The sequence below is a fragment of the Otoolea muris genome (assembly GCF_943193115.1).
In the GTDB taxonomy this organism is placed as follows: Bacteria; Bacillota; Clostridia; order Lachnospirales; family Lachnospiraceae; genus Otoolea; species Otoolea muris.
This window is the reverse complement of the sequence record NZ_CALPCY010000034.1, coordinates 1-54,134: the sequence shown is the minus strand read 5'-3', so window position 1 is coordinate 54,134 and position 54,134 is coordinate 1. Positions and strand designations below refer to the sequence as shown.

Sequence of the window (54,134 nt, the reverse complement as noted above, 5' to 3'; positions counted from 1 at the left end):
TTTTTTACATCAGTTGCTTGAAAAAAACTTTTTAAACATTTTTCATTTTACCTATTGACATTTCTTAGCTGGACTTTTGTTCTGTCTTTACAGCTTGCGTTTGTTTCCTGCATGTAGTATCATAAACCGTACAGTAACAGTATGGTCAATAGCAAAATGTATACAATTTAAAAAAATATTTCAGGAGCATGAAAATGGATAAAAAAAATAAACGCCTCACAATCGGCCAGTTCGCCGCCCTGCACGGCGTCAACAAAAAAACGCTGATGTGGTATGATGAGATAGGGCTCTTTAAGCCCGCCGCCGTGAACCCCGAAAATGGCTACCGCTACTATACGTATCACCAGAGCCCCATCCTGGAGATCATCCTGCTCCTGCGGGAGCTGGACGTACCCCTGCCGGAAATACAGGATTTCATGAAAAACCGCTCCGCTGAAACCATGAAGCGCCTCCTTACGGAGCGGATCGCCGACCTGGATCGCCAGCTCATGCGCCTGACGGCGATCCGGAAAACCTTACACAGCCACTGCCAGGATATGGACGCCCTGCTGACCCTTAATCTGTCGGAAATCAGCATCGTGGAAAAGGAAGAACGCTGCCTGGTGACCGTGGATATCGGCCGGGACACCACATTTGAAAAAGCAGTGGAGCTGGTCACAGTCGAGACAGCCCGGTACATTCCAGGCCGCCTGCATGACGCCTTCTACGGCTCCATGATCCCCGTTGCCAGCCTGCAAAGCGGCCATTTTGACGACTATACCAGGCTCTTCATCGAGATCCCCTTCCTCAGGCGCAAAAACGGCCTGCATATACAGCCAAAGGGGCGCTATTTGAGGGCTTTCTATAAGGGAAATTGGGAAGGAATCCCGCAGCGCTACCGGGAAATCTTAGAGTATGCCGGCAGGCAGGGGCTGAAACTGTGCGGATATTCCTATGAAAAAGGGATCAATGAGACCGTCGCACAGCGGATCGAAGATTATATCGTGCAGATTGAAATACCTCTCATGGAGTCAATTAGCAACCGTTCAGAAATCAGAACCAATGGCATTAGTTAAGATGTATGTGAGCTATGGTTCATTGTGAGGGGGCCGCCGTCGCCAGCTCCTGTATCCGGCAAAACCCTGCTTCCGCTGCGCTTTTCTCCGAGCGGGAGCGGGGTTCCTTACGGATTTAGAATCTGACGATAGCGGCCCTCTCACGACAACAACACATCGCAATCGCTCACTTCGCTTAACTAAGCTGTCAGGCTTTCACGCAGATCTGCGGCTCTGCGGCCTGCATATCCACCGCGCCTCCGCTCTCCGTATACGTCTTCGCGATATCCGCCGCGGCCGGCCCGCCTGCGCCGGTTCCTGCGGGCGCTGCCGCTCCTTGTGAAGCCTTCTTTCCCTCCTCGCTGATCTCAGCCGTATCCACCGGCTCCGGAAGTCTCCCGGATGTCTCGCCGCGCCGCGCCGCCGCTTCCTCCCTGCGCCGTTCGATCAGGGCCTCCTGCTCCTTTTTCTCCTCCTTTACCTCGCTTTTCATCGCTTCCTTCGCCTCGTCGCTGCACTCCTTTGCCTTCTGCGAAAATTCCTCCGCATACCCCATGGCGCGTTCCATGGCCCCTGTATCGCCCTTTGCCTCTGCCTCGCTGTACACGCGCATCGGCGTCTCTGCCAGCTTCACATTCATATTCGCGCCGATCAGGCCGTTCATAGTTCCTGCTTTCATAAAAAACCTCCTTTTTCCAGACTCCCGGAACATCAGCCGCAAAGGCAGGCGCTGTGAGAATCCGGGAATGCACAGATATCATAACGGTTTCTTCGGCCAAAAAAGTTTTTGTTTAACCATGCGGGAACAAACGGCCTGATTTCTGTCATATACGGTCAGGCGCCGCGCGCTGTACTAATGGACTGGCGCGCTAATCTTTTATCCGATCGAGCTCTGTTAAATTTACGCCTAAACTTACTAATGTAACCTTCAGTTCAATATACCTTTCATGCATGGACTGATAGGTCGCCGGATCTTTATCTTTGACAGACTGCATCCAATTTTGTAACCTTGAAAACTCTATAATCGAGTCCCTGATAATGCCTGCTGCACTTGGCATATCATACACCTCTTTCTGAAAAATACGTTTTTATTATGACACATTCATTGTACCAGATAAGCAGATGACGTGTAAAGCATGATTGAAAAACAATGCGCAGGGCTGTATGGATCCGCGGTTACGATTCACGGGCAGTATTCCGCTAAGTGTTTTTTGTGCGTGCAGCGCAGCAAAAGTCACAACGCCCCATGCCCCGCCTCCATCATCACCGACACAAAAAACTCCCCGTCCCTTGCCGCAATATCCAAAATCCCCCCATTCCGCTCCACAATCTGCTGCACATTCATCAGCCCAATCCCATACCGTTCTTCCCCAAACCCCGTTTTATCTTCCCCCTCCCCCAGCGCATTGCGGATCTCAAACACCGCATACCGCTTCACGATCTCCGCCCGCACGGCGATGCGCCGTCTCCCCTCCTCCACCCGGCTCTGGGCGTGGATCGCATTATCCAGGAGATTTCCCAGCAGAATACAGAGATCAAAGTCCTCAATCCCCGCCAGTCCCGCCAGATTCATATCGCACGCAAAGGCAATCCCCATCTCCCGCGCCTCGCGCCGCTTCAAATTCACAATCGCGTCCACCGCCGGGTTCCCGGTCCGTATCTCCCCGTCCGTCAGTCCGCCGCTCTCGCACAGCCGTTCCACATATTGCTCCAGCCTTTCGTAGTCCCGCTTCTTTAACAGCCCTGACACAGCAATAAAATGATTCCTCATGTCATGCCGCAGCCCCGCCTGCTCCCTGCGCTCCTTCAAAAGCGCCTGATAATGCGCCGCCTTCGCCCGGTGCACCTGCTCTGACACCTCATACTGCATCGTCCGGTTCATCGCGTCTGCCAGACATAATACAACTGTAATACTTAAAATTGCCAGCACCATACATCCTAAATGAGTAAACAACTCATTCAAATACGGATCCCAGTACGCCTCCCCATTGACATCCGACACCATGGAAACGCCCCGGCTGGCGCCGAAATTCACCACATCCGTCAAAAACAGCAGTACGCATACAGGGATCAGCATCGCCTTCGCGCAGCGCGGCGAAAACATCTCCATCTTTAATTTCAGCCGCCTGAAACTCGCCCGCAGGGCTCCCGCCGCGCCGAGGTACGACAGGCAGGAGGCGAGCATCAGCGCCATCTCGCTCCGGCTGTGAAACAAAACCAGGCGCGCCGCCGATAAGGCCGCCTCCAGCCCGTTCCAGGAAAAATCCATCACAGCCAGCAGCATAGCGGCCGTAAACAGCTTCATCCATGTCTTTCCCGCAAAAAAAGCCGTACACACAAACAAAAAAGCCGCCTGCCTTAAAACCGCAAACAACAGATAATTGCCGGCCAGCTTCCCCAGCGCATCCGCCAGCAAAAAAAACGCGAACAAAAGCGTCAGGCACCGCGCCCGGTTTGCCTCTGCAGATACCCGCGCAGGGCGGAAAAATCCCTCCTGGATGCGCAGCGCCGTAAATATCTCCAAGCCATAAAAGAATGCCCAGGCCGCATATTTCCCCGCCAAAAACCACACAGCCGGATCATTTACCCGCAGATCCACACTCACAGAATACCGCCCTCCCGCTTCATAAATTTCAGGATTTCCCTGGCAAAATCATCATACCGCCTCCTGGCCAGCAGGACAACATCCCCATTCTCCATCATAATCTGCGTTTTCTGAAAACCATCCACAAACCGCAGATTAATCAGATACCCCTTATGGCAGCGGAAAAAATCCCGCCCCGCAAGCTTCTCCTCCAGCCGTCCCAGCGCCTCCGAAACCGTCACCGTCTCCTGCATACAGTGGATATCCACCAGCCTCCCCCTGGCCTCCATATACACAATATCCTTAAGCCTCACCTTCCCGGTCCCTTTCTTCGACGAAACCAGCAGATACCCCGCCTCCTCCCTTCCGCAAATCTTCCCCGCCGCGTGCAAAAGAACCTCCCGCAGCTTCTCCTCGGAAACAGGCTTCACAAGATAATGAAACGCCTCCACATCATACGCCTCAAACACATACTCGCTCGCAGACGTGACAAAGATCAGCATCATATCAGGCTGTTTCCCGCGCAGCCGCTTCGCCAGCTCCATCCCGTCCATGCCCGGCATACGGATATCCAGAAAAACCAGATCAAACGCCTCCCCGGCCTCCAGCAGATCCCGGCCCGCAAAAAACCGCTTCACAGCCGCGCCGATCCCCTCCCGCCCCAATACCTCCCGGATCCGCCTCGCCAGATCCGCGCATTCCAAAACCGCATCGTCGCACACGGCAACTGACAGCATACATCTCCCCTCCCTGTTCCAGAGTATAACCATTCAGACAGCCTGCTACAGCATTGCATTAATTCGCGAGTAAAAAACGCCCGCTATCCGCGCCCTCTGCACGCCTGCTGACACACTCCTCTATAATGAAAAAACAGACGGCAACCCACGCCCATGACACACTCAGGCGTCACCACGCATTTTGCCGTCTGCTTTTTCATAACTCAAAAGCGAATTTTAAACCTACTCATTTCATGCAGCCTGAGATTTGCGATCCACAGCCCGCCGCCGGCGGCCCCCTTCACAACAAATCCCCCGCGCACGCTTACAGAATAATCTTCGCCGGGCACTTCGCCGCGCACTTACCGCAGTTCGTACACTTCTCGTAATCAATCACAGCCACATTGTTATCCATATGGATCGCGTCAAACTCACACTGCTTCGTGCAGAGCGTACACCCAATACATCCATTGTCGCACTTCGCCTTCACAGCCGGTCCCTTATCGTGGGAGTTACACTGCACCAGATGCTCCGCCTTATACGGTACAAGGTCAATCAGGTGCTGCGGGCAGGCCGCCACACATTTGCCGCAGGCCACGCACTTCTCCTTATCCACCACCGCAATGCCGTCCACCACATGGATCGCATCAAACTGACAGGCCGCCACGCAGGAGCCAAATCCCATACATCCATAGGAGCAGGCTTTGTCGCCCGCGCCCGGAACCACGCCGGCCATCTTACAGTCCTTGATTCCATAGTAGTTGTACTGCGTCCTCGTCTTATCGCAGGTGCCCTTACACTTTACAAAAGCCACCTTCTTCTCGCTGCCGCCGGCCTCAACGCCCATGATGGCCGCGATCTTCGCCCCCACAGGCGCGCCGCCTACCGGACAGGCGTCTACAGCCGCCGTCCCCTGCGCGATCGCCTTTGCAAGGCCGTCACAGCCCGGGAAGCCGCAGCCGCCGCAGTTGTTTCCCGGCAGCTCCGCTCTGACAAGAACCTCTTTTTCATCTACCTCAACTTTAAACTTCTCGCTGGCCACGCCTAAGAGCATGCCGACGATGATGCCGGTCACGCCCACGATAACGGCCGCAATGATAATACCAGTAATATTCATCCTCCGTTTCCCCCTTTAAATTAATCCGGAAAATCCGAAAAATGCAATTGACATAAGGCCTGCCGTGATCAGCACGATCGGGGATCCCTGGAAGTTATAAGGAACGTCGTTGTGCTCAATGCGCTCGCGCACGCCTGCAAGCAGGATGATGGCAATCGTAAATCCAACGGAAATACCGATGCCGTTCACAACGCTCTGAATAAAATTATAAGCCTTGGTTACATTGGTCAGAGCCACGCCCAGAACGGCGCAGTTCGTCGTAATCAGCGGAAGGTACACGCCCAGAGACTCATAAAGGGAAACCATGTTCTTCTTTAAGAACATCTCCACAAACTGTACCAGGCCCGCGATAACGAGGATAAACACGATCGTCTGCAAATAGGCCATACCGCTCGGCTCCAGGATAAAATCATAGATCAGGCTCGCCACAGCGGAGGCGATCGTGATAACAAAGATAACAGCCGCGCCCATGCCGGCAGACGTCTCTACCTTCTTGGAAACGCCAAGGAACGGGCACAGGCCAAGGAACTGGCTGAGTACAACATTATTTACCAGGGCGGAACCGATGGCAATTAAAAGCAATTCTTTCATTTTCCCATTCCTCCTTATTCCGTTTTGCCGGCTTCAGCCGCTTTCGCCGCCTCAGCCGCCTTCTTGGCCGCCAGGGCCTTCTCTGCCGCCGCTTTCTTGGCCGCAGCCGCCTTCGCCGCCTCCTCGGCCGCCTTTTCAGCAAGCTTTAAGTGGTTCTCCGCACAGGCAGCGCCCATGCAGGAAGCACAGTTTCCGCCGCACACCAGCGCGCTGGACTTCGGAGCGGAACCGTTTGTCGCAGACGGCGCTTTGAACTTGTTCTGCAGCGCGGTCAGGATGGACAGCACGAAGAATGCGCCCGGCGCCAGGATGAAAATGGAGATATGGTAATCCTCCGGGATAATCTGCTGGCCGAACACCGCGCCGGCGCCCAGAAGCTCACGGAAAAGGCCGATGCAGGTTAAGGCAATTGTAAAGCCGAGGCCCATGCCGATACCGTCAAACGCGGAAGAGATCGGATCATTCTTCGCCGCATACGACTCCGCGCGGCCAAGGATGATACAGTTTACCACGATCAGGGGGATATAAATGCCCAGCGCAGAGTAAAGCGAGGGCAGAAATCCCTGAATCAGAAGCTGCACAACCGTAACAAGGCTGGCAATCACTACAATATACGCCGGAATACGCACGCGGTCCGGGATGATATTTCGCAGAAGCGAAATAATAAAGTTAGAAAATACCAAAACGGCTGTTGTGGAAAGCCCCATGCCGATACCGTTGATGGCGGAGGTCGTAACCGCCAGGGTCGGGCACATACCTAACATTAACACGAAGGTTGGGTTTTCTTTGATAATGCCGTTATATAAACGTTCCATATTTTTGTTCATGCTTCCCACCTCCTGTTAATTTGCATAATTCTGCTGATAATACAGGGCCGCGTTGACCGCGTTCGTCACCGCGTCGGACGTGATGGTCGCGCCGCTGATGGCGTTGATCTCCGCGTCGCCCGCATTGCCGGACTTCGTCACGGAAAGCTTTTCCGCCGTCTTTCCGATATACTGATCCTTAAACGGCGCGTCCTTGGCCTTAAGTCCCAGGCCCGGCGTGTCGCTCGTCTCACGGATGCCGATGGCTGTGATGCTGCCGTCCTCCTTAAGGCCCACGGAGATTCCCACCTTGCCGCCGTAGCTGTCATTGGAATAAGAGTTCACCACCAGGCCGATGTCTGCGCCGGACGCATCCTTTGCCGCCATAACGGACTCAATGCCCACATTGCCGAACTCGCTGGCCGCCAGCCCTGCGTTGCAGCCCCCCAGATCCGCGTCCGCGATCTCCTCAAAAGACTGCGCTTCGGCAAATACCTCCTTGTAGGTCGCATTGTTCGCCGCGATCGTGGCCTGCTCGATGGGGCCCTTTGTCACTTCATACACGCCGCCCAGCGCAACGCCCGCGATCAGGGTGATTGCAAACAGGGTCATGGCGTCCTTTACAAATCCGGATTTACCTGCCATTATTTTTTACCTCCCTTCTTACCAAAAGCAATCGGAAGGGTGTACTTCTCGATCAGCGGAACCAGGATGTTACAGAAAATAATCGCATAGGACACGCCCTCTGCCGATCCGCCAAAGATACGGAACAGCGCGGTCAGAAGACCTAAGGCCACGCCGAACACGTACTGCCCCTTCGGCGTGATCGGGCTTGTAACATAGTCTGTGGCCATGAAGAATGCGCCGAACATCAGGCCGCCGCCGCATAAATGAGCCGCCACGTAGGTCATGTCAAAGCCGCTGCACAGAGCCGCAAACACGGCCACGGTCGCAATGTATGTAAGCGGAATCCGCAGGGAAATCACCTTTCTGTACACCAGGTAAGCCGCGCCGATCAGAAGCGCAATCACGGAAACCTCGCCGATCGTTCCGGAAATATTACCGATGAACATGGCGCCCACATCCACCTGCTCCCCTGCCTTTAACATCGCCATCGGCGTCGCGCTGGCCACCGCGTCAGAGTGCGGCTCGGAGAAGGTCGTCATCTTTCCCGCAAAGGAAATCAAAAGGAAACATCTGGCCGCCAGAGCCGGATTCATAAAGTTCTGGCCCAGCCCGCCGTACATCTGCTTTACAATAATGATCGCGAACACGCCGCCAAGCATGGGAATCCAGATCGGAATCTGCGGAGGCATATTCAGCGCCAGAATCATACCCGTCACCAGGGCGCTCCCGTCCATAATGGTGATCGGTTTCTTCATCACTTTTTCAAATACATACTCGGAAACCACACAGGCTGCCACGGTCGCAATCAGAACCAGCAGCGCATGGATCCCAAACTGCCATACACCGTAAATACTTGCAGGAAGCATCGCAATGGCCACATCCAGCATGATCGCCTGGGTCGTGTGGGCGCTCCTTACGTGAGGTGATGACGATACGTTAAATAATTTTCCCATTTCTTCACACCCCCTACTTTCTGCGGCTTGCCGCCACGGCCTTTCTAAGCTCCTTAAACGCCTGCGTCAGCGGCCTCTTGGCCGGGCAGGTAAAGGCGCAGCAGCCGCACTCCACGCACTCCATGCCGCTCAATGCCTGGAAGCGCTCCATATCATGGCGCTCCGCCGCGTCCATCATAAGCTGGGGAACCAGGTGCTCCGGACATACCTCCACGCACTTTCCGCAGCGGATGCACGGCGTCGGCTCCATGGCCGCAACCTGATCCTTTGAGAAGGTCGTCAGCGCCGAGGAAGTCTTGGCAACCGGGAAATCAAGGCTGAATAACGCCTGGCCCATCATCGGCCCGCCGGAAATCATCTTCTCCGGCTCTTTGCCGTCCTTAAAGCCGCCGGCCGCCTCCAGAAGCCTCTTGTAATCCGTGCCCAGGCGCACCTCAAAGTTCTGCGGGTTCGTAACCGCGTCCCCCGTCACGGTGATGATCTTTCTCTGCAGCGGAATGGACCTGCACACCGCATTGTAGATCGCAGCCACGGTGTCGATATTGTCAACCACGCAGCCCGCGTCCGCCGGCAGCATCGTGGAATTGATCTCCCGCTTTGTCACCGCGTAGATCAGCGTGCGCTCGCCGCCCTGCGGGTACTTCGTGAGAAGCGGGCAAACCTCAATCCTCGGCTCATCCTTCACCATCTCCGTCAGCTTCTTAATCGCCTCCGGCTTGTTGTTTTCAATGCCGATAATCCCCTTTGCATTGTCAAACAGCGAAAGGATCACCTTCAGTCCCCCGATAATCTCCTCCGGCCGCTCCATCATCATCCGGTAGTCGCTGGTCAGAAACGGCTCGCACTCCGCTCCGTTGACGATCACATGGTCAATCGCCGCCTCGTCCTTGGGAGTGAGCTTCACATGCGTCGGGAATCCCGCGCCGCCAAGGCCCACAATACCGGCCGCCTTGATGATATCGCGGATCTCCTGCTTGGAGAGCTTCGTGTAATCCCTCTCCTCGCCAAAACCCTCAATCGCTTCCTCCTCGCCGTCGTTCTCCACGATGATTGACTGAACCATCGCTCCATTGGCAACCAGTCTCGGCTCGATCCCTTTCACAGTACCGGAAACAGAACTCAGAACATTCGCAGAAATAAAGCCCCCGGCCTCTGCGATGATCTGGCCTCTCAGCACGCGATCGCCCTTGCCCACCAGCGGTTTCGCGGGCGCGCCGATATGCTGGGACAGCGGATAAACCATCTCCTCGCCCTTTAAGGGGGCAAGAACCTTGATTGGTTTATCCTCAGACAGTTCTTTTCCCTCGTATGGATGAATGCCGCCTATAAATGTAGCCAAACCCATCAATTAAACCCTCTTTCTCTAGTTTGATTTTCTTCCCCGATTTATGAAACATTTTGTGAAATTTTTGTCACATAAAGAGGGCAGAAGCTATCGCGTATAGTATATCATAGTGGAATCTTTTTAACAATTGGGAAATTTAAGATCTTAGACGGAATTTTGTATAAAAATTAATACAAAATTTATTTTTGAAATGCTGCGGATGGTTTGGATGCGGGCGGGGGAGATGCGTGAGGGGGCCGCCCGCGGCAGAACATCTATCCCACAAAACCCCGCTTCCGCTCAGTGAAAAACGCAGCGGACACTAAGCTCGAAAAGACCTCGCTAAGCGCCGGCGGTTTTCTACGGGTTCCTTTGGATATAGAACCTGACGCCGGCGGCCCCTTCGCGATCCCGGTCCCCCCGCGGTACATTTAAAAGAATTTCGTCCAGTATCCCTGCGCAAATATGATCAGCACCACCACCGGAATCACATACGACACATACGCCCTGGCCCAGCGCGGGAATTTCATTCCGGCCCCTGTGTTGGCCTCGGTCATGAACGCCTCATACCCCCATCCATACCGGCTGGTGCAGAACAGCAGATACGCCAGGCTCCCCAGCGGCAGAAGATTGTTGCTCACCAGGAAGTCCTCCAGGTCGAGAACCGTAGAGCCCTCTCCGAAGGGAGCGATGAACCCCCACACATTAAAGCCCAGCACACAGGGCATGGAGAGAAGGATGATCAATACCATGTTGGCCAAAACCGCCTTTTTGACGGAACAGCCCGTGAGATCCGTGGCGAAGGACACAATATTCTGGAAGACTGCAATGACCGTGGACGCGGCGGCAAAGGACATAAAGAGGAAGAATAAGGTTCCCCAGAACCGGCCGCCTGCCATGTGGTTAAATACATTCGGCAGGGTAATGAAAATCAGGCTCGGGCCCTGTCCCGGTTCGATCCCGTAGGCAAAGCACGCCGGGAAGATGATAAGGCCGGCCATAAAAGCCACGAAGGTGTCTAACACCATCACATTGACCGCCTCCCCGGTCAGACTGCGCTCCTTGCCGATATAGCTTCCGAAAATAGCCAGCGCGCCGATGCCGATGCTCAGTGTGAAAAAGGACTGCCCCAGGGCGGCGAAAACCACCTCTCCGATACCGGCCTCCCTGATTTTGGAAAAATCCGGTTTTAAATAGAATTCCAGGCCCGGTTTTCCGCCCTCCATCCGCACGGAGTTAAAAGCCAGCACAAGCATCAGGGCCAGAAGGCTTACCATCATCACCTTTGTGATCTTTTCCACGCCGCTCTGAAGGCCCATGGCGCACACGGAGAAGCAGGCAATCACGCAGAAAACCATAAAGCACGTCATCAGGGCCGGGTTATCAAGCATCCGGCCAAACTCGCCGGCTACGCCGTCAGCGTCAAGCCCGGTAAAATCGCCGGCCGCCATTTTGACAAAATATAAGAATAACCAGCCTGCGACCGTGGTGTAAAACATCATCAAAAGGTAATTTCCCGCCATCGCAAACCATTTTTCAATATGCCACTTACTCCCCTTCGGCTCCAGCACGTCAAAGGAAAGCGCCGCGCTCTTCTGGCTGGCGCGCCCCACGGCAAACTCCATGACGATGATCGGAAGACCGAGAAGCACAAGAAAGGCCGCATAGATAAGCACAAAGGCGGCGCCCCCGTACTGGCCCACAATATACGGAAACCTCCACACATTTCCCAGGCCGATGGCACAGCCCGCGGAAATCAGAATAAATCCCAGACGCGACGAAAATTTTTCTCTTCCCATTATCTCCTCTCCTTATTTTTAATAAAAAAATGCGGTAACGATCCCTTCCGAAACCGCCGCCGCATCTGATTTTACTACATATTTTTACAAAACACAAGCCATTCTTCCATCTGCTTTGCATCCGCCATGGCCGCCAGAGCGCCCTCGCGGGTCGTCGTATAGGCCGCATAGGCATTGGCAAACTCCAGATACCCTGTCAGCGTGTCCGCGCTCAGGGCGCCCGGATCCGCCGTCCTGTCCCTCAGAATACAGAACAAAAACGCCCCGATAAAGGAATCCCCGGCCCCAGTTGTATCCCGCGCCTCCACCCGGAAGCCCGGAGCCTCTGCCCGGGTCCACTGATCCGCGCTGCTCCCCTTTGGCCTTACATAGACCTCCGCTCCGTCGGCTCCTTTTGTGTACACCACACAGCAGGCCCGCCCGGACGAAAGCGTCCCAAGCGCTTTTTCAATCTCTGTCTCCCCTGTGATAAACTCCAGCTCCTCATCGGAAATCTTCACGATATCCGCAAGCGGCAGAAACTCCAGAACCGCCTTCTTCATCGCCTCATCGTCGCCCCACAGGGACGGCCGCAGGTTCGGGTCAAAAGAGACAAGAACCCCTTTCTCAAGCGCCATGGAAACCAGCTTCCGGTGCGCCTCCTTCATCGGCGATTCCATCAGATCCACGCTGCAGAAATGGATCATCCCGCAGTCGTCCAGAACATCCTCCGGAATCTCCTCCGGCGCATACAACAGATCCGCGCTGTTCCTCCTGTAAAACTTAAAATCCCGGTTCCCGTCCTCTGCCAGGGACACAAACGCCAGGGCCGTCTCCCCGCGGCTGTCGCGCCGGATATGGGCCGTATCGATCCCCGCCTCCTGTAAAACCTCTTCGATGTAATCCCCAAAGGGATCCGCTCCCAGCTTCGTCAGCATCTTGGAAGAAATCCCCAGTTTCGTCACGGCTCCCGCCACATTTGCCGGAGCCCCGCCGGCCACGCGCTTAAAGCCTGACACATCCTTTAAGCGCTGGCCCTTCCTGTCCGGAATAAAGTCAATCAGCGCTTCCCCGATTACGCAAAGTCTGTTATTCATCTCCTGATCCTCCGTCCTGCCATCCCATGCGCCGTTCCAGGCGCTCCAGCCGCCGCCCGGCTTCCCGCGCGTCTGAAACGGCGCGGGGATGGGATGGGCGCTTTTTTTAATATTATATCGGTTCATGGATAAGATTGCAAGTGGTTCGGGATTATCAAAAATTAAAGTCAATGCCGCTTTGCTTAAGGATTGCATTTGCAGTATGCCGCGATTTGATTTTAGTATCAACTGTAACATGCCGGTTTGTAATCGGGCTGAACCAGATATCATGATCGCCCTTGCCGCGTCGTTTGAAAGAACAATTATTTTTTAAGAGAATTTCACGCACCTTTTTTTCATATTCAGCCATTACACAGTTATCCTTTCGTGACGTTCTGATACAAAAGAAACAGAAAGCGGCTTTGAAGAGGAATTAAGTGCAAGCAGTTCCGGTATGGCAATGCGTGTGCGCTCCAAAAGCGCATCAAACGAACCGGATTCAAGAACAAGTCCGGGAATGTCGGAACTCGTAGCGACCCAGACGCAGGCTTCGTTGTCCCAATTCAGATTGACGATATATTCCATATTATAGATACCTCTCAAATATATTATATGCTGTGGCTGATATTATTAGCGGAGCGGGAACCCCCTTCCCTAAAAGGATAGCTTTTTCAAAGCCTATTGTCAATATAAATCATCAAAACAGGGCGGATGAGCGCGGAAGCGATGATTCCCGTCGCCATAGTGCCAATCAGGGCGGCCCGCCCGGCAAATACCCAGAGCGTAAAGTGGCTGTTTTTAAATTCGCCAACCCCGATCCGGAGCTTTTGCCTGCCATCCGCCCTTTCCCCGTACGCCCTGAAAACACCGCCCTCTTTTAGCAAGGCGGCTGTCACAGCCGCCGGAAAAATAATATGATACATGCAAGCATAATGTTCTCCTCTCCTGTGAGCGCTTTCCTGCTCCAATATTCTGTTCCCCCTGACGCTGTACGAATCACCTTCCCGGCATATACCTCCACAGGAAATAGGCAGCCTTCATTTTAAAAGACGGTATCTCTTTAAACGGCGTCCGTTCCCCTGTCAGCCGGTCCATATAGGCTTCTGTCTTCCACGATATATCCCTGAATCTCCTGTCCCCGTCAAGAAATGCTTCCAGGCAGGCCCTTAAGCCGCTCCCGGCATCCCTGTAAGCAATCGCTTCCCCGCATATCTGATCCGCCTTCGCGCTGTCAAAGCTCCGGTGAAACAGCCTGTCGTATTTTAACTGGTATATATTTCCGAGATCCCCCGCCATCCGGGCGGATTCATCTATCCAGTGAACGTTCGGCCTTCTGCGGGTCTTTTCTTCAAGGATCTCCACATAAATATCCAGCGCCTCCTTCCACGATATACCACACGGAGCCGCGAGCTGGATCACCTCCCCAAGAGCCTTTCGGTTTCCCGCAATTTTAGCCAGCGCCCCTGCCACATCCATACCGCAGGTTAAGGTAGTCTGTTTCTCTGCAATATCCTTTGCAAACACAACCGTCCGCCCTTTAAGCGCCCGGTACAGCCACTGCTCCTTTTCAAAAACCCCGAGCTGCAGGCGCTGTTCACTGTACGTAATATATGGCCGGATGATCGTCCAGTTCGCATATCCCGAAGATCTCAGGCGATCCTCCTGCCTCGCCTTGGACAGGGCATACTCATCGGTTTTCAGATACTCCGTATCGCCGCAGCTCTCCAAAAGCCTCGGGGAGTTTTCTGTAAGCCGTGACTCCGAGCCGGCATATACCCTTCCCGAGCTGAGAAATACATACTGGCTGCAGGAAGTCAGTAAGAACTCCAGCCGCTGCGAAAATTCCTCTTCGCCGTAAACCATAAAATCAATAATCACATCATAAAAATCCTTTAACAGGCGCTTCAGGAAGCCGATGTCATGGGCATCCCCCTGCCTGTATTCCATCCCCTTTTTATCTGAACCGGAACGGCTCCGGGAGGTTATCACGACCTCCGCCCCCCGCGAAGCCAGAATTTTGGCCAGCGGCCTTCCCATAGCGCCCGTCCCGCCCAGCATCAGAACCCGCATCTGCCTGCCTCCTTCCTAATGGAATGTACTCCCGGAATCCCACTGCGCCTGATTTTGTGAAATTCCGGGAGTCCATTTTACTTTTTCTTTATCAAACCTTTTACCATCCGGACTCCGCTCTCTCCAAGCGCTTTCCTGGCAAGCTTTTTCGCCCTGCCAGCCGCCGATGCCTCCAGATTGCACATCATTTCAAGCGCCCTGCTCTCCTTACTGCTGTCTGTAAAAGCCTCCAAAAGCATTGGCCGTTCGGTCTGCATTGGCGTAAGGAAGCGCTCTATCGTCTTCAGATACTCCTTTTTACCCGACACGGCCATATATTCAAAGCCCAGATCCTGCGCGTAATGCTTCACCAGCTCCCGCGACTGATTCCCAAAATGGCCGGCCGCCGCCATAAACGCATCGGCCTTCTCCCCAAAACGCGCCGCCGGATGGCTGTAATTCCTGAACTCCGTGCCGCGCCCGTTATTGATCAAAAGAAGCCGTATGTTTGATGCAAAATGACGGTTTCCGAATATATTCATATCATAGAAAAAAGCCAAATCCCCCGTGATCCCGAAAAACAGCTTTTCAGGGGACGCCAGGGCCGCTCCTGCGAGGGAGGAGATTCCGCCGTCAATCCCAAATCCGCCCGTGTTCGCATATGCCTCCACGCCGTCCGGCTTATCAAAAAAATTCCAGGAGCGAAGGGAATTTAAAATTCCCAGATAAAGCGCGCTGTTCTCCGGGATCAGAGGAAGCGTCTGCTGCGCCATCCATACATTGGAAAAGGGAAGCTCCGGAATCTCTGCGCGCAGACGGGCAAGCTCCCGGCTCCATTCCTCAAAGCAGTTATTCCCCTTACGTTCCCTGAAGCTCTGTTCCGCATATCTCTTAAAAAATATCTCTTCCTCCAGCTCAAACGTATAGCGAAGCGCCCGGAAGGTATCGCGCACTTCACCGTCCGGGTTGACACGCCAGACCTGTGACGGGGACAGGTTCATATAAGCGCCGGAAATATCCCCGATATGGATCAGCAGCTCCATCCTGCATAAAGGAGAGCGGTACTGCTCCTGGCTCGCCGCCAGGCAGGCAGAAGCCTTATATTGTCCCGGATAATTACTGGTATGATCGCATATTACAGCGGCTCCATACCGTTTACAGAAGGCGTCCACACTCTGTGTCAGCGCTTCCCCCCATCTCCTGTGGGCCCCGGCAAAAATGCCGATTCTTCCTTCCGGCAGCGCGGGAAATTCTTCTATATCACCAATCCGGCGGATCACTCGTGTCCCGGGAAGCTCCCTTACCGAGAAATCCTGGCTGTAGCCCGTCGCCAGATTGATATGAACCGGCCCCCCGCCTGCCCGCCGCAGTTCCAGCAGGGCCTTATTAAGCGCTGTCCCACACGCCCATTCATCTTCATCATCATGAATTTCCGGGATCTGAACACTTATTTTAACCGTATCCTTCGGCAGCGCCGTCCGATCAATCACCTGCGGCATATTGTGCCCGATACGGCCCGGATGCTGTGTGGAAGTAATGGCAAGAACCGGCAGCTTGCGGTAATATGCCTCCGTCAATCCCGGCAGATAGTTCCTTGACGCCGTCGCCCCGGTACAGCTTAAGGCTGCCGGTTCCCCGCTCTCAGCGGCCATCCCGCAGGCCATGTAAGCGGCGGAACGCTCATCGACACAGGAATACAGTTCAAAATACGGATCCGCCTGCAGGCTGCCGACCAGGCACATATTCGTGGTGCCTGGGCTGGCTATCACTTTTCTGATTCCGTGAGCTTTCATTAAATATATTAACATTTGAGCATTTCGCTCGTTTGTATAAAAGTGTTCCACGACTCAGCTACTCCTCTCCTGTGGTATTTCCTCATCCGGGCTGCGCCTGTCCTCTTCTGGCTTCCAGCCCCTTAAAAAATATGAAAAAGCCGATTTCCTGACTGTATTTTCCCGAACCTTTCGCTGCGTCCCTATGCTTCCGGCGGCCTCAACAGGCTTTTTAGATAAATCTGCAGCTTCTTTCTCCCCGCCGCCAGGACTCCCGCCCCGGATATGAGCAGCGCATAGCGCAGGACAAAATTGGGATACGTAAACATAACTGCAAATCCGGACAACATAAAACACGCTGTGATCCCAAGCAGGATCCGCGTGCTGTAAACCCGCCGGCCCTCCAGCCGTGTCCGGCACAGCTTTCTCATAAAATAATAATGAAATACAGCGTACAGCATATAGCACAGCAATGTGGTGTAGCCTGCCGCGCCGTAGCCAAAGCGCCGGATGCACAGCAGGTTCAAAACTACATTGAGAACCGCCCCGGCCGCTGTGGCGGCCGCGATATATTGGGTTTTCTCAAAATAAAATTCAAACACTGCAAAAAAGGTATAGGCAAATGTAAAATATACGCTCATCGCGACCGGAGGGATAATCCAAATCGCCTCCCTGTACTCTGCCGGCGCAAACAGGGTGATGATCTCCGGCGCCAGCGCAATCAGAAGGAGGTTTACGCCTGCCACAGCTCCAAACGCGGGGTAGGCGACATCTGACAGAGCGTCTGTATTTCCCTCCTTAATCTTACGGTACAGCCACGGTTCGATTGTCTGCATCAGCGCTGTGTGGAACATCGCCATAATCGTGGAAACCGAGCAGGCGAGGTTATAAATCCCGGCTTTATCCGCGCCGGCTATCCGTTCGATCATGATCCGATCCGCACCGCTTAAAACGGACTGGGACAGATAATGCGGCAGCAGGGGAAAATTAAACCTAAGCGCATGCTTCCAGAATTCCCCGATAAAAAAACGCTTCCCGCGCCGCATCTGGGACACGAACAGTCCCGAATAAACGGCTGTATTCACCAGGGCAAGCCCCAAAATCCTGGCTGTCGCCTTGTCCCGCGCGCGGGAAACCAGCGCTATCCCCACCGCCGGCTGGAGAAGGGACACGAAAATCGTAACTGCGACCAGCCTCCGGTAACGCAGCTTTACCCTCTGCTCCACAGACCAGAAGCCAAACGACGATGAGGTCCATATGAGCAGGAACATGGTAAGCATCTGGACCGTCGTCAGGGAAAACACACGGTTCCAGGCGCCGCGAAACAGCAGGTAAATCCCCAGCCAGGCTAAGACCGATGTCAGGCACAGCCCCTGCATGGAAGAAGAAAACTCATCCCGTCTCTCTTCAAACTGTACCATCCCGCGGGTATACACACCGCAATTCAGATTTAAGGACACAAAAATCGTGATCATGCCCATCCATGACTGGAATACACTATACTCCCCATATTCCGCTGTGGACAAAAGCCTTGTAAAGATCGGGGTTGTAATAAAAGAAATTCCCTTCTGGATGAAAGCGCATACGAAAAACCAGCCTGACGCCCGGACAGGGGCCGGGAGCGTTTTATAGTTCTGGATAATGTGGCGAAGCATAGGGATCCTCTCCTTCTGTGCATGCGTAAAGCGTATTTTCACGGCCGTCTGAGAGGATACAGCGCTTCTTCCAGAAATTTCTCCGAATCCTCCTTTGAGCGTTTGAGCACCTGCCTGGCCCTGCTGAAATCGGGATTTTCCAGAAAATATTCCTCTGTCTGCCTGTGGCGCGCCATACACATCCTCAAGTCCGTATCATCCAGCAGATCGGTTATCCTGGAATGTATGGAATCCCCGTCCGCCCTTTCAATCACAAAAAATGGAGTCTCAAACAGGATGGAAAACGAAACCGCATGGAATGAATCCGTAATCACAATGCTGCTGTCCTTTATCATCCGTAAAAAATCAGCCGGGCCATATGCGGCCACCTGCCTGTCCCCAAAATTTTGATCCCAACGGCAGAATACATTCTGTGCGTGTATAAATGCTGTGATTTCCAGGCCCCGCAGGGCTGCGATCCGTCTGGCCAGATCCCGGCTCTTTTTTTCGTCTCCCAGCAGATATACAAAAGCAAAGGGCCCGCCTTTTGTTTCTTCCGGCATCTGTGACGCAGAAGACAGCTTTTCCCAATGCTGCCTGTCAACAAGAAAAACCGGATCCAGCACAGACCGGCTCCTCTCTCTGTTGCCCGGATCCAACATACGCAGCGCGCTGCGCTCCCTGACCGAAATACTCCGAAACGACGCAAGCGCCGCATTCAGCCGCATTTTACCGCTCCCGCTTAATGCATCATCTATCCCGCTGGCCGCATATGCAATTTTAAGGATGTGTTCCGGCACAAATTCCAGCAGATTTATCCCCAGATACGGATCTTTCACGTACGTCTCGTTCCATACCTGATCGCTTCCTGTAATAAAGGCATCATATTTTTTCAGACATTCATGAATATTGTCCGGACCATATTCCCGTTCGCTGTGCGGAATACAGTGCATAAACTCCTCCATCCTCTGCCGGCGCTCCGTCAAATCCGCTATAACAGACCTGTTCCCCCAGCGATTCTCCAGGGCTTTGGCTGTCCTCCCTATTTCACGTAATGGAGCTGCGCGAAACCTGCGCGCTTTATTTCGTATTCTCATCATGTATGTTTCAGGTCTGTAATGCCAGATACAGAGCTGCTCACATTCCACAGACATGCTCTGAACCGACCTTTGCAGCGCATAAGCCTGAAGCAGGCCCCCCAGATTATAGTTTTTATAGTAAAGCGTAATGATTCCTGTCATCCCGCGCCATTCCTCCCGCCTCTACCCAGAACTTCTTCAATAATTCCATTTACCTTATCTCCCCATATCCCCCAGTTTAATTCCGTTTCTGAAAGCGTCATGGCATTATTACACATTCTTTCATACTCCTCCTTATCCGTAAACAGCGTTGCAATTGTCTTTGCAAAGTCCTCCGGAGCAGATCCGATTGGCAGCGCATAGCCATTGGTTCCGGAACGGACATACGTTCCTGTCCCTCCCGTATCAAACGTAATGCATGGTATGCCGTATGCGCATGCCTCTGCAAATGCAATGCCGGCGCACTCTGCCTGTGTCGGTAAAAAAAGCGCCCACGCTTTATCCATGATTTCCACAAATTTTTTCATCCCTTCTTTTGTATTTTTATCAATAAATCCATGCAGATGTATCGCGGATCCGTCCTCTCCACATGGATACCCCCCCCCCGATTACATCTAATACAAATTTTTTTCCAAGCTTCATCCTGTTTAGCATATGTACCGTATTAACCGCTATGTCTCCGCCCTTGCGTTTCCAGTCGATACCTATAAATACTAAATGAACCGTATCCCCTGTTTCCTTTTTTGAAATATGCTGGACGCCGTCCAGATTTGCGCCAAACGGAATCATATATGCTTTATTTCTTTTTATCTGATACGCTTCTATCGCCCCGTTTCTTGCCCAGTCACTGGCAAAGATCGCCGCTGAGGCCATCGCAAGGCTCTTCTGTTCATACCAGTTTCCATTTTTCAAATTTCTGTGGTTCAGGTTTATAAAATAATAATCTACCATTTTAGAAAAAACAGCATCCGACATGTATATAATCGGGCATTCTGTTTCAATAAAAGGCAGGAGTGTTGAAGCAGACACGGCAAAAACTACATCGTATTTTTTTTCACGCAGCCTCTTATTAACGTGTTGTGCAGATCGTTTTGACATATAACTTGATGAATACTCCGGGACATATGTCTTTTTATTGAATATATAATTCATCCGTTCCCTGAAACGAATGATCTCCATCAGGAGTGGATCAAATTTTGCCTGTATGGATTCTACCTCGTGGTTTTTCTTTAACTCTCTATATTCGCTGAACAAGGTGCCCGACCACGATCTGCGATCCATTGGATCTCCTAATGAAAGAAACGCTATTTTGGCCATCATAACCTCCGAATTCTTTTTTTATCACTGCTTTTCCGGTATCTGAATAGGATATAATATCGTTTTATATAAAGCGCCAGCAGGTTAGAGACATGTACAAGCCAAAGCTTCCCTATATTTTTATGGGCATAATAAGCTTCGCATAAATACTTTCGTGACAAATATCTGTATTCATAATCCCGTAAGATTTTATCAAACTCATGCTTATAGCGATAAATCACTTTTTCTCTGGAAGTCTCAGCGTGATTATGCAGATAATAATGGCTTGTATCTATGACACAGTTATAACCCATTTTCTTTAATTTCAGCCCAAGGATATTTTCTTCATTATACAGAAATACATTTTCATCAAAAAAACCGGCTGCTTTAAAAACGTCATATTTGATTACAAAAAAACTCCCCGGAACCGTCTCCGTCCGAATAAGGCCTCCCTCTAATACGTCATATCCGCATGTTTGATGGCAGGCCCGGTTAAATAATGAATGAGATTTGTACAATGACCGATCATCCGGCACAGGCCATGAAATCTTATCAGTTTCAAAACGGCGTCCCTGGAACATCAGGGCAGAAATCGCTGCATACTCGCTGTGCAGGGATAATGACCTGCACAAATCTTCCAGGAAATTTTGCTCCAAGGTCACATCCGGATTCATAATACAGATATATTTTAACTGATTTGTCTGTTCTGCAGTATGAATACCATAATTATTTCCGTATGAATATCCCCCGTTCCTTTCGCTTCTCACTACAGTAACCTGCCCGTTTCCGGAAAAGCGGTCTTTCAGCTTTTCATAAGAAGCGTTCAAAGAGGCATTATCCACAATCACAATCGGATTCTTAACCCCAATTGAAAGAAGTCCTGACACACATTTCTGCGATATCTCATACTCCTGATAATTCAGCACGATAATGGCAAGCTGATTGGCTGCATCCGTCATGTCTGTCCCTCTCCTTTTTAAATCTCTGATAGCTGGCGTCAGAAACTGCCATAAACACAGCTAATACCATCATCCGCTCGGCATCAAACAGACTTAAGCTCAGCATTGCAAGGATCATCCCCCAGCACAAAACAAAATTCATCCTGTCTTTCCTGCCTGATACAATATAGCGTTTCCAGGCAGTCCATATCGGGATGATATAAAAAATAACACCGGTCAGTCCCAGCTTCCCGGCGACCCCGGCAATCCCCACATCGCTGAATGTGTACTGGCGCCCGCCTGACACCAGGATATTATTTTCCTGCAGGAGAGGGTAAGCGGGAAGCAGCCCGATTCCAAAAAACGGTTTTTGAGCCATTATCTTCAAATAATATACATATGAATCAATACGGTGATACATAGAGTAATCTGTCCGTGAGGTTACAGACGATAAAAGCTTTGACAGTATATAAAACATATCATCCGCTAGAAGAATGACGCCGAATATCATAATAAATACGGTAATTATTTTTCCCGCTGTGTTTTTCCTTTTCATAAATAACAGGCTCATGCCCCCTGCGCCGGCGATAATCAGCAGCACAGCCCGGGTCTGGCCGACAAATAATTCATAGAAAAGAACCAGCAGCAGATGGATCCAATACCTTTTTTTTCTGCATGGCAAAATCGTCCCGGAGCATATACAGCCGATAGACACAACCGCCGAAAAATCCACCAGATCGCTCGCAATAAGCCGTATATGCCCGTTTCTGAAATCTAAAAAAACCGTTCCATAATTAAAGCCATAGATGCTCAAAAACTGTATTTCTTTTAAATTATAAGCAACTGCCTGAAGCAAAAATAACGCGGCAAGAAGCGACGACAGAGCTATAATCATATGCAGAAATCTATCAAGATCCTCCTCTGCCGCTTTCAAAAACACGAAATACGTAAATAAAACTGTAAAAGTAGAAAATGTTTTTACTGCATTGATCACCGGTTCGCCCGGATAGGCCAGCCATGTGTAAAATATATTCAGGATCAGAAAAAATGTAAACCCTATCAGCCACTTCCAAAAAGGCGAGCGTTTCACCCAGCAAAATCTGCTAAGGCATACGGTGATAAATAAACTGTTTCCAAGAAGCATTGGAAGAATCACATTCGCACGCACGCCAAATGTTCCTGGCATAGGAATCAGGTTAAGCATATTCATATACAGCACAAGAAGCACAAAAGACCAGCGCATCCCCCAGCCCATGCGGATGAGTGTCCGCGCGCCATAGCGCAATACAAATTCCTTTCCGCAACTCCCTTTTCTATACAATTCCTTTTGTCCTGCGTTCATGCCGTTTTCCCTCTGTTTTCCATTTTACTCCTCAGCCTTTGTATAAAAGAGAGAAGCTTTCCAATACAATACTGAACCTGTGTAATGGACAGTAAACGGCGCACCTCATCCCGTTTCAGGCCTTTTTCCTCTGCAATCAGGCAATATCTTCCCAGAATCCTGTATTTATAAAAACCTTTCTGTCCCATTTCCTGTTTTACCTCTAATGTATAACCCCTGAAATTTTTAAAACGTACTCTGTCTATATTTTTCGTCAATCCATCTTCGAGATAATCCGTTATATAAATGATTTTATTAAACCATCGTATTTTATATCCGTCCTCTGCAATCTGATTCCACACCAGTCCCTCTGTAATAAATGTCTCTCCCTCAATCTCGGGAAACGGATATTCTCTCAATATACTTGTCCGGTAAATTTCCGCCTTATCTCCTGTTAAATGAAGCCTTCTTCTCTGTAAATTTGTCGCATCGATATAACCTCCTGTACATATCTCCGATGGAAATTCCCCGATCTGTTTATTGGCCGTATATCCTCTGAGTCCCGAAACTCCGGCAAATGAAGGATCCGGCTCAACCGTTTTAATCCACTTTTCCACACATTCTATTGCATCATCCAAAAGCCAGTCATCTGAATCTACAATAAATACCCATGGCGTATATACCTGCAAAATTGCTCTGTTTATCGCCCGGTGTTTTCCCCCATTTTCTGTTTTTATATAGCGCATTTGAAAGAAGCGCTTTTCTTTCATCCAACCGGAAACAAGGCAGTCCGTATTGTCGTCTGATCCGTCATTTACGATCAGCCATTCAAAATCCTGGTTCGTCTGATGTCGCAAAGATTCATATAACTGTGGTAAAATATAGTCTCTGTTGTATGCGGGCGTCAAAATTGTAATCATATTGTATGTATCTCTTTCTGTTTCCCTGCATGTTTGCCACTTTGCAGCAAATCTTTTGCCATCTGTCTTTTTGTGCCAGACTATTGTACTGCGCCTCTCATTATCCTCAGACTCCTGCGAAAAAAAGCAACAGCGCTCTCTGGCAGCCTTTTTTTAATCCATACCATCCTCCTTATCTTTTTTCGCTCCCTCTCCGACAGCCAGCTCCCATTATAGTGATGGACTGATATTGTATGCTCCGTATAATTTGACTTCCCGGTATACATATTTTCCGGGCAAAGATACTCCGTGGGAAGAATGTCGATGCCGTTGATTCGCTGTTTGCAATCCCCGGCCGTCATGCCATGGTTCATCAAAATTCTGGTATTGATAACAGGGCAGGCAAAATCAGACAGTTCATCCGCTTCAAATTTCAGGGAACGGTACAGCGCCATCATCTCTTCCAGCAGCGGCTCTCCTGCCTCACAGGCAAAGCCCAGACCTGTATTTACAGAATGATCCTGCTCCCTCCCTAAAAAACCTCTGCTGTCCTTCAATATCTCTTCCGGGCATTTCAGCAGTTCAACATCCGTATCCAGGTATATACCTCCGTAGCGGTATACAACATCGAGCCTCACATAATCGCTCACAAACGCCCATTTCGCGTTACTATATGCATCTAAAACAAACTGGCACGCATCCTCAATCGAATAATTCGTCTCATTCCACTCCACAATCTCATAATCCGGACAATATCTCCTCCAGCTCTCCATGCACCGGACCGCGAGCTCCGGAAGCGGCTTCCCGCCAAACCAGCAATAATGTATCGTTTTCGGTATCATCCCGTCCTTCCCCTCCCTGCGCCTCTTTCGGATCCATCCCCGGCTCTGCCCATGTAACCGCCTGCTGCCCGGACACCCGGGACGTTTACTGCGACAGCACATACATCATCATGTGATCCAATATCATGTGGATATCCTCTGCAATCTGCATATCGTTAATTTCCACATGAATGCTGTAATCCGCGATCCGTTTCAGCCTTCCCCCTGAATAACCCACAACAGCAATAGTTTCTGCGTTTTGTTCCTTTGCATATTCCATTGCGTTTACGACATTCTCAGAATTTCCCGAACCCGAGACGCCGATCAGCACATCCCCCCGCTCGATCCGGCCCCTTAAAGGGAAACGGAACACCTCCCCATAGCCGATATCGTTCGCTATCGCCGTCATCGTCGGGATGTTATCGCTCAGGCATACAAAATGGTATTTCCGGGTCCGCTTTTCACTGACCCCTTTGTTAAAATCGCAGCAAAAATGGCTTGCCGTGGCGGCGCTCCCCCCATTGCCGCAGATAAAAATCTGTTTTCCGGATAAGCGCGCCCGCTCCAGGACATTCATGACCTCATTAACGGCTTCAATGTCAAGGCTCTCCAGCGCCTGAATTTCCCTGTTTAAATACGCCCGCAGCTTCTGTCTGTAATCCAAAGGTATCCTCCTTGTCCGCGCGTTCTCTGTATTCGTTTTGTAAAATAATGTCTGCCGCCCCGGAAAGGTTTTCCGCCTCATAATCCGGCCATGCGTCATATTTCCTGTCTTTTCCCGCTTCCCCTGTATGCAGCAATATCGTTCTCATCCCCGCATTTTTTCCGGTCTGGATATCAACGGTCGTATCCCCGATATACCATGAGCGGCTTAAATCAATGTTGTATAGTTCAGCCGCCCTGGAGAGCATCCCGGTTTTGGGTTTCCTGCACGTACAGTCTGTTTTCAGTTCCGGAATCTCTCCCTCAAATCCCCTGTCAGGATGATGCGGGCAGAAAAACAGATCATCAATATATGCGCCCTCCTGCCCGAGTAGGGCTTCCAGCCTTATATGAATCTGTGCAAGCTCTTTAAGCGTGCATTCCCCCCGCGCGGCCACAGGCTGGTTGGTCGCCACAATCGTAAGGTAAGGGGAAGCGTTTATCTTGCGGATCCCCTTTGCCGCGCCCGGCAATAATTCAAGCTGGCTTCTGGAACGGATGAATCCCTTCCACACATTCACGGTTCCGTCCCGGTCAAGAAAGACTGCCCGCTGTTTGTTTTTCATATTTCTCGCAGCGACAATCCCGTTTTTCACATCGGCTGACACGGCCTTTAGGCGCTCCGGAGTGCCCATATCCTTTATATACTCTGTACAACGGTATGAAAAAACGTTTTTACCAGGCAGAAGTTTTGCAATTACCCCTTTTTCCAGATCCATCTTCTCAGGCCGCCGGATTGCATCCAGCAATCCGGGAGACGCGCAGTATATCCCGGCATTCACAAAATTGCGGCATTCTAAGCCCCTGTCCGTGTTCTTTGCCTCTATCCTTATAACCCTGCCATCCCCGTCCACCACCAGCGCGTCGCTGTCATACGGGTGCCCGTTCGGGTGTCCATACAGCGTGATCAAAGCGTTATGCCGTCTGTGAAACTCCATAAAACGGTTCCAGTCCACATCCAGCATCAGATCCCCGTACAGCAAAAGAAAATCTTCCCTGACTTTCCCCTTAAGATAATACAGGGCGCCCGCTGTCCCCAGAGGCTGATCCTCTGAAATGTATTCGATTCTGACGCCCCATTTGCTTCCGTCCGAACAATATTCCCGGATCAGATGGCCCAAATGGCCGATCACCAGCGTTATTACATCCACGCCGCTGTTTTTCAGGCTTTCTATCTGATATTCCAGGATCGGTTTTCCCATGATGGGAAGCATGGGTTTTGGTATATCTGCGGCTGCCGGCCCAAGCCTAGTCCCCAGGCCTCCGGCCATGATCACTGCCCTCATTCCACACACTCCATTCTGTTTCTGCCGCCTTCCCGCCCGCCAGTACAGCGTTTCGTAGATACCCGTATGCTAAGCGGCTGTTTTCATCATGTGTTTCCATTCTGGTAGACATCCAGACCGCCTGAATGACCGCCTATCATATCCCTCGCCGTCTGCCTGACCGCCGCGTCGGAGGACAGGCGCGGCGCCCATCCTGTGGCAAGAACCTTTGAGATATCATACCCAAACCTCGGGACGTCCCCCTTCCAACCACGTTCGCCGCCTGTATAAACAAATTGGGGGCCCGTGATTCCCATCTCCTCTGCCACGATCTCCGCAATCCGCGTCACCGCGGTTCCCTCTCCTTTTACGCTGATGTTATAGAGAGCTTCCCCCGGCTTCCACTCTTTCGTCAGTTTCATGACCGCCTCAACGAGATCGTGTACGTAAATATAGGGCTTGCACTGCCTTCCGTCTCCCAATATTTCAAGCCGCTGGGGATTTGCCCTCAATTTCTTTATGAAATCATAAATGACCCCATGCGTTAAGCGCGGCCCAATCACATTGGGAAAACGGAAGATCACGGCGCTCATATCGCACATAGACACATACGAAGAAATCAGGGCCTCTGACGCGAGCTTCGCCCCTCCGTAATAGGAAACCGGCATGAGCCCTCCTGTCCCCTCCGTCAGGGCAATGTCCGGCATTTCCCCGTAAACAGCCGATGTAGACGCGAAAAAAAGCCGTTTCACCCCAGCCGTCCGCATAGACTCCAAAAGGGCCCTGGTTGTAAGAAATGTGTCGTTAAAATCGATCGACGGCTCCCGTCCCCCTTTTTGGATGTCGGAATTGGCGGCCAGATGGTAAACCGCGTCTATCCGATTTTCGGAAAACAGGCGGTTTACATTCTCCTGCCCGGCCAGATCCATCTCATAGAACCGGAACCGTCCGGCCTTCCCGGCCTCCCTGCCGGACAAAAACGCCCGGATATTTCTGTCCCCAAACACTAATTTATCCGCGCATATCACATCATGGCCTTCATCAAGCAGCCTGTCCGCCAAATGGCTTCCTATGAAGCCGGCTCCACCGGCAACCAATATCCTCATTTTTACCTCCGTCAGATAAACTCTCTGTCCACATGAATAATCGACGCCCCCGAATTATCCAGCTCAAACTCCATTTCCCTGAGATCCGATAAAGCGGCGCGCACCGCGCCCTGCTTTTCCTCCGGCACATAAAAAAGCATAAACCCGGCTCCGCCTGCCCCCAGAAGCTTCCCTCCCAGCGCGCCTGCCTGAATAGCTTTCTGGTAAATCTCATCAATAGCCGGACTGGAAATACCGGAAGACAGGGATTTTTTTAATTGCCAATTCTCATGCAGAAGCCCGCCCACTGCATCCACATGGTTCTTTTGCAGTTCCTCCTTAAGTGTCCGCGCCAGGCTGCACATCTTTTGCTGCACTGCGGCCCTGTCCGCCCGTTCCAGATTTTCAGACTGTTCTCTCAGGATAGCGGATGCCGAATGTACTCCTCCCAGGTAAAAGAGCATCAGGCGCGCCTCCAGCTTCCTAAAGCTTCCGGAAGCCATGATAATGGACTCTACACTTACAAATCCGTTCGGGAGAAACTCATAAAAATTCAATCCCCCAAAGGCCGCGGCAAACTGATCCTGTTTCCCAATCGGAGCGCCCAGCTTCCGGATCTCTACATCGCACGCCTCCTTCGCCAGCTTATACTTTGAAACATACTCTCCCTTATACGTGTGCAGAAGATGGAGAAGCGCCACGGTAAACGCGCTGGAAGACCCCATCCCCGTTCCCGCCGGAATATCGCTCATACTCGAAATTTCCACACCCCGGATATTAAAATCCGCAAGGCACTGCCTGAAAATCCTGTGTTCAATCTCCGAAAAATCCTTTACCGTCTCTGTTTTGGAATATTTCAGCACAATCTCATTCTTATAAAAACAGTTATGGATCGTCAGATACATATATTTCCGGATCGTTGCGCTTAAAACACAGCCTCCGTATTTCTCAAAAAAACCGGGAAGATCGCTCCCCCCGCCGCAAAAGCTCACCCTGAACGGCGCTCTTGTAATGATCATCTTCCTCTCCCCCTGCGTACCTGTCCATGCTTTATCTTAATACCCATTATCCCGGCTATCCGTTCTCCGACCCGGACGAGCCGCTCCGTCATCCCGAAATGGACATACATAGCCGTCATCAGAGCCTTTCTGCCCGCTGGCAGGGGAAATCTCATCAGCCTCCCATACGATTTTCGGAAATTTGTAAGTAAATACTCCTTCTCCTCCGGAAATTCACTGCTCTTTCCGCTGCGTATCATCCTGCACAGCAAACCGAAAAAGGCCCTGTAATAATTGATTTCCGCATAATATACCCAGCCGTCCTTTCCATACTGTATACAATACTCCCAGACATGCTTCCATACCGCTGCAATATCCATCTGTTTTTTGGAAAACCACTCGCTGGACAAGCCGTTTTGGTTATACCAGTAATAGTAAACATCCATGTCTGCGTCAACAATTTTATCCGCGTGCAGCAATGCAAGGAAAAAGCCTTCCACATCCTCGGCAATCAACCCTTCCGGAAATACCATCTGCTTCGCGGTTTTTGCCGTATAAAGCTTATTCCAGACATAATGGACCGTCTGGTTAGAATGCGCCCGGAAATACAGCTTCGCGAAATCATCCTGCGTATAAACCCGGTAAGAGGGCTCCGGCCTGCGCTTTGCTGACGTCGGCTCCCGGCCCTGAGCCCCGGATTCCAACTCCCGGCCCCGGCCTTTACAAATAGGAGCACAGCCCTGATCCGAAACCCGAATCACACGCCCGCATGCAATATCCGCCATTTCCTTCTTCATAAGCTGCAGCAATGCTTCATACATATCGCATGCAACCCAGTCATCGCTGTCAACGAAACCGACATAAGGCCCTGATGCGTATGTAAGCCCCGTATTCCTCGCGTTTGAAAGGCCCTTCCTTTCCTGCTGATGTATGACTTTAACCCGCTTGTCCTGCTTGGCATATGCATCACAAAGCGCTGCTGAGCCGTCCACGGACGCGCTCTCCACCAAAATAATCTCCAGCCGCCCGTAGGTCTGGTTCACGATAGAATCCATACATCGTCTCAGTGTGCCTGCCGAGTTATAAACAGGAATGATAATACTGATTAAATCTTCTCCGAATTTCTCCATCTCATATACCCTGTTCCGGATAAACCGGAATCCAACGTCTGCCATTTCGCCTCATTATCATTGCTGGGCGGCTCGCCCTTTGGCATCTTGCTCACTTAAATTTCGTCAGCCCCGCAACCGCCCACACCGCCACATTGCACAGGCTCCTGACCGGGTTCAGCTTAAGATACTTCCGGTAAAACAAATACTGTTTCCGTACCAGCTTCCTTTTATTTCCCGTCGTGGAGCCCGGCAGCACCCGGTACTTTGCCAGTATCTCCGGATTTCCATACGCCCGGCCGTCCACGTTCACAACGTCGATCCAATACGCGTAATCATCGCGGATGCTCCTTAGCTCCTCGCGCAGATAAATCGTTCCCCCGCGCGATCGGTCATATAAGCCGGAAAGGCAGCCTATGTAATTCCGGATCCTCATATTCTTTGCCGTGACCACTTTTCTGGCAATCGTCGGGCGCAGGATTTCCTGCGAGCGCTCATCGATCCGCGCATAGGAACAGTACACGCAGGCCGCCTGTTTCTGTTTCATAAATGCAAGCTGCTTTTCCAGAAATTCCGGCGCCCACAGATCGTCTGCGTCAAGCAGGGCGATATACTGCCCTTTGGCAAGCCGGATCCCGTGATTGCGCGCCGCGGCAGAGCCCGCATTTTCCTGGCAAATCAAACGGATCCGCGGATCCTTTGCCGCATAGCCCCTGGCAAGCTCTGCCGAACCGTCCTCAGAGCCGTCGTCAACCACAAACATCTCCCAGTCCGCATAGGTCTGGGAAATCACAGACTCCATGGTTTCGGACAGGTATTTCGCGCCGTTGTAGCAGGGCGTAATAATTGAAACAATTCCCTTTTCCATCCTCTCCTCCCCATTCCCGGCTATCTCCCCGCCCTTATATTCTATCGCAGGGCTGAAATTGCTCCTGTTACTGTATTCATCCGCACCCCCGGGCCTCTCCTGCGTCCCGCGCCCTGTCCCGGCCTCTCCCGCCGCGCGCAGGGCCGTCGTCTCTCCCTCTCCCACGCCCTCCGTACACTCCTTCATAAACAGGATCTGCACGGTTTTCAACATGATCTCAAAATCCAGCCGGAGGCTGTAATTCTGGATGTACATCAGATCCAGCTTCAGCTTGTCATACGCCGTCGTATTGTATTTCCCATACACCTGCGCATACCCTGTCAGGCCCGCCTTGACCTTAAGCCGGTACACGAATTCCGGGATCGCCGCCTCATACTGCCCTGCGATCTCCGGCCGCTCCGGCCTGGGCCCCACGATGCTCATGTCGCCCTTCAGGATATTGAAAAGCTGCGGCAGCTCGTCCAGGCGCAACGCCCGTATCACACTTCCGACCTTCGTGATCCGCTCATCCTTCTCCCCCGCCAGCCTCGCCACCCCGTCCTTTTCCGCATCCTCCCGCATACTGCGGAATTTGTACACAAAAAATGCCTTTCCGTCCATTGTCAGCCTCTTCTGCTTATAGATCACGCGTCCGCCATCCTCTGCCTTGATGCAAAGCGCCGTCGCGCCCATCACCAGAAGCGCGGGCAAAAGCGCCAGCAGGGAAAGCGCCAGATCCACCGCCCGTTTTAAAAGCCTCTGCTCAATCGTCAGCCCTGTATTTCTGGAAAGCAGGAGCGGCGTATCAAACATGTGCTGGCTCTCCGCGCTGCGGATGAGCAGATCCGAAATCTTGGGCGTCGTATAACTGCGGATCCCTTTCCCGTAGCAGTATTTCAAAATTGCATTCCGTTCATGGCTGGGAATATCGCAGAGCACCACCCCCTGGTAATGTCTGATCTTTTCCTCAATCCGCGCCATTCCCTCTGAAATATGCGCTGTATCCCCGATCACAAAGCGATCGGCCCGCGTACTGATCTTTTTCATAAGCCCCGCCGCCGGCCGGCCTCCATATACCAGAAGCACGCGCCGCGGCGGATAGATGCGCAGATAAATCCCGGTACAGAGCACCCCCCAGAGCACAATAGCCGACATCTGAACCAGAAACATCAGTAGCAGAGGACCCGGATCTGTCACGCGCTTGGTCAGCAGGACAATCAGGCTGTAAATCAGCAGATCCGCCAGCGCCAGGCCCAGCCCCTGTGAATATACAATATGGAAGACCCGCAGGTACCCCACTCTCCAGCCCCCGTAAATCCGCGGCAGCAAAAAGGCCCAGAACAGATAAAAGGCCACGATCATCATATGCCCCCGCCGCCAGTATTCCGTTTCCATAAACGGGCTGTAAAACCGCCTCCACACATGCCAGAAAAGTATGGCATGGACAAAAAGCAGGGCAAAACAAAAAGCAGCCCGGATGAGCCGCTTGAACTGTTCCTGATTTTTCATTGGTAACAACTCCTGTGTCTGTATTTTGAATGGAATGGGATCCGTCTGCAGCATCCCGGGCGTATTCGGGACATGGCGCTGTCTACACCTAATGTTATAAACATAAACAGAGCCGCGGGAAGGCCGCCGGCGCCTCTAAATTCGCACAGCATTGCACAAATAACAGCGTGCCCGGGCAAAATCCTGGGCCCGCGTCAGACGCCTGCATTCCGCACATATAATTCATGGTAGCATCCATAGCAGAGCTGCCCCGCCCCCTCTACATAAAAGGGCCGGAATTCGATATCCGTGTCTTTAAGGATACCCACCCGCCTGTGGCAGCAGACGCATCTCTCATATGCATCCGCCTGATCCTGCGCATCATTTTTCTCCGGCCCTGCCTTCCCTGCACACCGCGCGATCCCCTTCATCCGTACCTCCTGTATCATTCACAATTCCACTTTCCCCTTCGCCTGCAAGCTCGCCGCAATCTCACTGTCTTCTTCATCCGCAATCTCACCGCTCCCTGCAAGCCCGAACAGCACCGTCTGCTCCCGGCGGCCCATGCTCACACGCACCACCGCATAGCGCTTATGAAGGTTGATCCTCTCTATCTGCTTCTCGAACGCCTTTAAAGGCCCCCGGATCTGCCACCCCTCCCCTGACTCCTGTGGCCGCGCCGTGCTCAGCCTCACCAGCCGGCGTTTCTCGGAGCCCGGGACACCGCCTTCCTCCTGCCCCATCTGGCAGATGGTTCTCAAAAAATCTTCCTCCTCTTCCTCCACGGCCGTAAATTCATACCGCCCGTTCCCCAAAAGCCTGGCATAAGCCGGCGTTTCTTTCAGCTTCAGAAACAATTCCTCCGGCCGCCCGGTCTCCACAAAGACATATCCCGGGAATAGCGGCCTCACCTGCGCCTCCCATCTCCCTCCCAGCCGCTTAAGCCACTCGGCCCGGATAATAAAGCATTCGTAAAAACACTCCCTGCCCGGGAGGGCGTTTAGCTGGAGGCGCAGATCCTCCTCTTTCCCAGTCATGGTCTGGATGACATACCACATAGCGTTTCCCACACTCCTTTTGCGATGGGGCAACCGTTCAAACCTTCTGAACAGTCCCTTACGGAATCTGGCGCAAAAAAACGCAGGCTCCGCCATCTTTGCAGAACAAAGCGTCTCCAAAGCCTGCCCGGAAAACATCCGCGGCCGCCTCCCTATACTCCCGCCCCCGCGCCCTGTCCCGACATGGGATGGAAATACAGGGCCGTAAGGCGCAGCGCGCAGACATTCCCTCCATATGTGGATACGGCCAGCCTGCATGCCTCCATAGCTGTACAGCCTGTTTCCATATCCCTGTCTTATTTCTTTGCATGATTTCGTTGTCTTGTTTCCTGTTTTATTCCCGCGGGCAGCGATCCAGGCGGGCATGTTTGCATGCACATTTGGCAACTGCCTCAAGGGTCAGCAACCACGTTGCCTGCAGCGGGGTTGTTGGCTTCATTTTAAAAGCACAGTCATTCATTGATATGAATTTCCTGTACCGCAATCCCGGCCCAGATGACAGCCTTCCTGCGCGCCAGGGGAACCTCCAGCCTGGCAAACCGCCTGTGCCAGTCGATCGTCTGGATCTGTCCCGCCCTGCCCTTTAACGGCCCGCTTACAAACCGATCCCGCCCGCTCTCCCGGTCCCGGTAGCCATAGGAGAGCGGCAGAATACGCCGTTTCCCGCAAAGCTCCCGCAGGCGTTCCTCCTCTTCCTCATAAACCGGAATCAGCCAGCCCGCCTCCTCCATGGGCCTGTAAAGGCCCGTTCCCGCGCACCGCCCAAGCTCAGCCGACAAAAGCCGCGGCCGGCTGCTCTCTAAAAAGACGTAGCCAGGGAACATCGTGCGGATCACCGGCTTCCAGGCCCCGTCCGAACGCCACAGACGCTCGCAGCGGAACAAAAAGGCATCCTCCATCGCCTCCGGGGACAGAGCCCTGCGGCAGGCATGGAGAACCGATTCCTCCTTCCCGCTCTGGCACTGAAACACATACCACATCGGAACCCACTCCTTTCCCCCATGCTATCCCTGACCGGGGATTTCGTAGAATACGTGATTCTACGAAAAGTGAAGTGTGATAATTTTGTTTAAAATCTGATATTTACATTTGGAAATGGAAATTAAGAAATTCATAAAGATATGAATTGATATTTTTAAACATTTTTGATAGAAAATCCCATTGAAATAACCCGAAAAGCGTAGTATAATGAATGAAAATTTCTTAGAATCACGTATTCCACGAAACGCAGGAACCGTCCTGTCCTGAATCAAAGCAGAAACCCCGCACAGTATTACATTCATTCTTTAATATACTCGAACTTCCCACATTAAAAACGGGATTTGTACCATGAAAAATCAATACTTCAGCTCACAAAATAGCAATAAGGAAACAGTAAACGGCAAAAAGGTTCTTTCCAAACTTAGTTGAAAAGATTATCATCATGTAAAAAACGTAGTATATTAGCATTTACATCATGAAATGTTTATCAAATCAACAAACGTTGGAAAGAACCTTTTTACCGTTTACTATTTAACTCTCTCTGAATAAAAACAAATCCTCTGCTTTACTGCTTGTGTTATTAAGTTACTGTAATTATGCGTAACAGTTCAGACTGCGGGGAATCTGGCGGAAATTTTGGCGTTAAGCTTGCTTAAAAGCCAAAACTTCCGCCAGATTCCACATCGGATGGATATCCGATGCTTCTTGTCCGGCGCAGACGCGCAAGAAGATGCCCCGTCTGAACGGTTACAGTTACGCTGATACAGGCTCTCTTTTTCTAATAACAGCCTCCACTTCCTCTATGGTCTTTTCAACAATCCTTGCTATCTTCTCTGATGAATAGCCATCTCTGTGCATATTCATAATTATTTTTACCTTTTCTGCTTCCCTGATTCCCTGTGAAAGATTACACATGGCGCTCACGTCCTCTCTTATTCTGTCATCTACCACAATACTATACTCTTTTTCAATGATTCCTAATTTTTCATCAACGGTCAACTCCATTGAAAGCAACGTACTCAGCAGACGATGGAGCTCATACCTCTCATCATGCTCCGGAAGTTCATTTGATATACCTATCAACACAATATTTAACAGGTCAAGCCCGCCCTTCCACGAATAAGAACCGAGCAGATCGTCTTTCGCGAGATGCACATAAGCCATACTGCTTTCGTCCATGCCCATACATACCCAAATCGAAAAGACACGCCTGATGTCATTATAATTTGTCTTGACAAAATCACGTTCTTTCTGCGAGGAAACAAGGCGGCTCACATAAAAGACTGCCCTGTTTAAGATATGGTAGCCTGTCGGTTCATCCTTCTGTGCTTCGACATTTACAATAACCTGTGAGATACCGTCTCTTATACGCACATAGAAGATAATATCAAACCGTATAAGCCCCTCGTTTATCTCCGCATTTTCCGTATTCATCCCGGCAATGCGCTGCCCGCTTTCCTCTTTTTCCATATTGGTCAGCCCCGGCTCCACCGGAACCACACTGATAAATGGTTCCCCCTCAATATAGGATACCACATCTTTCGGGTTCATTCCCCGGAACTCATCAACCGTCTTTACCAGGATATGCGCCAGAATGATCTTATTTCCCAACAGGCGTTTTGCCTTATCATCATATTGTGCGTCCTGGTCTGTTGCGCTGACCGCATTTTTTATTTCCGTATCCATCAGCCATAAACCTCCTTTTTGTATGGTAGGAAACGCAGAAGCCATTCCCAAAAGGTATATGAACTCAATGCCATTATACTCCGAAATCCCGGCCAAATCAATCAGGTTTTTAGAAAGCCCGGGGCTGAACCAGATATCATGATCGCCCTTGTCGCGTCGTTTGAAAGAACAATTATAATGTTCTCCTCTCCCGTGAGCGCTTTCCTGCTCCAATATTCTGTTCCTCCTGATGCTGTACGAATCACCTTCCCGGCATATACCTCCAAAGGAAATAGGCAGCCTTCATTTGCCTTCCCCCTTCCTAATGGAATGTACTCCCGGAATCCCACTGCGCCTGATTTTGTGAAATTCCGGGAGTACATTTTACTTTTTCTTTATCAAACCTTTTACCATCCGGACTCCGCTCTCTCCAAGCGCTTTCCTTGTAAGCTTTTTCGCCCTGCCAGCCGCCATAAACGCATCGGCCTTCTCCCCAAAACGCGCCGCCGGATGGCTGTAATTCCTGAACTCCGTGCCGCGCCCGTTATTGATCAAAAGAAGCCGTATGTTTGATGCAAAATGACGGTTTCCGAATATATTCATATCATAGAAAAAAGCCAAATCCCCCGTGATCCCGAAAAACAGCTTTTCAGGGGACGCCAGGGCCGCTCCTGCGAGGGAGGAGATTCCGCCGTCAATCCCAAATCCGCCCGTGTTCGCATATGCCTCTACGCCGTCCGGCTTATCAAAAAAATTCCAGGAGCGAAGGGAATTTAAAATTCCCAGATAAAGCGCGCTGTTCTCCGGGATCAGAGGAAGCGTCTGCTGCGCCATCCATACATTGGAAAAGGGAAGCTCCGGAATCTCTGCGCGCAGACGGGCAAGCTCCCGGCTCCATTCCTCAAAGCAGTTATTCCCCTTACGTTCCATGAAGCTCTGTTCCGCATATCTCTTAAAAAATATCTCTTCCTCCAGCTCAAACATATTTGAATAGCATTTTTTGAAATATTTTCTATGTTTTTTATTGCGGAAAACCGCATAAAATCGTTGTTTTTATGTGACGTATTTTTATTTGCATGATTTCTTGGCGCCGTTTTGGCGCCGGTAACAAATCAATGCTTAAGAATTATTTTGATTATTAAGTTCTTTGGCTTCTTTTAAATCAATTTTAGCCTTATGTCCTTGTTTTTCAAGCAAAAATAACAGATTTGCCCCATTCATTAACGTTAAAGGTTTTCCTTTTGCAAATTCATATGCATCATTTCCATAATTAGATGTCGTAACAAGAATTCCTTTTGTTGCACCATCATTCATTACAGTTCCATATAAATCCCTAACTGCCGATACACCTACAACATTTGTATAACGTTTTGCTTGAATAACAATTTTACCACCCCTAATTGGATCTGGATCAAATGCAACCGCATCAACACCACCATCTCTGCTTGCTTGAGTAATTTTTGCCTCTCCACCACTTGAATTAAATTCTTCGGCAAATACTTCACGAATTAGATTTTCAAAATCTTGCCAATCAATAGCAGCTAAGTTTACAGATATAAACAACGTAAGCGTCAAATAAGATAGTGGATAGAAAAATAACCACTACCCTTTTATTATAGAGGGTTGGTGGTTATTTTTCTATCCACTATCTTATTTGACGCTTACGTTATATCTGACGCTTTTAGACAAAAAGAAAAACCATAAAACAGATCCTCTCTGTCTTATGGTTCAACTCATAAACTTTATTCTTTTTCACTTGTTTATTTTGCTTAAATCAATCTCCAAATCTGGATAAATTCCTACAGGAATTGTATCAGAAAATGTATAATCATCTCCACTATCATTTTGAAAATCATATACTGTTATACAGTTTTTCTCATAATCTACAATCCAATATTCCTTAACGCCTGCTGTCCTATATTTAAACAATTTAGTATAGTAATCCATCCTTTTACTGCCTGGAGATACCACTTCAATGATCCAATCAGGCGCTCCATGACAACCTTTCTCATCCAACTTAGATGTATCACAAATCACACTGATATCTGGTTCAATGTAGTTAATATCATCCTCACTCAAAAACACAGCAAAAGGAGCCGCATAAACCTCACATTGTCCGCCTTTGCTATCAATATAGTTTCCTATTGCCTGGTGTAGCTTCCAACTAATCTTTTGATGTGTCCTGCCGGGAGGAGCCATGTAATAAATCTTCCCGTCTATCAACTCTGCCCTCTCTCCATCTGGTAAAGCATAAATATCATCTATTGTATACACTTTTTCCTGTACTGCTGCCTCTGCCATGATCCACCGCCTTCCTTCTATTATGTATTATATCACACTATACTCACTTTTAAAAGGAAATTCTAAATCATACACAAAAGGTGAAAAAGTCAATACTGATTTTATCCAATACCATTTTGAAGTAGAACGGAAATTTTTCCTGATACTGAACCAATCCGCGACAAATGAACTTGTATTGTTCTTTTGTGGTTTCCTGCTGCTCCAGTGCAGAAGCAATGTAATGATAAAGTTTTTTCATGCTGTCCAGCACTAAGATACCGACAATTTCCTCTTTGTTCTCAAAATACACATATAAAGTCGCTTTGCCGTATCCGGCTGCTTTCTAAAAAGACGTATTCCACGAAACTGTCTCCTTAAGACAAATTAGAAGCGCAGATTTTTAAGCACATTATAGAACGAACCGCCCCCCGGAGCTGCCGCTCCAGGGGGCTCACTTTTACAGTGATCTGCCCTGTCTCATAGCTATAGCATATTTCTCATCCTTTCACATGTTTGAATAATGCCCTGAAAAAGAAATCCTGTTTTCCCTAATAAGCCTTTCTGGTCCCCTGCTCCAGCATCTCACCAGTCAGGCGGAACCGCTTTACCACGGAATCCGGAATCCGATCCAGATCAAAGAACATGTCATACACCTCGTACTCTTCCGATCCGTCCCCATACTGCTCCGTCTCATTCACGGGCTCCGCAAACGCATCATCCTCTTTCATACGATCCGTATCTTCGTCTGTATCATTCCCCTCCGGAATGCGGACAAACGCGCGGATGATCAAATCACCGTAGAGCGCGTTCATCGAATCCTCGATGGCGGTCTCCCTGGACACCGCGCTCTCCAGAATCTCCCGGATCCGGGCCTTATCGGTAATCGTCTCCGGCTTTGCCTGGCCGTCCTTCTGCTCCGTGTCCTCTGGATAGCTTCCCCTGAATTCCAGAACAAGCTTTTCCACCGTGTCCGCTGTCAGGGTAGAGCCGACATCCGTCCCGCACTCTCCAAGCAGCGCGATCGTTTCGGTGAAGGACGGATAAACCGGGAAATACAGGTTGTTGTTAAATGTCAGATAATTCCCGTCGTTCGCCCGGAGCGTGTCAATCATGGCCTGCATTTCCCGCGTTTTAAACTGGATTGCCCCCACCGGGCTCTCCGCCCTCCTTGTCTGTGCGGTCAGAGCCGCCAGTTCCTTCTGGTATGTCAAAAGAAGCTGTCTCATGGTTTCCTCTGACCGGAACGCCACATGGGACGTATCCCCGTTTTCCTGATAATTGACGCCTGCAATCTCCTCCGGCTGCCAGCTAAGGATCGGATAGGCCGTCTCCTTATAATCATCCATGTCGTACACAGCGTCCAGATACGATGCGGCGGCGGTAAGATTCATGTTATAGTCCCGGTAAACCGTCCGGCCGTTCTTTAAATGCCAGGCAATCAGCACATATCCCCAGGTATCGGTTACATCCCCGTAATTCTCCCGTCTGTATCCCCTTCCCCTGAACATAGAATGCCGTCTCTGGGCTGCGTCCTGAATGCCCTGGACGGCGATCTCCCGTATCGCCTCCATATCCGAAAGCCGCATCTGTTCCGCTATCGTCCCGGTGTCCGGATGCGTCCATACCACATGCATGTTATCCGTTCCCTTGAGTTCAGGCTGCGCATAATAGCTTTCGTGGACATTTGTCTCCATGTTGTAGCACCAGATCCCGGCCGCCTCTGTCTTCGCATCCGAGGGAAGATAGGAGTCATAGCCGCACAGATCAAAACGGAAAAACGCCGTGATCGCTACGGAGATCACCCCGCACGCCGCCAACTGCCATCTGTGGGCAAACAGGCGCTTGAAATCAAACTCGTATATAATCTCAATCACACAATTGCTGAGCAGCAGGCCGCAGAGCAGGCCGAACACGCCCCACCCGTCCCGCCCCGTCACTGAGATAAAGACCAGATAGCCCAGGAGGGAAGAAGGGATCACCAGCAAAAACTTGATCACCGGCCGGCTGACGCCAAACGCCATCGCCCGCCCGGCCGCCTCAGACGGGCGCTTTCTGTAGAGAAAGACACACAGCGCAAGGATCGCAAGACCGGCTGCAAGTCCCCACAGCGCCATGCCGGCCGGTATCTCTTCAGACGCTGCTTCGGACGCATACACATACCACCCGGCCGGGGAAGAATGGGAAGCCCACCACAGCATCGTTTCGCCGTCATTGTAGCATGTCTGAAAGAAATAGTCAAAATATGTGCCGCACAGAAGCGTCATCCCCGGCCCCCATACGAAAAACACCAGAACCCCCAGAAGGCTGATAATGATATTCCCTGTCATCAGAACCGCCGCCACGGCCGTCATGTAAAGCAGAAAATAAAACGCCATGTGTATCAGGTAATCTGAAAGGATCGTCCCCCACGGAACCGACACGCCCTTTACGGCCAGCAGCACGCCCGCGGCAGCCATATTGGCCAGATACGGAATGGCGGTATAAAGAAAACCGTCCGCTAGCATCACAAAAAACAACAGCTCCCTCCTGAGCGGGAGGCTGTGGAAAAAATCCACCTTTTTCTTTGAGTGCAGCCAGGAAAAGCCTGACAGGGCGCAGAGAACGGAAAGAACCATCATCAAAAACACCATTCCTCCGTTTTTCAGCGAGCAAAAGGAGATAAAATCCTCTGCCAACTGCGCCTGGGCAATCGACAGGGCCTCTGTCTCTGCCTCTGCATACATACTGAGCATCTCCGGGCTCAGCCAGGAATTTACAGACAAAGCGGTCTTGATTGGAAATAAAAAGAAGAACAACAGAAAAATCACTGCAATCGTCCAGAGGCGCTGCTTCGTATTTTCCCTCATCATTTTAAAGAACAAGCTTCTTGATGTCATAGCCTGCCACCTCCGTTTCACTGATAAATATTTCCTCCAAAGAAAGCGGGAGCATTTCAAAAAAGACCGGATGGTATGACTGTAAAACAGCTGTGATCTCCTCCTTTGCCCCCCGGATCGTTAGTGTTAAAAGGCTCCCCCTCTTTTCGGTCCCGATGATCGCAAGTCCCGCCAGATCCTCCGGCTCGCATCCCGGAAGCAGGACGCACTGCACCTTATGGATGTTCAGCTTCATGTCATCCAGATCTTTGGAAAGCAGGATGCCGCCCTTGTGCAACAGCCCCACATGATCGCAGATATCCTCCAGCTCCCGCAGGTTGTGCGACGCAATAATGGGCGTTAAGTTCCGCTCCTCCATGTCGTTCGCAAACAGGCTCTTCACGGTCTGGCGCATCACCGGATCCAGGCCGTCAAAGGTCTCATCGCAGAAAATATAGCTTGTATTAGAGCATATCCCCAGAATCACGGAGAGCTGCTTCTTCATCCCTTTGGAAAACGTATTGATCTTGCGGTCCTTCGCCAGCTCAAACGCGCCCAGAAGCTTAGAAAAACGCTTTTTGTCAAACTTCGTGTATACGCAGGAATAAAACGCCGCCATATCCTCCGGCGTTGCATTGCTCAAGAAAAACTGTTCGTCTGAAATGTAGAAAAACGAGGCCTTTAACGCCGCATTTTCAAACACATCCGCTCCGTCTATCTGGATCTGTCCCTCGTCCGGCTTTAAGATCCCGGCCGCCATCCTCAGAAATGTGCTCTTCCCGGCCCCGTTCGTCCCGATCAGGCCAAACACATTCCCCTCCCGTATCCTGGCATTAATATGATCCACGGCCGTGATGTCCCCAAACCGTTTTGTCAAACCAATGGCTTCAATCATATGCGATCCCCCTCCTCTGCCACACGTTCTCCGGGCGCTTTCCCCGCGCTGCCAAAGCGCTGAATCACCTGCTCCTGAAATTCCAGCATCGTGATCCCAACGCCCTTCGCGTCCTCCACCAGCTCTCCCAGGCGGACAAACACATCCAGCCTCTTCTTTTTCCGGATCTGTCCGTTCTCTGACACAAAGCTCCCTCTTCCCTTAACGGAATAAATATAACCCTGGCGCTCCAGCTCCGCATACGCACGCTGGATTGTGTTCGGATTAATCGACAAATCCGTGGCCAGGCTCCGGACAGACGGAAGCTGGCTGTCCTGCGGCAGAATCCCCCGAAGCATCAGCTCCGACAGCTTCTCCGCCACCTGCTCATAGATAGGCCTGCGATCCTTATAATCAATCAGAATCATGGATGCCTCCTTTCCCGATATCAGTGTACTTCCCGAATTGATTGTATTAACTCAATTAATACACTTAGTATAAAGGAGAAGCATTCCACTGTCAACGGAATGCTCCTTACAATTTTCTTAACCTGCAGCCATCCCATAACGATCCATGGAAGCCGGACGGTTTCGTCAGCCCTGCTGAAATTCCGTCATATACGGCCTGAACCGCAGGGGAAGATGTCCTCTCTGACAGACGTAATTCGTCCGCTCCTGAATCCCCGCGCTGTCAAAAAATGCCTTCCACAGGGCGGCATACTCGCCCGAATCCGTCCGCCCGGCCAGCTCGTGAAGCTGCGCCGCCTCCCCGCCTGTCATCATATACCACTCCATCCCGGAAATATGCACCGCCGCCTTCCCGCGTTTCTCGTCAAAAATAATGAACCGCTCCCCCCGGAGGCGATCGCTAAAATGCGGCATCAAAAGCGCCGTCACGTCGTTCTTCGGCCCGATCACAGCAAACAGCGCCTTCTGGGGGAGCTCGGAAAAACGCAGGAACTCCGTGAGCAGATGGCTCTCATTCCCCACGCTCCGGTTAAGCCGGAATACCTCCTGCACCGCCGGGATCTGCAGCGCCCCAATCACCTTTTCGCCGATATGGAAGCCGTAGATCAGAAAGCGGTAGATCCAGTCCGCCTTCTGCGGCTCAAAGCTTAAGGACGCCCGGTAAATCCACGCATACGCCCGCCCTGATATCTTCGTCCTCACCGCCTGGGCCACCTTCTGCGCCTTCTCCTCCGATACGGCCGCCTCCCGGTAATCCGCGAACATCTCCAGATTATACTCCCCGTCCACGGCCAGCTTCACATTCTTATGCCCCAGGCGGCTCGTCCACGCGTCATAAACGCCGCACAAAATCCCCTCAAAGCTATCCTCACATACAAAAACAACCATCAAATATCAAGCCCTCTCCATATGAAAATCGTCAAACATCGACATCTGCCGGTACAGTCCGCTCTGCTCCAGATCAAGGGTTTTGCGCCGCTCCTCTCCTATTATCCGGGCTGCTATGGAATCCTCGCTCATGCGGATCGGATACATCATCCGCCCGGAGCATGTAATAAAGTAAAGGGCGCGCTTAAGCACAACGCCCATCTTCTTCAGATCCTCAAACCGGAGCGCCGCCTGCTTCCTGGCTGCCACGATCCGCATGGCTGACTTTGTGCCAATCCCGGGAACGCGCAGAAGCATGGCATACGAAGCGCGGTTCACCTCCACCGGAAACTGCCCCAGATTGCGCAGCGCCCAGTCGCACTTGGGATCCAGGAACACATTAAAATTCGGGCGCGCCTCGCTCAAAAGCTCTGAGGCTGTAAAACCATAATACCGCAAAAGCCAGTCTGCCTGGTAAAGCCTGTGCTCCCTCAGAAGCGGCGGCCCGCCCGGAAGATCCGGAAGAAGGCTGTCGTCATTCACCCGCACGAATGCGGAGTAAAAGACGCGTTTCAAGCCAAAATTCTGATAAAGCGCCTCCGCGACGGTAATCATATGGTAGTCGCTCTCCGGCGTCGCCCCCACAATCATCTGCGTGCTCTGGCCGGCCGGCACAAAATACTCCTTCCTGTTTGAGACGCGCCCCACGCCGTAGTTTCCATAAATCGATTTCCCCTGGATGACGCGCGGACGCGCCGCCCCGGATGATGCGGAGGCCAAATCCGAACCGGAAGCCGTATCTGGCTTTGAAATCCCTGCCTTTCCTGCGCCCGTCCCGCTCATCCCGGCTGTCCCTAAAGCCTGCTTCACCGCATCCGGGAGAACCGCCCCCTTCTGCTCCAGAAGTCCCTCCCGCTCCATCTGCTTCGCAATCCCGATCTGGATCTGGCGCATCGGCCGCAGAATCTTCCCGCGCGTCTTGCCCGGCGCCAGCTTCTTAAGCCCTTCCGCTGTCGGCAGCTCCAGATTCACACTCATCCGATCCGCCAGGAACCCCACCCGCTCAATCAGAACCGGATCCGCGCCCGGAATCGCCTTCACATGGATATAACCGTTAAAATGATACTCCCTGCGCAGCAGGTACAGCGTCCGGTAAAGCTGCTCCATCGTATAGTCCGGCGTATCGAGAATCCCGGAGCTCAAAAACAGGCCCTCAATATAATTCCTCCTGTAAAACTCCATCGTCAGGCGGCAGACCTCCTCCGGTGTAAAGGCGGTCCGCACCGTGTCATTACTCCTGCGGTTAATGCAATAGCGGCAGTCGTGAATGCACTGGTTGGTATACAGAATCTTTAAAAGGGAGATACACCTCCCGTCCGGGGCGAAGCTGTGGCACAGCCCGTCGATGCGGCTGTTCCCCAGGCTCCCGTCCTTCCCCGCGCGCCCCACGCCGCTGGATGTACACGCCACATCATACTTCGCCCCATCGGTTAATATCCTCAGCTTTTCCTCTATCGAGAGATTCTCCTGTATCAGCATCGCGGTCTGCCCTTTCCTGTCTGCAAAATATATGTTCTCATGAACGTCTGTTCTTTTTCTATATTCTACCACAGTTTCAGTCGGATTGCAAGGATTTTTTCAAACATTTGTTCTGTAATAATTAAGAATTTACAGTTTACAGGGCGTGGAAAACAGGCAGAAAACAGACGCAAGCTCGCTTGTAGGGCGGTTTTCTGCCTGTTTTCCACATTGGGCGGACGCCCGATGCTTCTTGTCCGGCTATGCCGGACAAGAAGATGAGCCCCGTGAAAAGTAACATTGAAGAAATGAAACCGTTCAGGCTTATCTGAACGGTTACGGGAAAAGAGAAAGCGGCCCGGCCCCCAAAGGCCGCGCCGCTTTCTCCTTCTTAACTTCTGTATCCGTCCGGATTCATGGACTGCCATCTCCAGGAATCCGCGCACATCTCCTCTATCCCCCGCTCGGCAACCCATCCAAGCTCTTCCTTTGCCTTTTTCGCATCCGAATAGCAGGTCGCGATGTCGCCCGGCCTGCGCGCTTTGATCGCATAATTAATCGGCTTCCCGCACGCTTTCTCATACGCCTTCACCACATCCAGCACGCTGTATCCGATGCCTGTGCCCAGATTATAGATGCAGACGCCGGCCTTTTCCTCGATCTTCTTTAACGCCTTTACATGGCCCACAGCCAGATCCACTACGTGGATGTAATCGCGGACGCCTGTCCCGTCATGGGTCGGATAATCGTCGCCGAATACGCCCAGGCACTCCAGCTTGCCGACCGCGACCTGCGCGATATACGGAACCAGATTGTTGGGGATCCCCTTCGGATCTTCCCCGATCAGGCCGCTCTCATGCGCGCCGATGGGATTAAAGTAGCGAAGCAGAACCACATTCCACTCCGGATCCGCCACATGGAAATCTGTCAGAATCTGTTCCAGCATCCCCTTCGTCTGGCCGTATGGGTTTGTAATCTTACCCTTCGGGCATTCCTCCGTGATCGGGACAAAGGCCGGATCGCCGTAAACCGTCGCCGAGGAACTGAAAATAATATTCTTCACCCCGTGGTTCCTCATCGCATCGCACAGAACCAGCGTCCCTGTGATATTATTGTGGTAATACTCCAGAGGCTTCGCAACCGACTCCCCGACTGCCTTAAGCCCGGCAAAGTGAATTACAGAGTCAATGTCTTCTTTATCAAAAACAGCGTCCATCGCGGGCCTGTCCAGGATATCCGCCTCATAGAACGTCACGCTCTTTCCGGTAATCTTCTCGACCCGTTTAAGCGCCTCCTCGCTGGAATTATAAAGGTTATCCACAACAACCACATCATACCCGGCGTTCAGAAGCTCCACGCAAGTGTGGCTTCCAATATATCCCGCCCCTCCTGTCACCAAAATTGCCATATTCCTGTTCCTCCTTCTTTCAGGCGCGCCATCTGTGTGCGGCAGCCTGTGCGCCGCCACTCATTTCCTGTAACCGTCCAGACAGCCTGGACGGTTGCCATTTCTTTATTATTATATACGCTGCGGGACAGGAATTCAATTCAAAATACTGCGATATATTATAAAAATCGTTGTAAGCGGGTAACCCTTTCGATAGTGTGAACGGCTGCGTTCCCGTTTCCGGGCAGGGAGAGGCGAAACGGGAACGCAGAGAAACCGCCTATTCGCTGACCGTCAGCACATCTTCCATTTCCACCAGCTTGGCCAGAAGCGCGCTCTTCTTATAGCCCGGAGGATACACCACGTCAAATTCCAGATCCACTTCCTCTTTCTTTTTCTTGTTGATCTTCACGCTCACCACGTCCAGTCCTTCCTTTTGCAGGTATTCCTCCATCTTCCCCACAGAACCGGCCTGTTTCATGATCTTCATGCGGATCAGGCCCCCGCTGGCTACCTTTGAAAAATAACTGATGTTGTGCATCGCAAACTGCAGGAGAATAATCAATACCGCAGAGCTGACGCCGATCAGGTACAGACCGGCGCCCATGGCTACCCCCACGCCGGCTGTCGCCCAGATTCCCGCCGCTGTCGTAAGGCCGTTTACCAGATTGTTCCGGACAAATATCACGCCTGCCCCCAGAAAGCCCACGCCGCTGATAACCTGCGCAGCCACACGGGCAGCGTCCGCGCGATCCGTGTCCATAAAGCCGTATTTCGACACTACCATAATCAGCGCCGCCCCCAGCGCCACAATTGCATGCGTGCGGATTCCCGCTGATTTATTGCGGTTTTTCCGCTCGCTCCCGATCGCCAGGCCCAAAAGCGTTGCCACGATAATGCGCAGCAGATACTCCATATGTACCAAAAACTCCGGAAACTGAAACTGATTTAACACCTCATACGTACCCATAACCTTACTTTTCCTTTCTCACAAATATAATCGGATGAAAAGCCGCCCTGCGCCGCAAAAACAGCGCAGCCGTACAGGCTGCCGAACAGCTGTCAGGCGGCTTTTCTGCCTGTCTCCCGCATCCGTATCCCCCCCTTTTCTCCCTTGCCGCAGAACGCAAAAAACGCCGTCCCGTAATATGCCCGTAATTCCTCCCGGGAACGTATTACACGACTGCGTTGCTCTCATTCTCTCAGCAATGTGAATAGTTATCTTTGATTTGTAAGGGTATTATATAATCATTTTGCATAAATTTCAAGCCTTTTTATCTTTTTGCTGAAGATTTTATCCCTCGCAACCGTTCAGACACCCGAACGGCTGCCATCCCTCACTCCAGCGCCTCCACCCGCATGATCCCCAAAATCTGAAGCGGGCTCGTCTCTCCCACTATTCCGTCATAATACACCCTCACCCGATCCCCTCTGCTGATCCTCCCGGCCTGTTCCTGTGTAAGACGAACAGACGCCAGCGCCCCTGACCGCCGGATATCCTGTCCGTCATCGATCCGGATCAGCGCAGTCAGCGAGCTAAGCTCTCCGGCCGCCTCTACCGTCCCCTCAAACATCTGTCCCTCAAAGGCCAGCTCAGGAAGTCCGCCGCGGCAGCGGTACACAAACACATCCGTCTCCCGCGCAACGCGGCGGTACGGCTTTTCGTCGTCCCACCGCCCTAAGTCAATGCTGTATCCAAGGTTTTGGGAATAGCCGCACACGCTTGCGGACACATTTCCCCTGTCATCCACAAACACAAGCTGCACCATCCCCTCGCTCACGGCCTCCTGCAGATGACGCGGTGAAACGCCCATCGTCTCTGCCATGACCTCCTTCGGGGTATACGGGTCAAAACTGTACACACAGCTCCACTCAAACGCCGCCAGATCGCCGAGATGGATCTCCTCCCCGTCCGCCATGCCGGAAAGGGCCCTCATATTCTTTCGCAGTATCCGGTTATTCCTCCGTACCGGCTGAAGAGCCATGCTCCCCCAAAGCGCCAGCAAAAGAAGCGCCGGCAGCATATAACGCGCTATGTTTCGTTTCATCCCCGTCCTCCTCCTGTCTGCCGTTACCGGGCGTCACTCATTCCGGATCGCCGCCAGCGGGCTCAGCTTCATCGCCCGCAGCGCCGGAAAGAATCCGGCCATCATCCCAATCAGCACCGCAAACCCAACCGAGGCCAGGGCCAGCCATGCCGGGATGATCGAGAGCTTCCACGAGCCGTCCGCCATGCCGTAATAAGCCGCCGCCAGAAATTTATTCACCAGAAATGAGATCCCGTAGCTTAAGCCAACGCCGACCACGCCGCCGATAAAACCGATAAAACCGGCCTCTATGAGGAACATGCTGCGGATATTGCCCATCGCGCAGCCCAGAACCTTGATCACGCCGATCTCCTTTGTCCTCTCGTAAATCGACATCATCATCGTGTTCGCAATCCCGATCGCCGCCACAAAGAGGGACACTGCGCCGATGCCGCCCAGGACGGCCTGCACCATATTGGACTGCTCCTGCGACTGCTGCAGCCACTCCATCTGGCTGTTCGCTTCAAAGCCCATGTTGTTGATCGCCGTCTGCACCTCCATGACATTGTTCATGTCATCCACATTCACGGTCGCGTTCTCGTACACAAAATAGCTGTACGGCTTGCCCTTTTTCGTCGTGGGCTGTCCCGGGATCGGCCGTTTCTTATAAACCTGCTTTAGCTGCGTCTTCAGCTTCTCCAGATCCACATACACGCCGTAGCTGTACTGGCTCCAGTCATTTTCCCCGCCGCTTACCATCCCGGCTGTCTTAAGCATATATTTTTTCGGCGGATTTTTCGCCTGTCCCTCCTCGCCGGAGGAATAGCGGTACTGGTAATACCCTTCCGTGTCAAAAATCGTAAACATCGGCCGCCCCATAAACTGCACGTCGATCGATGCGCCCTCGTCCCAGAAGCCCTTGCCTGTCTTTGAATTCCTGAAATACTGCGGCGCGCGGTTTCCGACGATCATCTCCATCTCCGGGCTGTTCGGATCCGGAAGCGTCCCTTCCCCGATATCAATATTTTTCATCGCCTCATAGGGGATGCCGAACATGGAAATATCCCCCTCATAGACTCCCTGACGCATGATCACCTCGCACCGAAGCTGCGGATAGGCGCTCGTCACATGGGGGATAGCCTCAAACAGCTTCATCGTCTCGTCTGTCATGAAGCTGTCCTCCGGATTTGTCTTGTCATTATCCCCGCCCCGGTCGTAATTGTAGATCTCAATCGCCGTCAGGCTCCCGTAGGAGGCGTACTGATCCATAATGTTCTGTTTGAGGCCGATCCCCAGTGAGATCATCACCACAATGGACGCTGTGCCGATGATCACGCCCAGAACCGTCAGAAAGGTGCGCAGCTTCCTGCGCAGCAGGTTATTTGCGCTCATTTGAAGCAGATCAAGAAATCTCATCGTCCAGCTCCTCTTCCTCCAGCTCCTTTTCCTTTTTCTTTTTCCGTTTCACCACAATGAACGACCCCGCGCCGATAGCCAGCACGGCGGCGATCGGGAAAACGATTTTCCCATATTTGGAAAGGAAGGAACCTTGCCCCTCCATTTCACCGCCCTCCATGCCGTCCATACCTTCCATCATGCCGGCCTCCATGCCCTCATACGGATCAACGGCCTCGCTGACAAACAGCATCAGCTCCTTTTCAACCTCGGTCACCGCCCCGTTCTCGTCCTCATAGGAAATGATGATTTTCACCCTTCCGTCGTCCATGGTCGGGGCAACGGCTGTCACCATGGTATCCACATTTCCGGTCTCGCCGGGCTTAATATTGCCCACATATGTGTCCGAGGTCTGGATGGAATCCGCCTCGAAACGGACCATCACATTATAAAGGAGGACCTTTCCCGTATTGTTGATCCCAAACATCACGTTTGTCTCGGAACCAACCTCCAGATTGTCCGGCATGACCTCAATCGTACTGGTGTTCAGTCTCGGTTCCTGCTTTACCTGCAGGGAAATCTTGACCTCCTCCTTGGCATTCTTAAATTCCGGGCTGTCGTACTGCTCCTGGATCGTCATCCGGTACGACTTCTGCTCCGCCGTCGGCGCCGGCTTGAACAGCATGGAAAGCTCTGTCACCTCGCCCGGGGAAAGGCTGTTGACCACCATGGAGGTGGAACCCGTGTCGGAGGTAAAGATCGGGCTGCTCTCCACCTCCTCGGAGACAAAGGTAAACATGATATTGCTGGCGCTCACATTTGACGACGCGTTCTTCATCCGCACCTTTAACACAAAAGGCGCGCCCGCGTAAATCTCCTGCGGCTCGGTCGAAAAGCTGTCCACAATGATCCTCGCCTTGGTCCGGTCCTGCTCCCCCGCGTCCGCGGCCAGCTCGTCGTCGTCCTCGCCCTTTACGTGGACATAAAACACCAGATCCACCGGCTCTGAAAAGTTGCCGCCCTCCTCCTCGCGGTAGGTGACAAAATAGTGGATCGGGAAAAAGCCCGACTTTACATCCGTGCGCACGCCCATGCTGTACGGAACCTCCACCATCTGGCCCGGCTCCATATCGCCCATCTTGCGGTTATAATTGCCCTCGTTGATATCAAAGGGGAATTTCGTCACATCCGCGTCAAGCTGCATGTCCACGCGCACATCATACACCTTGCGCGTCCCGGTATTCGTCAGGTTGACATTAAAATTCATCACCTGGCCGTACGCCGCGTAGGGCGTAAACTGCCCGTCCCCGATGGAAAAATCGTAATCCGTATTGTTTCCGTCGTCCTCCTCGGTCGAAGAGCCGTCGTAGGCGGAAACCCAGATGTTGACGCCGACCTCCTGGCCGTCTATGATAAAAAACGCCTGATAATATCCCGCCGGCAGATCCCGTCTCAGCTTATAGGACATGGTGATCGTTTTGGACGCCCCCGGCTTCACGTTAATCTTTTTTGCGTCAAACGTAGACGAATCCGCCTCAAACGGAAAAGAATTGTGATACCGGCGCAGCTCGTCCCCGCTTTCGTCGTCGTCATCGTCCCCGCTGCTGCCGAATTCCCGCTCCATGATCCGTTCATACTCATACGCATTCGCCAGGCGGATCTCCTCCAGTATATTGTCGCCCTTGGTTCCCGTATTATGTATGGTCATCTTAATGGAAATCTTATTGCCCGCCTTGCCTCTGGGTACCTTGCTGACAGTAATCAGATCCCCGTTAAAGCCGCTCATATCCAGCATCTCCGCCGCCGCCGGCATGACCGCCGCCGCCAGAAGCGCAATTATCAGGAGCAAAACCGCCGGCAGCCTCTTCCATGTCTTCATCTTACTTCCTCCCTGTCTGTCGATTCTACCGGGCTGCCGCCCGCCTCATTTCCCGCCGGATCGGCGCATTCCTCATCCTTTCCCGGATCCGCGCATTCTTCTGCATCTCTCCCCGCCCTGCGGCGGTTATCCTCAATCTTTACGATCTTTCCGTCAATGATGTGGAAAATCCGGTCCGCGTACGTGGCCAGATGGTTGTCATGCGTAACCATCACCAGCGTCTGGCTGTGCTCCCGCACAATCTTCTGCATCAGCCGCAGCACATCCATGGTCGTATGCGAATCCAGGTTCCCCGTCGGCTCGTCCGCGAAAATAATCTGCGGATGCACGGCCAGGGCCCTGGCAATGCCCACCCGCTGCTGCTGGCCTCCGGACATCTGGTTCGGCATATGCCGTGCAATCTTTTCAAGCCCCACCAAAGCCAGGTATTTCCTGGCCTTTGCAAGCCTCTTTTTCTTCGGAATGCCCTGGAAGGACAGCGGGAGCGCGACATTCTCCACCGCGTTCATGGTCCCTAACAGATTATAAGACTGGAAAATAAATCCGACCCTTTTGCGCCGGAACGACACGAGCTGGTTCTCAGTCAGCTTCTCAATATGCTGGCCCGCGATCACGATCTCGCCCTTGGTGGGCTTCTCAAGCCCTGCCAGCATATTTAAGAGCGTCGATTTCCCGGAACCCGAGGTGCCGACAATGGCGCAGAATTCCCCCTTGTACATGGTAAAATCCACTCCGTTTAAGGCATATACCTTCGTCTCGCCGACACGGTATATCTTATATAAATTCTTTACCTCAATCACAGGAAGCCGCCCTGTATTCTCCGCTTTCCCACATACCTCCACGACTGGTTCCAAATCCGTCCCTCCTGCCTGCACACCGCGAACTGTTACTTTATTATACATAAATGGGCCGCGCACTCCCACCTTATTTTTCTTAAAGTTCCTTAATGTTTTCTTACAGGGCTGACCGGGAAACAATGACAGGCGCGATGCCTGGATGAAAAGTAAGCCTGTTTTTCATAAAATCCATGCGATGCTGCCGGTCATTTTATAAAATCTAACATCTCCCTGATGCGATGCCTGTATGTATGCGCGGCAGCCACTTTATCATGCCCGTTTTTGGCAATCTCCTTTCTCTCATCTTCGTGTATTAAATAATAATCGATTTTCCTAAGCAAATCGCTCTTATCTTCATAGTAGACAAAATCCTCACCCGGAACAAAAAAATCAAGAAAATCCGCCTGATAATTACTTAGTAAAAAACCGCCGCTTCCCATAATTTCAAACGCGCGCAGAGGGATCCCGCTATGAATGCTGCGGAGTGTAATATTCAGATTAATTTTACTCTGCTTTATCACCCGAGGAAACTCATCATAGCTGTAAACCTCGCCGTGATTATACAAATTAGGCATACTGAACTCTTTATAATGTGTAAACAGATCCACCCTGTGCTTCCCGGCAATGTCCGCTAATAAATCAAGACGTTCTATGGCCGTAATCCTCCGGTTAATAATACCCTGCGCATAGAGAAATTCTCTGGTTTCCATGCCGAAAGGCTGTAATGGGAACGCCTCACACAAATCGTTTATGACAGGCCCGAGAAGCTCCTCAATGAAATTATACCCCTGTATCTTTAACTGGGCCGCTATCAGGCCATCCAGATAGCCATTCGCATAATCCGGCAGATTTACCGCCATCTGATCATAATAGTTTCCCCTCTCTCTCTACATAAAGAGAACCAACAAACGAAATATCATAAAGAGTCGGCAATGATTCGGTCCGGCTCATACGATCCAGGCGCTCTGTATTTGCAGCCAGCGGCATATAGCGTACCGTGGAAATGCCTGCATCACGGAACTGAGCGTATAAACTTTTATCAAACACATAAATCACATTGCATGGATTATTCACTGTATATGAATACAGCATAATATCCGGGTTATCATAAGTCCATGATATATATCTTATTTTTTCTTTATCGCATATTTCCGAGATGAATCCATCATATCCAAAGGAAAATACCACATCCGGCGCGTCCCTGTGCAATGCAGATGATATAAATTGCCGCCGCTCTGTCTCATTATGGCTTTCGTGCCCCCCCAATATAATTGAATGGATAGCTGGCCACATCATGGCCCTCTTTTGAAAATGCCTCTAACAGATCTTTTCTTCCGTAGGCGGCATCCTTAACAAATAGTAAAATCTTCATATCGGTTTCCTTTCTGTCCCTTTGCTGTAAACCCGGTACATCCGTCTCCTGTCCTGTATATTGTATACACTGGTTAATCACCTGCCCATACGGTCGGCGCGGTATGTACACAGATCTGGCTTTGCGCTGTGAATGATTGCTTTCATTATACATGCAAGTTTATTTTTTCACAACTATATGTTATAATATAGTCAATATCTGCCTGATATCGGTTACTGTGAACCGTAACTGATGTATATCATACGATTTAGGAGGAAACATGAGAGTATTTATCTTAGCGCCTGCCAATGTTGCAACCGGCGGCCCGGAATTGCTGCATCAGTTTGCCAGATGCCTGACCAAGCGCGGAATCGAAACTTATATGGTTTATCCAGACGCAGATGGCATTAACTGCCCTGTGCCGGAAGTCTACTGGAAGTATGACAACCGGTATGTATCCCAGTATATTGATAGCGGCGACTCTGTACTGGTATTGCCCGAAACACAGATCCATCATATTGATTTATGCCAAAAAGGCACAGCGATGGTATGGTGGCTCTCTGTCAATAATTATTTCCGTTCATACAAGTCCCTGGTTACAGAAAGCAGCCCGGATGTATTCCGTCTGAAGCTCCGGAAAAATGTTGTCCATTTTGCACAGTCTCACTATGCAAAAATGTTCGTAACACAACATTTTGGAATTACCCCCCCCAGACTGTCCGAAAACCCTGATCTTCATCCATTTGAAGTCATTTTGGACACTAAAAAATCAGGTTCATCGGACT

54 protein-coding genes and 1 pseudogene are annotated in these 54,134 nt (G+C 51.4%); 2 read left to right on the top strand and 53 right to left on the bottom strand.

What is annotated here, in order from left to right:
* Nucleotides 1-194 precede the first annotated feature (194 nt).
* A complete protein-coding gene (locus NFS31_RS17890) occupies nucleotides 195-1,055 on the top strand; it encodes a MerR family transcriptional regulator (RefSeq protein WP_251498082.1) in 861 nt (286 codons plus the stop codon).
* A 187-nt stretch (nucleotides 1,056-1,242) separates the two neighbouring features.
* Here the strand turns inward: NFS31_RS17890 and NFS31_RS17885 are convergent, their stop codons facing one another.
* The 53 genes and pseudogenes from NFS31_RS17885 to NFS31_RS26905 form a co-directional block, all read right to left on the bottom strand.
* A complete protein-coding gene (locus NFS31_RS17885) occupies nucleotides 1,243-1,713 on the bottom strand; it encodes a hypothetical protein (RefSeq protein ID WP_251498079.1) in 471 nt (156 codons plus the stop codon).
* Nucleotides 1,714-1,903: 190 nt separating this feature from the next.
* On the bottom strand, nucleotides 1,904-2,092 hold the full coding sequence (locus NFS31_RS17880) for a hypothetical protein (protein WP_251498076.1): 189 nt from the start codon (nucleotides 2,090-2,092) through the stop codon (nucleotides 1,904-1,906).
* A gap of 176 nt (nucleotides 2,093-2,268) precedes the next feature.
* On the bottom strand, nucleotides 2,269-3,639 hold the full coding sequence (locus NFS31_RS17875; RefSeq protein ID WP_251498073.1) for a sensor histidine kinase: 1,371 nt from the start codon (nucleotides 3,637-3,639) through the stop codon (nucleotides 2,269-2,271).
* Complete coding sequence (locus NFS31_RS17870; protein ID WP_251498070.1) at nucleotides 3,636-4,355, bottom strand: LytR/AlgR family response regulator transcription factor; 720 nt, start codon at nucleotides 4,353-4,355, stop codon at nucleotides 3,636-3,638. The genes NFS31_RS17875 and NFS31_RS17870 overlap by 4 nt, the downstream gene beginning before the upstream one ends.
* Before the next feature lie 304 nt (nucleotides 4,356-4,659).
* Nucleotides 4,660-5,451: an RnfABCDGE type electron transport complex subunit B gene (locus NFS31_RS17865; RefSeq protein WP_251498068.1), complete on the bottom strand. Its 792-nt coding sequence runs from the start codon at nucleotides 5,449-5,451 to the stop codon at nucleotides 4,660-4,662.
* A 15-nt stretch (nucleotides 5,452-5,466) separates the two neighbouring features.
* Complete coding sequence (gene rsxA / locus NFS31_RS17860; RefSeq protein ID WP_251498065.1) at nucleotides 5,467-6,042, bottom strand: electron transport complex subunit RsxA; 576 nt, start codon at nucleotides 6,040-6,042, stop codon at nucleotides 5,467-5,469.
* A 14-nt stretch (nucleotides 6,043-6,056) separates the two neighbouring features.
* On the bottom strand, nucleotides 6,057-6,869 hold the full coding sequence (gene rsxE, locus NFS31_RS17855; protein ID WP_251498060.1) for an electron transport complex subunit RsxE: 813 nt from the start codon (nucleotides 6,867-6,869) through the stop codon (nucleotides 6,057-6,059).
* Between the two features lie 15 nt (nucleotides 6,870-6,884).
* Nucleotides 6,885-7,493 carry an FMN-binding protein gene (locus NFS31_RS17850; protein ID WP_251498057.1) on the bottom strand — a complete coding sequence of 203 codons (609 nt, stop codon included), beginning with the start codon at nucleotides 7,491-7,493 and terminating at the stop codon, nucleotides 6,885-6,887.
* Nucleotides 7,493-8,428 carry an RnfABCDGE type electron transport complex subunit D gene (locus NFS31_RS17845; RefSeq protein WP_251498053.1) on the bottom strand — a complete coding sequence of 312 codons (936 nt, stop codon included), beginning with the start codon at nucleotides 8,426-8,428 and terminating at the stop codon, nucleotides 7,493-7,495. The genes NFS31_RS17850 and NFS31_RS17845 overlap by 1 nt, the downstream gene beginning before the upstream one ends.
* A 13-nt stretch (nucleotides 8,429-8,441) precedes the next feature.
* On the bottom strand, nucleotides 8,442-9,773 hold the full coding sequence (gene rsxC, locus NFS31_RS17840; RefSeq protein ID WP_251498049.1) for an electron transport complex subunit RsxC: 1,332 nt from the start codon (nucleotides 9,771-9,773) through the stop codon (nucleotides 8,442-8,444).
* A 410-nt stretch (nucleotides 9,774-10,183) separates the two neighbouring features.
* Nucleotides 10,184-11,551, bottom strand: a complete 1,368-nt coding sequence (locus NFS31_RS17835) for a sodium-dependent transporter (RefSeq protein WP_251498045.1) — start codon at nucleotides 11,549-11,551, stop codon at nucleotides 10,184-10,186.
* Between the two features lie 74 nt (nucleotides 11,552-11,625).
* The gene (locus NFS31_RS17830) at nucleotides 11,626-12,753 is read right to left on the bottom strand and encodes a carbohydrate kinase family protein (protein WP_331482747.1); all 1,128 of its coding nucleotides are present in this window, start codon (nucleotides 12,751-12,753) and stop codon (nucleotides 11,626-11,628) included.
* Nucleotides 12,754-12,781: 28 nt separating this feature from the next.
* Entirely contained in the window at nucleotides 12,782-12,976 is a 195-nt protein-coding gene (locus tag NFS31_RS17825) for a type II toxin-antitoxin system HicA family toxin (protein ID WP_251498039.1), read from the bottom strand.
* Nucleotides 12,976-13,191, bottom strand: coding sequence for a DUF1902 domain-containing protein (locus NFS31_RS17820; RefSeq protein ID WP_251498033.1), 216 nt, complete (start codon nucleotides 13,189-13,191; stop codon nucleotides 12,976-12,978). Before NFS31_RS17820 ends, NFS31_RS17825 begins: the two co-directional genes overlap by 1 nt.
* A gap of 86 nt (nucleotides 13,192-13,277) precedes the next feature.
* The gene (locus tag NFS31_RS17815) at nucleotides 13,278-13,529 is read right to left on the bottom strand and encodes a hypothetical protein (protein ID WP_251498029.1); all 252 of its coding nucleotides are present in this window, start codon (nucleotides 13,527-13,529) and stop codon (nucleotides 13,278-13,280) included.
* A 73-nt stretch (nucleotides 13,530-13,602) separates the two neighbouring features.
* Nucleotides 13,603-14,676, bottom strand: coding sequence for an NAD-dependent epimerase/dehydratase family protein (locus NFS31_RS17810; RefSeq protein WP_251498023.1), 1,074 nt, complete (start codon nucleotides 14,674-14,676; stop codon nucleotides 13,603-13,605).
* 77 nt (nucleotides 14,677-14,753) lie between these two features.
* Entirely contained in the window at nucleotides 14,754-16,499 is a 1,746-nt protein-coding gene (locus tag NFS31_RS17805; protein ID WP_465223439.1) for a thiamine pyrophosphate-binding protein, read from the bottom strand.
* A gap of 131 nt (nucleotides 16,500-16,630) precedes the next feature.
* Entirely contained in the window at nucleotides 16,631-18,082 is a 1,452-nt protein-coding gene (locus NFS31_RS17800; RefSeq protein WP_251498015.1) for a lipopolysaccharide biosynthesis protein, read from the bottom strand.
* Nucleotides 18,083-18,120: 38 nt separating this feature from the next.
* Nucleotides 18,121-19,302: a polysaccharide pyruvyl transferase family protein gene (locus NFS31_RS17795; protein ID WP_251498012.1), complete on the bottom strand. Its 1,182-nt coding sequence runs from the start codon at nucleotides 19,300-19,302 to the stop codon at nucleotides 18,121-18,123.
* The gene (locus NFS31_RS17790; protein ID WP_251498010.1) at nucleotides 19,299-19,667 is read right to left on the bottom strand and encodes a glycosyltransferase; all 369 of its coding nucleotides are present in this window, start codon (nucleotides 19,665-19,667) and stop codon (nucleotides 19,299-19,301) included. The genes NFS31_RS17795 and NFS31_RS17790 overlap by 4 nt, the downstream gene beginning before the upstream one ends.
* A gap of 19 nt (nucleotides 19,668-19,686) precedes the next feature.
* Entirely contained in the window at nucleotides 19,687-20,421 is a 735-nt protein-coding gene (locus tag NFS31_RS17785) for a glycosyltransferase (protein WP_251498008.1), read from the bottom strand.
* Nucleotides 20,422-20,456: 35 nt separating this feature from the next.
* Nucleotides 20,457-21,395 (bottom strand): glycosyltransferase, encoded by a 939-nt coding sequence (locus tag NFS31_RS17780; RefSeq protein WP_251498006.1) that lies wholly within the window; start codon nucleotides 21,393-21,395, stop codon nucleotides 20,457-20,459.
* Complete coding sequence (locus tag NFS31_RS17775; RefSeq protein WP_251498004.1) at nucleotides 21,340-22,716, bottom strand: O-antigen ligase family protein; 1,377 nt, start codon at nucleotides 22,714-22,716, stop codon at nucleotides 21,340-21,342. Before NFS31_RS17775 ends, NFS31_RS17780 begins: the two co-directional genes overlap by 56 nt.
* On the bottom strand, nucleotides 22,713-23,615 hold the full coding sequence (locus NFS31_RS17770; protein ID WP_251498002.1) for a glycosyltransferase family 2 protein: 903 nt from the start codon (nucleotides 23,613-23,615) through the stop codon (nucleotides 22,713-22,715). The genes NFS31_RS17775 and NFS31_RS17770 overlap by 4 nt, the downstream gene beginning before the upstream one ends.
* An 80-nt stretch (nucleotides 23,616-23,695) precedes the next feature.
* The gene (locus NFS31_RS17765) at nucleotides 23,696-24,436 is read right to left on the bottom strand and encodes a glycosyltransferase family 32 protein (RefSeq protein ID WP_251498000.1); all 741 of its coding nucleotides are present in this window, start codon (nucleotides 24,434-24,436) and stop codon (nucleotides 23,696-23,698) included.
* An 85-nt stretch (nucleotides 24,437-24,521) separates the two neighbouring features.
* Complete coding sequence (locus NFS31_RS17760) at nucleotides 24,522-25,079, bottom strand: SIS domain-containing protein (RefSeq protein ID WP_251497996.1); 558 nt, start codon at nucleotides 25,077-25,079, stop codon at nucleotides 24,522-24,524.
* Nucleotides 25,015-26,403: an HAD-IIIA family hydrolase gene (locus tag NFS31_RS17755; protein ID WP_251497992.1), complete on the bottom strand. Its 1,389-nt coding sequence runs from the start codon at nucleotides 26,401-26,403 to the stop codon at nucleotides 25,015-25,017. The genes NFS31_RS17760 and NFS31_RS17755 overlap by 65 nt, the downstream gene beginning before the upstream one ends.
* Nucleotides 26,404-26,489: 86 nt before the next feature.
* Nucleotides 26,490-27,488: an NAD-dependent epimerase/dehydratase family protein gene (locus NFS31_RS17750; protein WP_251497989.1), complete on the bottom strand. Its 999-nt coding sequence runs from the start codon at nucleotides 27,486-27,488 to the stop codon at nucleotides 26,490-26,492.
* An 11-nt stretch (nucleotides 27,489-27,499) separates the two neighbouring features.
* Entirely contained in the window at nucleotides 27,500-28,486 is a 987-nt protein-coding gene (locus NFS31_RS17745) for a GHMP family kinase ATP-binding protein (protein WP_251497986.1), read from the bottom strand.
* Complete coding sequence (locus NFS31_RS17740; protein WP_251497983.1) at nucleotides 28,483-29,640, bottom strand: glycosyltransferase family 2 protein; 1,158 nt, start codon at nucleotides 29,638-29,640, stop codon at nucleotides 28,483-28,485. Before NFS31_RS17740 ends, NFS31_RS17745 begins: the two co-directional genes overlap by 4 nt.
* A 46-nt stretch (nucleotides 29,641-29,686) precedes the next feature.
* Nucleotides 29,687-31,930, bottom strand: a complete 2,244-nt coding sequence (locus tag NFS31_RS27145) for an exopolysaccharide biosynthesis polyprenyl glycosylphosphotransferase (protein ID WP_331482746.1) — start codon at nucleotides 31,928-31,930, stop codon at nucleotides 29,687-29,689.
* A gap of 194 nt (nucleotides 31,931-32,124) precedes the next feature.
* Nucleotides 32,125-32,340, bottom strand: coding sequence for a hypothetical protein (locus NFS31_RS17725; RefSeq protein ID WP_251497980.1), 216 nt, complete (start codon nucleotides 32,338-32,340; stop codon nucleotides 32,125-32,127).
* 18 nt (nucleotides 32,341-32,358) lie between these two features.
* Complete coding sequence (locus tag NFS31_RS17720) at nucleotides 32,359-32,967, bottom strand: transcription termination/antitermination NusG family protein (protein WP_251497977.1); 609 nt, start codon at nucleotides 32,965-32,967, stop codon at nucleotides 32,359-32,361.
* 452 nt (nucleotides 32,968-33,419) lie between these two features.
* Entirely contained in the window at nucleotides 33,420-33,947 is a 528-nt protein-coding gene (locus NFS31_RS17715) for a transcription termination/antitermination NusG family protein (protein ID WP_251497974.1), read from the bottom strand.
* Between the two features lie 754 nt (nucleotides 33,948-34,701).
* Nucleotides 34,702-35,634: a hypothetical protein gene (locus NFS31_RS17710; protein WP_251498088.1), complete on the bottom strand. Its 933-nt coding sequence runs from the start codon at nucleotides 35,632-35,634 to the stop codon at nucleotides 34,702-34,704.
* Between the two features lie 363 nt (nucleotides 35,635-35,997).
* On the bottom strand, nucleotides 35,998-36,543 hold the full coding sequence (locus NFS31_RS17705) for a thiamine pyrophosphate-dependent enzyme (RefSeq protein WP_251497972.1): 546 nt from the start codon (nucleotides 36,541-36,543) through the stop codon (nucleotides 35,998-36,000).
* Nucleotides 36,544-36,732: 189 nt separating this feature from the next.
* The gene (locus NFS31_RS17700) at nucleotides 36,733-37,176 is read right to left on the bottom strand and encodes a restriction endonuclease (RefSeq protein ID WP_251497969.1); all 444 of its coding nucleotides are present in this window, start codon (nucleotides 37,174-37,176) and stop codon (nucleotides 36,733-36,735) included.
* Between the two features lie 189 nt (nucleotides 37,177-37,365).
* Nucleotides 37,366-37,914: a Uma2 family endonuclease gene (locus NFS31_RS17695; RefSeq protein ID WP_251497966.1), complete on the bottom strand. Its 549-nt coding sequence runs from the start codon at nucleotides 37,912-37,914 to the stop codon at nucleotides 37,366-37,368.
* Nucleotides 37,915-37,999: 85 nt separating this feature from the next.
* A pseudogene (locus NFS31_RS17690) lies at nucleotides 38,000-38,236 on the bottom strand (TetR/AcrR family transcriptional regulator); the annotation flags it as partial.
* 205 nt (nucleotides 38,237-38,441) lie between these two features.
* Nucleotides 38,442-40,769 (bottom strand): DUF6449 domain-containing protein, encoded by a 2,328-nt coding sequence (locus NFS31_RS17685; RefSeq protein WP_251497963.1) that lies wholly within the window; start codon nucleotides 40,767-40,769, stop codon nucleotides 38,442-38,444.
* The gene (locus NFS31_RS17680) at nucleotides 40,744-41,643 is read right to left on the bottom strand and encodes an ABC transporter ATP-binding protein (protein ID WP_251497960.1); all 900 of its coding nucleotides are present in this window, start codon (nucleotides 41,641-41,643) and stop codon (nucleotides 40,744-40,746) included. The genes NFS31_RS17685 and NFS31_RS17680 overlap by 26 nt, the downstream gene beginning before the upstream one ends.
* Complete coding sequence (locus NFS31_RS17675) at nucleotides 41,640-42,050, bottom strand: GntR family transcriptional regulator (RefSeq protein ID WP_251497957.1); 411 nt, start codon at nucleotides 42,048-42,050, stop codon at nucleotides 41,640-41,642. Before NFS31_RS17675 ends, NFS31_RS17680 begins: the two co-directional genes overlap by 4 nt.
* A gap of 165 nt (nucleotides 42,051-42,215) precedes the next feature.
* Nucleotides 42,216-42,977 (bottom strand): TIGR03915 family putative DNA repair protein, encoded by a 762-nt coding sequence (locus NFS31_RS17670; protein ID WP_251498085.1) that lies wholly within the window; start codon nucleotides 42,975-42,977, stop codon nucleotides 42,216-42,218.
* 6 nt (nucleotides 42,978-42,983) lie between these two features.
* Nucleotides 42,984-44,495, bottom strand: coding sequence for a putative DNA modification/repair radical SAM protein (locus NFS31_RS17665; protein WP_251497954.1), 1,512 nt, complete (start codon nucleotides 44,493-44,495; stop codon nucleotides 42,984-42,986).
* Nucleotides 44,496-44,865: 370 nt separating this feature from the next.
* A complete protein-coding gene (gene galE / locus NFS31_RS17660) occupies nucleotides 44,866-45,882 on the bottom strand; it encodes a UDP-glucose 4-epimerase GalE (RefSeq protein ID WP_251497951.1) in 1,017 nt (338 codons plus the stop codon).
* Between the two features lie 259 nt (nucleotides 45,883-46,141).
* On the bottom strand, nucleotides 46,142-46,831 hold the full coding sequence (locus tag NFS31_RS17655; RefSeq protein WP_251497948.1) for an MgtC/SapB family protein: 690 nt from the start codon (nucleotides 46,829-46,831) through the stop codon (nucleotides 46,142-46,144).
* 367 nt (nucleotides 46,832-47,198) lie between these two features.
* Nucleotides 47,199-47,909 carry a hypothetical protein gene (locus NFS31_RS17650; protein WP_251497946.1) on the bottom strand — a complete coding sequence of 237 codons (711 nt, stop codon included), beginning with the start codon at nucleotides 47,907-47,909 and terminating at the stop codon, nucleotides 47,199-47,201.
* Between the two features lie 33 nt (nucleotides 47,910-47,942).
* Nucleotides 47,943-49,304 carry an ABC transporter permease gene (locus tag NFS31_RS17645; RefSeq protein WP_251497944.1) on the bottom strand — a complete coding sequence of 454 codons (1,362 nt, stop codon included), beginning with the start codon at nucleotides 49,302-49,304 and terminating at the stop codon, nucleotides 47,943-47,945.
* Nucleotides 49,291-51,162 (bottom strand): COG1361 S-layer family protein, encoded by a 1,872-nt coding sequence (locus tag NFS31_RS17640; RefSeq protein ID WP_251497941.1) that lies wholly within the window; start codon nucleotides 51,160-51,162, stop codon nucleotides 49,291-49,293. The genes NFS31_RS17645 and NFS31_RS17640 overlap by 14 nt, the downstream gene beginning before the upstream one ends.
* Nucleotides 51,159-52,016: an ABC transporter ATP-binding protein gene (locus tag NFS31_RS17635; RefSeq protein ID WP_251497938.1), complete on the bottom strand. Its 858-nt coding sequence runs from the start codon at nucleotides 52,014-52,016 to the stop codon at nucleotides 51,159-51,161. The genes NFS31_RS17640 and NFS31_RS17635 overlap by 4 nt, the downstream gene beginning before the upstream one ends.
* 188 nt (nucleotides 52,017-52,204) lie before the next feature.
* Nucleotides 52,205-52,858 carry a CgeB family protein gene (locus NFS31_RS17630; RefSeq protein WP_251497935.1) on the bottom strand — a complete coding sequence of 218 codons (654 nt, stop codon included), beginning with the start codon at nucleotides 52,856-52,858 and terminating at the stop codon, nucleotides 52,205-52,207.
* 4 nt (nucleotides 52,859-52,862) lie between these two features.
* A complete protein-coding gene (locus tag NFS31_RS17625) occupies nucleotides 52,863-53,186 on the bottom strand; it encodes a DUF3880 domain-containing protein (RefSeq protein ID WP_251497932.1) in 324 nt (107 codons plus the stop codon).
* A gap of 55 nt (nucleotides 53,187-53,241) precedes the next feature.
* On the bottom strand, nucleotides 53,242-53,370 hold the full coding sequence (locus NFS31_RS26905; protein ID WP_275563903.1) for a hypothetical protein: 129 nt from the start codon (nucleotides 53,368-53,370) through the stop codon (nucleotides 53,242-53,244).
* Nucleotides 53,371-53,629: 259 nt separating this feature from the next.
* Between NFS31_RS26905 and NFS31_RS17620 the strand changes: the two genes are divergently transcribed.
* The coding region (locus tag NFS31_RS17620) for a hypothetical protein (RefSeq protein WP_251497929.1) at nucleotides 53,630-54,134 on the top strand (505 nt) is incomplete at its 3' end.

Excerpts from the sequence above, each read along its gene's own strand:
- NFS31_RS17890 (WP_251498082.1), top strand. The coding sequence starts at position 195 with ATGGATAAAAAAAATAAACGCCTCACAATCGGCCAGTTCGCCGCCCTG.
- NFS31_RS17885 (WP_251498079.1), bottom strand. The coding sequence starts at position 1,713 with ATGAAAGCAGGAACTATGAACGGCCTGATCGGCGCGAATATGAATGTG.
- NFS31_RS17880 (WP_251498076.1), bottom strand. The coding sequence starts at position 2,092 with ATGCCAAGTGCAGCAGGCATTATCAGGGACTCGATTATAGAGTTTTCA.
- NFS31_RS17870 (WP_251498070.1), bottom strand. The coding sequence starts at position 4,355 with ATGCTGTCAGTTGCCGTGTGCGACGATGCGGTTTTGGAATGCGCGGAT.
- NFS31_RS17865 (WP_251498068.1), bottom strand. The coding sequence starts at position 5,451 with ATGAATATTACTGGTATTATCATTGCGGCCGTTATCGTGGGCGTGACC.
- rsxA (WP_251498065.1), bottom strand. The coding sequence starts at position 6,042 with ATGAAAGAATTGCTTTTAATTGCCATCGGTTCCGCCCTGGTAAATAAT.
- rsxE (WP_251498060.1), bottom strand. The coding sequence starts at position 6,869 with ATGAACAAAAATATGGAACGTTTATATAACGGCATTATCAAAGAAAAC.
- NFS31_RS17850 (WP_251498057.1), bottom strand. The coding sequence starts at position 7,493 with ATGGCAGGTAAATCCGGATTTGTAAAGGACGCCATGACCCTGTTTGCA.
- NFS31_RS17845 (WP_251498053.1), bottom strand. The coding sequence starts at position 8,428 with ATGGGAAAATTATTTAACGTATCGTCATCACCTCACGTAAGGAGCGCC.
- rsxC (WP_251498049.1), bottom strand. The coding sequence starts at position 9,773 with ATGGGTTTGGCTACATTTATAGGCGGCATTCATCCATACGAGGGAAAA.
- NFS31_RS17835 (WP_251498045.1), bottom strand. The coding sequence starts at position 11,551 with ATGGGAAGAGAAAAATTTTCGTCGCGTCTGGGATTTATTCTGATTTCC.
- NFS31_RS17830 (WP_331482747.1), bottom strand. The coding sequence starts at position 12,753 with ATGAACCGATATAATATTAAAAAAAGCGCCCATCCCATCCCCGCGCCG.
- NFS31_RS17825 (WP_251498039.1), bottom strand. The coding sequence starts at position 12,976 with ATGGCTGAATATGAAAAAAAGGTGCGTGAAATTCTCTTAAAAAATAAT.
- NFS31_RS17820 (WP_251498033.1), bottom strand. The coding sequence starts at position 13,191 with ATGGAATATATCGTCAATCTGAATTGGGACAACGAAGCCTGCGTCTGG.
- NFS31_RS17815 (WP_251498029.1), bottom strand. The coding sequence starts at position 13,529 with ATGTATCATATTATTTTTCCGGCGGCTGTGACAGCCGCCTTGCTAAAA.
- NFS31_RS17810 (WP_251498023.1), bottom strand. The coding sequence starts at position 14,676 with ATGCGGGTTCTGATGCTGGGCGGGACGGGCGCTATGGGAAGGCCGCTG.
- NFS31_RS17800 (WP_251498015.1), bottom strand. The coding sequence starts at position 18,082 with ATGCTTCGCCACATTATCCAGAACTATAAAACGCTCCCGGCCCCTGTC.
- NFS31_RS17795 (WP_251498012.1), bottom strand. The coding sequence starts at position 19,302 with ATGACAGGAATCATTACGCTTTACTATAAAAACTATAATCTGGGGGGC.
- NFS31_RS17790 (WP_251498010.1), bottom strand. The coding sequence starts at position 19,667 with ATGAAAAAATTTGTGGAAATCATGGATAAAGCGTGGGCGCTTTTTTTA.
- NFS31_RS17785 (WP_251498008.1), bottom strand. The coding sequence starts at position 20,421 with ATGGATCGCAGATCGTGGTCGGGCACCTTGTTCAGCGAATATAGAGAG.
- NFS31_RS17780 (WP_251498006.1), bottom strand. The coding sequence starts at position 21,395 with ATGACGGATGCAGCCAATCAGCTTGCCATTATCGTGCTGAATTATCAG.
- NFS31_RS17775 (WP_251498004.1), bottom strand. The coding sequence starts at position 22,716 with ATGAACGCAGGACAAAAGGAATTGTATAGAAAAGGGAGTTGCGGAAAG.
- NFS31_RS17770 (WP_251498002.1), bottom strand. The coding sequence starts at position 23,615 with ATGATTACAATTTTGACGCCCGCATACAACAGAGACTATATTTTACCA.
- NFS31_RS17765 (WP_251498000.1), bottom strand. The coding sequence starts at position 24,436 with ATGATACCGAAAACGATACATTATTGCTGGTTTGGCGGGAAGCCGCTT.
- NFS31_RS17755 (WP_251497992.1), bottom strand. The coding sequence starts at position 26,403 with ATGAGGGCAGTGATCATGGCCGGAGGCCTGGGGACTAGGCTTGGGCCG.
- NFS31_RS17750 (WP_251497989.1), bottom strand. The coding sequence starts at position 27,488 with ATGAGGATATTGGTTGCCGGTGGAGCCGGCTTCATAGGAAGCCATTTG.
- NFS31_RS17745 (WP_251497986.1), bottom strand. The coding sequence starts at position 28,486 with ATGATCATTACAAGAGCGCCGTTCAGGGTGAGCTTTTGCGGCGGGGGG.
- NFS31_RS17740 (WP_251497983.1), bottom strand. The coding sequence starts at position 29,640 with ATGGCAGACGTTGGATTCCGGTTTATCCGGAACAGGGTATATGAGATG.
- NFS31_RS27145 (WP_331482746.1), bottom strand. The coding sequence starts at position 31,930 with ATGAAAAATCAGGAACAGTTCAAGCGGCTCATCCGGGCTGCTTTTTGT.
- NFS31_RS17725 (WP_251497980.1), bottom strand. The coding sequence starts at position 32,340 with ATGAAGGGGATCGCGCGGTGTGCAGGGAAGGCAGGGCCGGAGAAAAAT.
- NFS31_RS17720 (WP_251497977.1), bottom strand. The coding sequence starts at position 32,967 with ATGTGGTATGTCATCCAGACCATGACTGGGAAAGAGGAGGATCTGCGC.
- NFS31_RS17715 (WP_251497974.1), bottom strand. The coding sequence starts at position 33,947 with ATGTGGTATGTGTTTCAGTGCCAGAGCGGGAAGGAGGAATCGGTTCTC.
- NFS31_RS17710 (WP_251498088.1), bottom strand. The coding sequence starts at position 35,634 with ATGGATACGGAAATAAAAAATGCGGTCAGCGCAACAGACCAGGACGCA.
- NFS31_RS17705 (WP_251497972.1), bottom strand. The coding sequence starts at position 36,543 with ATGGAACGTAAGGGGAATAACTGCTTTGAGGAATGGAGCCGGGAGCTT.
- NFS31_RS17695 (WP_251497966.1), bottom strand. The coding sequence starts at position 37,914 with ATGGCAGAGGCAGCAGTACAGGAAAAAGTGTATACAATAGATGATATT.
- NFS31_RS17685 (WP_251497963.1), bottom strand. The coding sequence starts at position 40,769 with ATGACATCAAGAAGCTTGTTCTTTAAAATGATGAGGGAAAATACGAAG.
- NFS31_RS17680 (WP_251497960.1), bottom strand. The coding sequence starts at position 41,643 with ATGATTGAAGCCATTGGTTTGACAAAACGGTTTGGGGACATCACGGCC.
- NFS31_RS17675 (WP_251497957.1), bottom strand. The coding sequence starts at position 42,050 with ATGATTCTGATTGATTATAAGGATCGCAGGCCTATCTATGAGCAGGTG.
- NFS31_RS17670 (WP_251498085.1), bottom strand. The coding sequence starts at position 42,977 with ATGGTTGTTTTTGTATGTGAGGATAGCTTTGAGGGGATTTTGTGCGGC.
- NFS31_RS17665 (WP_251497954.1), bottom strand. The coding sequence starts at position 44,495 with ATGCTGATACAGGAGAATCTCTCGATAGAGGAAAAGCTGAGGATATTA.
- galE (WP_251497951.1), bottom strand. The coding sequence starts at position 45,882 with ATGGCAATTTTGGTGACAGGAGGGGCGGGATATATTGGAAGCCACACT.
- NFS31_RS17655 (WP_251497948.1), bottom strand. The coding sequence starts at position 46,831 with ATGGGTACGTATGAGGTGTTAAATCAGTTTCAGTTTCCGGAGTTTTTG.
- NFS31_RS17650 (WP_251497946.1), bottom strand. The coding sequence starts at position 47,909 with ATGAAACGAAACATAGCGCGTTATATGCTGCCGGCGCTTCTTTTGCTG.
- NFS31_RS17645 (WP_251497944.1), bottom strand. The coding sequence starts at position 49,304 with ATGAGATTTCTTGATCTGCTTCAAATGAGCGCAAATAACCTGCTGCGC.
- NFS31_RS17640 (WP_251497941.1), bottom strand. The coding sequence starts at position 51,162 with ATGAAGACATGGAAGAGGCTGCCGGCGGTTTTGCTCCTGATAATTGCG.
- NFS31_RS17630 (WP_251497935.1), bottom strand. The coding sequence starts at position 52,858 with ATGGCGGTAAATCTGCCGGATTATGCGAATGGCTATCTGGATGGCCTG.
- NFS31_RS26905 (WP_275563903.1), bottom strand. The coding sequence starts at position 53,370 with ATGAAGATTTTACTATTTGTTAAGGATGCCGCCTACGGAAGAAAAGAT.